The sequence below is a fragment of the Variovorax sp. 01N429 genome, from assembly GCF_056399425.1.
In genome coordinates this window covers 337,902-393,623 of the sequence record NZ_JBFTRG010000002.1, presented here as the reverse complement: position 1 = coordinate 393,623, position 55,722 = coordinate 337,902, and the positions used below count along the sequence as shown (strand labels likewise).

Genomic DNA, 55,722 nt, shown 5'->3' with positions numbered 1-55,722 from the left:
GCATGTCTGGCATTCGTGCACTCCTACTTGCGCACCGCGCCGAAGGTGATGCCGCGCAACAGGTGCTTGCGCAGAAGGATCGTGAAGACCAGGATCGGCACCAGGAACAGCGTGGTGCCGGCGGCAACGGCCGGCCAGTCCTGCCCACCTTCGCCAATGATGATTGGGATGAAAGGCGGCGCCGTCTGTGCGGTGCCCGAAGTCAGCAGCACCGCGAAGGCGTATTCGTTCCACGCGAAGATCAAGCAGAAGATCGACGTCGCAACAATGCCGGTGGTGGCTTGCGGCAACACCACCTTCCGAAAGGCCTGCAGGCGCGTGTAGCCGTCGACCATTGCCGCTTCTTCGTATTCGCGCGGGATCTCGTCGATGAAGCCTTTCAGCAGCCAGACCGCGAGCGACACGTTCACGGCGCTGTAGAGCAGGATCATCCCCAGCCGCGTGTCCGACAGCCCGAGTTCGCGGTACATCAGGAAGATGGGGATCGCCACCGCGATGGGCGGCATCATCCGCGTCGACAGGATGAAGAACAGGAGATCGTCCTTCAGCGGCACGTTGAAGCGCGAGAACGCATAGGCCGCCATCACGCCGATGCCGACCGACAGCACTGTCGAGCCGAAGGCGATGATCAGCGAGTTGACGAATCTCGGGATGTAGTTGGACCTGCCGGCGACCACCATGTTGTCGCCCCGCGCGACTTTGTCGCACACATCGCTCGGCGGTGGCAGCGCGGCGATGTATTCGGGCGTCTGGCGCGAGCGCGTCGTGAAGAGGTTGCAATAGCCCTGCGGCGAAGGCGTGAACAGGATCTTCGGCGGATAGCTGATCGAATCCGTCGGCGTCTTGAAGCCGGTCAGGATGATCCACACCAGCGGGATCATCGTGACGAGCGCGTACAGGACGACGACGGCGCCCGCGACCCGCCGTGTGCGCGAACTCGGCTCAACGACCGAGTGCGCTGTGCTGATGCCCATGCTGGTGCTGGTGCTCATGTGCGTCCTTCAGCGGTTCTTCACGTGGTTGAGGGCCTTGACGTAGATGTTGGCAAGGCCGAACACCGCAACGAAAAGGATGATGGCGAAGGCCGACGAATACCCGGTGCGCCATTTCTCGAAAGCCTCGCGCTTGAGCGTGATCGAGGCAAGCTCGGTCGCCGAGCCGGGCCCGCCCGAGGTCAGCAGGTTGACCATGTCGAACATCTTGAAGTTCTCGATGCCGCGGAAGAGCACCGCCAACATGATGAAGGGCAGCACCATCGGCAGCGTGATCGACCAGAACTGACGCCACTTGGAGGCGCGGTCGACCTCTGCGGCCTCGTAGATGTAGTCCGGAATGGAGCGCAGACCCGCAAGGCAGATCAGCATCACGTAGGGCGTCCACATCCAGGTGTCGACGATGACGATGGCCCAGGGCGCAAGCTTGACGGAGCCGATCATCTCGAAAGACGACGCCGGCACGCCCGACAGGTACGAGACGGCGTAGTTGAACAAGCCGGTCTGCGGTTGGTAAAGGAAGGCCCAGAAGTTGCCAACCACTGCGGGCGACAGCATCATCGGGATCAGGATCATCGTGGTCCAGAAGCCATGGCCGCGAAACTTGCGATCGATCAGGTAAGCCAGTGAGAAGCCAATGAGCACCTGCAGGAAGATGGTCCAGAAGAGAAAGTGCGCCGTTGCCTGCATCGCCAGCCAGATGTCGGGATCGGTCAGCACCGACACATAGTTGTCGATGCCGACGTCGACCACGGCTGCGTTGGGCCGGTTGGCCCGGTAGTTGGTGAACGACAGCTTGATCGTCCAGATCAGCGGAAAGATGTTGATCGCCAGCAGCAGCAGCATCGTCGGGCCGACGAACAGCCATGCGATGGCGCGGTCGGAGAGCCCGCGCATCCGCACCGCCACGCTGGGCGGTGTGGCTTGCGCGGCGCGCACGACGATGAAGGGCGGGTTTTGCATGCCGGTTCCGCGTGTGCTTCCCGTACTACTTGGCCTTGCCGTCGTCCTTGAAGACCTTCTTCCAATCGACCACCAGTGCATCGAGCGCCTCCTTGGCAGTACCCTTGTCGGCGACCACATAGTCGTGCACGCGCTTTTGCATCGACAGCAGCAGTTGCGCATACGAAGGCTCGGCCCAGAAGTCGACGACCATGTTCATCGAGTCGAGGAACGGCTGCGCGAACGGCGAGCTCTTCGGGTATGCCGGGTCGTTCAGCACGGCCTTGGCAGCCGAAGAGCCGCCGATGGCCTGCCACTTCTTCTGCACGTCAGGGTTCGCGAACCACTTGATGTATTGCAGTGCCTCATTGCGATTGGGCGAGTATGAAACCACCGAGATCCCCTGGCCGCCGAGCTGCACGCCCTTGGTCTTGTCGGACGGATTGACGAAGAAGCCGATCTTTTCGCCGCCGACGTTCGGGTCCTTGTAGAGGCCCGGGAAGAAGGCGAACCAGTTCATCATCATCGCAACCTGGCCCGATTTGAAGGCGTCGAGCCCTTCGGTCATGTAGGCATTGGTCAGCCCGGGCGGCGTGCTTCCCTTGTAGAGCGCCTTGTAGAACTCCAGGCCGCGCACCGCGTCGGGCGAGTTGACGAAGCCGTCCATGGCATACGGCTTCTTCGGGTCTTCGTACTTGAAGCCCATCGGGTAGAGAACGTTGGTCACGCCCATCGTGATGCCCTCCGAACCGCGCTCGGTGAACAGGTAGGCGCCATAGACCTTCTTGCCGTCGATCATCCGGCCCTGGAAGAACTCCGCCACTTCCTTGAACTCGCCCCAGGTTTTCGGCGGCGCGAGGTCGCGGTTGTACTTCTTCTTGAACTCGGCCTGCAACTCGGGCTTGGCGAACCAGTCCTTGCGATAGGTCCAGCCCACCGCATCTGCCATGGCGGGCAGGGCCCAGTAGTTGGGCGTGTTCTTCGGCCACTCCGCATAGCCCACCACGGTGGCGGGCGCGAAGTCGGTCATCTTGATGCCTTCCTTGTCGAAGAACTCGTTGAGCTTGACGTACTGGCCCTGCTCGGCCGCGCCGCCAATCCACTGGCTGTCGCCGATGATGAGATCGCACAGCTTGCCCTTGGAGTTGAGCTCGTTGAGCATGCGGTCGGCAAAGCTCGTCCACGGCACGAACTCGAACTTCATCTTGATGCCGGTCTTGGTAGTGAAGTCCTTCGAGAGTTCGACCAGCGCATTGGCCGGGTCCCACGCGGCCCAGCAAAGGGTGATGGTCTTGTCCTGGGCACGGACGTCCACGGGGGTCAGGCTGAGCACGGTGGCAGCGGCGAGGGCGATCACCCCCGGGAGCATCTTCGACATCGATTTCATGAGCTGTCTCCAAAGATTTGGGTTCAGGGGCACATACCGGGCGTCCGCTCAATGAAGGTTCTCGGCCGTCAGGATCTCGATGCGCGGCTGCACCACGTTGAGTGCACCGCGAACGTTCTCGCACAGCGCGCGCAGAACGCGCGCCGCCGTCAACACGCAGTAATGGATGTCCTGGTGCAGGACGTAGGAAAGGGCGTCCGCGCTCAGCAAAGAGGCGTGCGCGTCCGTGAAGTCATGGGCGACCACGCCAACCTGCGGCGCGAGGCCGCTTTGCGCCATGGCCCGCGCAACCCCGGCGGTGCCGGAGCCGACGTTGTAGATGCCCGCCACCCGTGCCGGATCGATGTCGTCCTTCAGTGCTTGCAGCAGTGCGTCGCAAGCGCCATCGTCGTCGGCCGGCAGATCGGGCGTGCGCATCAGGCGCAGCCTGGGAAAGCGCTCTTCGAGGACATGCGCGAATCCGATGCGCCGTTCGATTTCCGCCGAAAGGCGCGTTGCCTGCGAGGACAGCAGCAGCGTGTCGCGGCGGCTGTCGTTCGACATCCGTCCGAGCAGCAAGCCCGCGGTGCGGCCGGCGGCGCGGTTGTCGGCTCCGATGCAGGTTTCGCGCATCGAGCCGGCGACGTCCGAGAAGAGGGTCACGACATGGACGCCGGCGCGCACCAGTTCGTTGATCGCGCGTTTGATCGGCGGCAAGTCCGGCGCCAGCACGGCAACCCCCTCGCAATTGCCGACTTGCGCCAACTCGTCGGCAAAGCGCGCGGGATCGGTAGCGTCGATGCGATGCGTGACCTCAGTGATATGGGCATGCCGGAAATCGCCTGCCGCCTGGGCAATCTGCCTCTCGACCAAGTCCAGGAACGGTGAGGCATCGGCCGGCAGCACATAGGCGAAGCGCGAATTCGCGGCCCGTCGCGGCCGTCCCGGTTGCTGCGGCGCGCCGAGTTCTTCGACCACCTGCATCACGCGCTGAACGGTTTCGGCATTGACGCCCGGGCGCCGGTTGAGCACGCGATCGACAGTGGCCGTCCCCACACCAGCGGTGCGTGCGATGTCTGCGATGGTGGGCGCGGAGGACATGGGCGATGTCTTTATGACGGAGTTGATCGTATTTAAATCTTTAATTAAATCAATCAGGGTTTTGGAGCATCCAAGACAGCCCCGAGCCGACGCCTCGGATGCCGCCCAGCGCCTCTGGCAGAGCGTCCGCGCTGTCCTGCAACAAAATGACATGGTTTCCGGCAGCCATTCAACTGGCACCTTCTCGATAAAGAACACAGTTGAAGAGAAGAAGAAGGAGATCCCGATGCACTTGCCGGTCAACAGAATGCCGACCGTGATCGGTGCGTCCGCCGCGATGGCTGCGATTGCGCTCGCTTCGGTCACCGCGGCGCAGTGGCTGCGGGTGCGGCACTCACTTCGCACGGCCCGCACCACGTGGGCGGTCGATCACCCCTACCAGTGCAAGCCCGAGCAGCCGTCGGCGCGAGTCCTGGTGCTGGGCGACAGCACCGGTGTGGGGCTCGGCGCCAATCTGCCGGACGAATCGATCCCGGGAATGCTCAGCGCGGACCATCCGCAGGTCGAGATCACGAACCTGGCCGTCAGCGGCGCGCGATTGGAGGACGTTCGCAATCAACTCGACGCGCTGCCGGCCGGCGCTGCGGAGCCTGCCTACGACCTGATCCTCTTGATGGTGGGCGGCAACGACGTGCTGCGCCTGACGCCCACGGCGCGCCTTGCCCTGGATGCCGATATCCTGCTGCCCGAACTGACCCGGCGCGGCACGAAGGTGCTCTGGCTGTGCAGCGCCAACCTGGGACTTGCACCGGTCTTCATGGCGCCGTGGTCATGGTGGGCGAGTTCGCGGACCTATCGGGTGTGCATGCTCTTCGAGCGAATGGCCGCGCGGCACGGCGTGCGCTTCATCAGCGTCTTCGGTGAGCGGCGAAAGGAACCGTTCTCGAGCGAGCCTTCGATCTATTTCTCGCCCGATGGCGTCCATCCCAGCAGTGCCGGATATCGCGCCTGCTATGAGCACCTGCGGGAGGCGGCCTGCCTGAATGAACTGATTCAGGATGCGCAAAGGCGCAACGCCGCCACATCCATGCTCGATGTGACTGCGCCTGTCGCCGCCACGCATGCAGCGTCTTTGCGCGTGGCGTGCGACGGGGGCGCCGTGTGAGTCAGCTTGCCGAAAGGCAACGGCTCATACTTGCAGCACGGCCTGCAGAGCCGACAGGAGACAAGCCCATGAGCCGCTATGCGGAGTTCTATCGCCGTTCCATCGATGCGCCCGAAGCGTTCTGGGCCGAGCAGGCCGAGTTGATCGACTGGAAGACGCCGCCGAAACAGATCCTCGATGCGAGTTACCCGCCTTTCGCGCGATGGTTCGCAGGCGGCACGACGAACCTTTGCCACAACGCGGTCGACCGGCATCTTCCTGAGCGCGGCGATCAACGGGCGTTGATCTTCGTGTCGACCGAAACCGGCGTCGAAAAAAGCTACACCTTCCGCGAACTGCACTCTGAAGTGCAGAGGATGGCCGCAAGCCTGATCGAACTCGGTGTCGGCAAAGGCGATCGCGTGCTGATCTACATGCCGATGATTCCGGAGGCCGCCTTCGCGATGCTGGCGTGCGCACGCATCGGGGCCATCCATTGCGTCGTCTTCGGCGGCTTTGCGAGCGGGTCGCTGGCATCGCGCATCGATGACGCCGCGCCAAAGGTCATCGTCAGCGCCGACGGAGGATCGCGCGGCAACAAAGTGCTGGCCTACAAGCCGCTGCTGGATGAGGCGATCCGCCTGTCGGCGCACAAGCCGTCCGCCGTGTTGCTGGTCGACCGCGGCCTCGCGCCGATGGCACTCACCGAAGGGCGCGACCATCTTGCGGCGCCGCTCCTCGAAAAACTCCGTGACACGGCTGTGCCATGCACCTGGCTGGACGCCACCGACATCAGCTACACCATCTATACCAGCGGCACCACCGGCAAGCCCAAGGGCGTGCAGCGCGACACCGGGGGCTATGCGGTGGCGCTTGCCGCGAGCATGAAGCACATCTTCGACGGCCGCGCCGGCGAGACGTATTTCTCGACCAGCGATATCGGCTGGGTCGTCGGCCACAGCTACATCGTCTATGGCCCGCTGATCGCCGGCATGGCAACCATCATGTACGAAGGCCTGCCAACGCAAGGCATCGACCGGCAACCTGATGGCGGAATCTGGTGGCGGCTGGTCGAGAAATACAAAGTCACGGTGATGTTCAGCGCGCCGACCGCGGTTCGCGTGCTCAAGAAGCAAGACCCCGCATTGCTCAAAAAATACGATTTGTCGAGCCTCCGGGCGCTTTTCCTGGCCGGCGAGCCACTGGACGAACCCACCGGCCGCTGGATCGGCGAGGGCCTCGGCGTGCCGATCATCGACAACTATTGGCAAACCGAGTCCGGTTGGCCGATCCTCACCGTGGCGAATGGCGTCGAGCCCACACCCAGCAAGCCGGGCAGCCCCGGCATCCCCATGTACGGGTTCAAGGTCAAGATCGTCCACGAAACCACCGGGGAAGAGCTTGTCGGCGCAGGCGAAAAGGGCGTCGTCGTCATCGAGGGCCCCACGCCCCCAGGTTTCATGCAGACCATCTGGAAAGACGATGCCCGCTTCATCGATACCTACTGGAAAAGCATTCCCGGAAAGATGGTCTATTCGACCTTCGACTGGGGCATCAAAGACGAGGACGGCTATTTCTACATCCTCGGCCGCACCGACGATGTCATCAACGTCGCCGGCCATCGCCTGGGCACCCGCGAAATCGAAGAAAGCATCTCCGGCCACCCCAACGTCGCCGAAGTCGCCGTGGTCGGCGTCGCCGACCCCCTCAAAGGCCAAGTCGCCATGGCCTTCGTCGTCCCAAGGAACGCGGCCGCCGATGCCGATTCCGCATTGCGTCTCGAAGGAGAAATCATGAAACGCGTCTCCGACGACCTCGGCGCACTCGCCCGTCCCGCCAGAGTCCGTTTCGTCACCGCCTTGCCCAAGACCCGCAGCGGCAAGCTCCTCCGCAGAGCCATTCAGGCCGTCTGCGAACACCGCGACCCCGGCGACCTCACCACCATCGACGACCCCTCAGCCCTCCACCAAATCACCAACTCCCTTTAACCGCCCGCCGCCCCAATTCGCGAAGTACCGCGGAACCGGCTTAGCCGGGCCGCTGGTATTGCCCCCGGTGGGGGGGGCTGAGCGACACGAAGTGCGCGAGCCTGGGGGCGAGCAACAGTGAACAGTGGCACAATGCGGCGGTACTCAGGCCCTTCCCCAGCCACAGTCGCATCCGCCAACCGGTTCAGCCGTGTCGCGGAAGGTTTCTTAAACCAGCTAGTGCTTCCTTCAGGGAAGCGAAGGTCAGCGGAATATGAGCGATTCCTCGTCGACGTCTTCGTCCGTCTACAGCGCCTATCAAGGCAACACCTACCTCTTCGGCGGCAACGCGCCCTATGTCGAAGAGATGTACGAAAACTACCTCACCAATCCCGGCAGCGTGCCCGACAACTGGCGCTCGTACTTCGACGCGCTGCAAAACGTCCCGGCCACCGACGGAACCAATGCCAAGGACGTACCGCATCTGCCGGTCGTCAATGCTTTCGCGGAACGCGCCAAGCAGGGCACGTCGAAGGTCGTCGTCGCCACTGGCGCTGATTCCGAACTCGGCCGCCAGCGCACCGCCGTCCAGCAACTGATTGCCGCCTACCGCAACGTCGGCGCCCGCTGGGCAGACCTCGATCCCCTCAAGCGCACCGAGCGCCCAGCCATCCCTGAACTCGAACCATCGTTCTACGGTTTCTCCGACGGTGACCTCGAGACGGTGTTCAACACGAGCAACACCTTCTTCGGCAAGGACACAATGTCCCTGCGCGACCTGCTCAACGCCCTGCGCGAAACCTACTGCGGCACCATCGGCGCCGAGTACATGTACATGACCGACCAGGCGCAAAAGCGCTGGTGGCAGCAGAAGCTCGAAAGCGCCCGCACCAATCCGAAGCTCACCCCGGACGAGAAGAAGCGCGTGCTGGAGCGCCTCACCGCGGCCGAAGGCCTCGAACGCTTCCTGCACACCAAGTACGTCGGCCAGAAGCGCTTTTCGCTCGAAGGCGGCGAAAGCTTCATCGTCTCGATGGACGAACTCATCGACCAGGCCGGACGGCGTGGCGTGCAGGAAATCGTCATCGGCATGGCGCACCGCGGCCGCTTGAACGTGCTGGTCAATTCGCTGGGCAAGCTGCCCGCGGACCTCTTCGCCGAGTTCGACCACACGGCCCCCGAGGACCTGCCAAGCGGCGACGTCAAGTACCACCAGGGCTTCAGTTCCGACGTGTCGACGTCGGGTGGCCCGGTTCATTTGAGCCTGGCCTTCAATCCTTCGCACCTCGAAATCGTCAATCCCGTCGTCGAAGGCTCGGTGCGCGCGCGCATGGACCGCCGCGCCGATCCGCTCGGCAAACAGGTTTTGCCCGTCATCGTGCACGGCGATGCGGCCTTTGCAGGGCAGGGYGTCGTCATGGAAACGCTGGCGCTGGCGGAGACGCGTGGCTACTCCACGGGCGGCACGGTTCACATCGTGATCAACAACCAGATCGGCTTCACGACCAGCGATCCGCGCGACAGCCGCTCGACGCTGTATTGCACCGACATCGTCAAGATGATCGAAGCCCCCGTGCTGCACGTGAACGGTGACGATCCCGAAGCGGTGGTGCTCGCCACGCAACTCGCGCTCGACTTCCGCATGGAATTCCAGAAGGACGTGGTCGTCGACATCATCTGCTTCCGCAAGCTCGGCCACAACGAGCAGGACACGCCGGCGCTCACGCAGCCGCTGATGTACAAGAAGATCGCGCAGCACCCCGGCACGCGCAAGCTGTATGCCGACAAGCTCGCCGCCCAAGGCATGGGCGAGACGCTCGGCGACGACATGGTCAAGGCGCAGCGCGCCGCATTCGACGCCGGCAAGAACACGTCGGACCCGGTGCTCACCAACTTCAAGAGCAAGTACGCGGTCGACTGGAGCCCCTTCCTCAACAAGAAGTGGACCGACGCCGGCGATACGGCGATCCCCACCGCGGAGTGGAAGCGCCTCGCGGAACGCATCACCAAGGCGCCGGACAACTTCACCGTGCACCCGCTCGTCAAGAAGGTGCTCGACGACCGCGCCGCGATGGGTCGCGGCGACGTCAACGTCGACTGGGGCATGGGCGAACACATGGCTTTCGCCTCGCTGGTCGCCAGCGGCTATCCGGTCCGCCTGTCCGGCGAAGACAGCGGGCGCGGCACCTTCACGCACCGTCACGCGGTGCTGCATGACCAGAACCGCGAGAAGTTCGACGAGGGCACCTATGTGCCGCTCCAGAACGTGGCCGAGAACCAGGCGCCGTTCGTCGTCATCGACTCCATCCTGTCGGAAGAGGCGGTGCTTGCGTTCGAATACGGCTACGCCTCGAATGACCCGAACACGCTCGTGATCTGGGAAGCGCAGTTCGGCGACTTCGTCAACGGTGCGCAAGTCGTGCTCGACCAGTTCATCGCATCGGGCGAAGTCAAGTGGGGCCGCGTCAACGGCATCACGCTGATGCTGCCGCATGGGTACGAAGGCCAGGGCCCGGAACACAGCTCGGCCCGCCTCGAGCGCTTCATGCAGCTGTCCGCCGACACCAACATGCAGGTCGTGCAACCCACCACGGCCAGCCAGATCTTCCACGTGCTGCGCCGCCAGATGGTGCGCAGCCTGCGCAAGCCGCTGATCATCATGACGCCGAAGTCGCTGCTTCGTAACAAGGATGCGACTTCGCCGCTGTCCGAGTTCACCAAGGGCGGTTTCCAGACGGTCATTCCGGACACCAAGGACCTGAAGGCCGACAAGGTCAAGCGCGTGATCGCGTGCTCGGGCAAGGTCTACTACGACCTGGCGAAGAAGCGCGAGGAGAAGGGCACCGACGACGTGGCGATCATTCGCGTCGAGCAGCTCTACCCGTTCCCGCACAAGGCTTTCGCCGCCGAACTGAAGAAGTACCCGAACCTCGTGGACGTCGTGTGGTGCCAGGACGAGCCGCAGAACCAGGGCGCCTGGTTCTTCGTGCAGCACTACATCCACGAGAACATGCTGGAAGGCCAGAAGCTGGGCTATGCCGGCCGTGCCGCCTCGGCGTCGCCTGCGGTGGGCTATTCGCACCTGCACCAGGAACAGCAGAAGGCACTCGTCGACGCCGCCTTCGCAAAACTCAAGGGCTTCGTGCTGACCAAGTAAGAAGAACTCGATTCATTCACAAGAAACACGAAGCTGGAACTACATAAAAATGTCCATCGTTGAAGTCAAAGTCCCCCAACTGTCCGAGTCCGTGGCCGAGGCCACCATGTTGCAGTGGAAGAAGAAGGCCGGTGAGGCCGTCGCCGTCGATGAAATCCTGATCGAGATCGAAACCGACAAGGTCGTGCTGGAAGTGCCCGCACCTTCGGCGGGCGTGCTGGCCGAAATCGTCGTGGGAGACGGCGCCACCGTCGTGGCCGATCAGTTGATCGCCAAGATCGACACCGAAGGCAAGGCTGGTGCTGCTGCGCCTGCGCCGGCTGCCGCTCCGGCGGCGGCTCCCGCGGCGGCTGCAGCCCCGGCCGCTGCTGCGGCAGCGACCGGCACCTCGAAGTCCGACGTCGCCATGCCCGCTGCAGCCAAGCTCCTGGCGGACAACAAGCTGAGCACCGGCGACGTGACCGGCACCGGCAAGGACGGGCGCGTGACCAAGGGCGACGTGCTCGGCGCAGTCGCTGGCGGCGCGACCGCCAAGGTGGCGGCGCCCGTGCCTGTCTCCACTGGCGCACCGAAGACGGCGTTGCCGCAAGTCGCAATGCCGGCCGGCCTGTCGAATCTTGGCGACCGCCCTGAACAGCGCGTGCCGATGAGCCGCCTGCGTGCACGCATTGCCGAACGCCTGCTGCAGTCGCAATCGACCAACGCCATCCTGACCACCTTCAACGAAGTGAACATGGCGCCCGTGATGGAAATGCGCAAGCGCTTCCAGGAAAAGTTCGAAAAGGAGCACGGCGTCAAGATCGGCTTCATGAGCTTCTTCGTGAAGGCCGCGGTGCACGCGCTCAAGAAGTACCCGGTGATCAACGCATCAGTGGACGGCACCGACATCGTCTACCACGGCTACTTCGACATCGGTATTGCCGTGGGCTCGCCCCGCGGACTGGTGGTGCCGATCTTGCGCAATGCCGATCAGATGAGTTTTGCCGACATCGAGAAGAAGATCGCCGAATACGGCGCCAAGGCGCGCGACGGCAAGCTGGGCATCGAAGAGATGACCGGCGGGACCTTCTCCATCTCCAACGGCGGCGTGTTCGGTTCGATGCTGTCGACCCCCATCATCAACCCGCCGCAATCTGCGATTCTGGGCGTGCACGCCACCAAGGACCGCGCGGTCGTGGAAAACGGTCAGATCGTTGTTCGCCCGATGAACTACCTCGCGATGAGCTACGACCACCGCATCATCGACGGCCGCGAAGCGGTGCTTGGCCTGGTAGCCATGAAGGAAGCGCTGGAAGACCCGGCGCGCCTCCTGTTCGATATCTAGCTCGCCCCCAGGCTGCGCGCACTTCGTGTCGCTTCGCCTTCCCCCTGCCGGGGGCAACACCGGCGGCCCGGCAAAGCCGGTTCCGCGGTGTTCGCGGATGAGATGCGAAGGCCGCGCGCTTCAAAAATGAAACGGAATAATCAATGAGCAAACAATTTGACGTCATCGTCATCGGTGGCGGCCCCGGCGGCTACATTGCCGCCATCCGAGCGGCGCAGCTTGGCTTCAACGTGGCCTGCATCGACGAATGGAAAAACGCCAAGGGCGGTCCGGCATTGGGCGGCACCTGCACCAATATCGGCTGCATTCCCTCGAAGGCGCTGCTGCAATCGTCCGAGCACTACGAGCATGCCGGGCACAGCTTTGCCGACCACGGCATCAAGGTCGAAGGCCTCGGTCTCGACCTGGCGAAGATGCTGTCGCGCAAGGACACGGTCGTGAAGCAGAACAACGACGGCATCGTGTATCTGTTCAAGAAGAACAAGGTCGCGTTCTTCCACGGCCGCGGCTCGTTCTCCAAGGCTGCGGACGGCGGCTACGAGATCAAGGTCGCGGGCGCTGCCGAAGAGAGCATCGTCGGCAAGCACATCATCGTGGCGACCGGCTCGAATGCCCGTCCGTTGCCGGGCGCGCCTTTCGACGAGGAACTGGTCCTTTCGAACGACGGCGCATTGCGTATCGGCGGCGTGCCCAAGAAGCTCGCGCTGATCGGCTCCGGCGTGATCGGCCTTGAAATGGGGTCGGTGTGGCGCCGCCTCGGTGCCGAAGTCACTGTGCTTGAAGCATTGCCGACCTTCCTCGGCGCCGTCGACGAGCAGATAGCCAAGGAAGCCAAGAAGGCTTTCGACAAGCAGGGCTTGAAGATCCAGCTCGGCGTCAATGTCGGCGAAGTCAAGCCAGGCAAGAACGGCGTCAGCATTGCCTACACCGACGCCAAGGGCGAAGCGCAGACGCTCGAAGTGGACAAGCTGATCGTCTCGATCGGGCGCGTGCCGAACACCAACGGCCTGAACGCCGAAGCCGTGGGCCTGAATCTCGACGAGCGCGGCGCGATCGTGGTGGACGACGACTGCAAGACCAGTCTTCCCAATGTCTGGGCCATCGGCGACGTGGTGCGCGGCCCGATGCTCGCGCACAAGGCCGAGGAAGAGGGCGTTGCCGTGGCCGAGCGCATCGCCGGCCAGCATGGGCACGTCAACTTCAACACGATCCCGTGGGTGATCTACACCTCGCCCGAAATCGCCTGGGTCGGCGAGACCGAACAACAGCTCAAGGCGAGCGGCCGTGCCTACAAGGCCGGCACCTTCCCCTTCCTGGCGAACGGGCGCGCCCGTGCGCTGGGCGATACGACCGGAATGGTCAAATTCCTGGCGGACGCGGCGACGGACGAGATCCTCGGCGTCCACATGGTGGGCCCGATGGTGAGCGAATTGATCTCCGAAGCCGTGGTTGCCATGGAATTCAAGGCCAGCGCCGAAGACATCGCCCGCATCTGCCATGCGCACCCGTCGCTGTCGGAGGCGACCAAGGAAGCGGCTCTGGCCGTCGACAAGCGCACGCTGAACTTCTGACCAGTGGGAGTCGTCAGGCAGGCCTATGACGCGGAGTTGGCCTCCCGGGGTTTCGCGAGCGACCCCGCGCAGCTCCGCGCCATCGATGCGCTCGATCGCTGCGCGAGCGAATGGGCGGACTTCAAGGCCCAGCGCTCGAACGCGTTCAAGAAGCTGATCAATCGGCCAGAAATCCCGCGCGGGGTCTACATGTATGGCGGCGTCGGACGCGGCAAGAGCTTCCTGATGGATTGCTTCTTCAACGCCGTGCCGCTGCGCCGAAAGACACGCCTGCACTTTCACGAGTTCATGCGCGAGGTGCATCGCGAGTTGGCCGAACTGCAGGGCACCGTCAATCCGCTGGATGAACTCGGACTGCGCATCTCCAAGCGATATCGGTTGATCTGCTTCGACGAGTTTCACGTCGCGGACATCACCGACGCCATGATCCTGCACCGGCTCCTGGTGGCGCTGTTCGAAAACGGCGTGGGCTTCGTCACGACGTCGAACTTCAAGCCCGACGACCTGTATCCCGGCGGTCTGCACCGAGATCGCATCCTGCCGGCCATTGCCTTGCTGAACGAGCGGCTCGAAGTCATCAGCGTCGACAACGGCACGGACTACCGGCGCCGCACGCTGGAGCAGGTCCGCCTGTATCTCACGCCCAACGGCGCCGCCGCCGACAAGGAGATGCGCAAGGCTTTCGAGCGCTTGGCCGAAAGTGCCGACGAGAATCCGGTGCTGCACATCGAGTCGCGAGAAATCCATGCGCTTCGCAAAGCCGGCGGAGTCGTCTGGTTCGATTTCAAGACGCTGTGCGGCGGACCGAGATCGCAGAACGACTACCTCGAGATTGCCAGCCAGTTCCACACGGTGCTGCTGTCCGACGTGCCCTACATGCCGGTGCGCATGGCCTCGGAAGCACGCCGTTTCACCTGGTTGGTCGACGTGTTTTACGATCGACGCGTGAAGCTGATCATGTCCGCCGAAGTCCCCCCCGAGGCGTTGTATACCGAAGGCCCGCTGGCCCATGAATTTCCGCGCACGGTTTCCCGGCTCAACGAGATGCAATCGGCGGAATTCCTGGCGCTCGATCGCCGCGTCGTGGACACACGCCTGACATGAAGAACACTGTCGCCGCCATGTTGCTCGGATTGGCTGTCTTGCCGCTCTGGGCGCAGACATCCGCCACAACCGCCAACGCCGACCTCGACGCCGAACGCGCACGCCTCAGTGACGAGCGAAAGGCCGTGGAGACCCGATTCGCGGCGGAACAGGCCGCTTGCTACAAGAAGTTCGCGGTCGAAGGTTGCCTTCAGGACAGTCGCCGCCGTCGCCGTGCCGATACTGAAGACATCAAGCGGCAGGAAATGGCGATCAACGACTTCGAGCGCAAGCGCCGCGGCGCGGCCGAACTCGACAAGCTCGAGCAGCAAAAGTCGCCTCAGCAAGCGAAGGACGCGGACGCGAAGCGCGAGCAATCGCTGGAGTCGCAAAAGGGACGCGAGCAACGTGCCGCAGAGCATTCCGAGAGCCGCGCCCAGACGGCCGCTGGCGAAGCGGAGCAGAAGCGGCAGTTCGAGAACAAGCAGCGCGCCCATGCCGAGGAGCAGGCCAAGGCGGCAAATCGGAGGGCTCAGGCTCCGGCCGAGCGAGCCGACTACGAGGCCAAGTTGAAGAAGGCCGAAGAGCATCGCGCCGACCTGGAGCGGCAGAACGCAGCAAAGACCAAGCCGAGATCGGCGCCGTTGCCGGCACCCGGCGCGGCGGCACCAGCGCCTGCTGCCCCTGGCACTCCGACTAGGCCTTGAGGCGAGGCGCCGCGGAGCCTTGGCGCTTCAATGCTCAGGCTTCGACCGGAAGCGGCTCGAGTTTCAGCACGACGATGGAGATGTTGTCCCCCGTTCCTCGTGCACGGCGGCGCGCTTCGGCCACCAGCAATTCGACAGCGGCCCGCGGAGGCTGATCGGACAGCAGTGCACCCATCTCTTCGGGGGTGAAGTAGTGCCAAAGGCCGTCGCTGCACGCCATCAGCACGTCGCCGGTCACCATGCGCGGGATGAAGTGGATATCGACCGGCGGCGGCGTCGACTTCATGCCGAGGCACCCTAGGAGGATGTTGCTCTGCGGGTGCAGATTCGCTTCTTCATCGTTGATCTCGCCGCGGTCGACCAGCACCTGCACATACGAATGGTCCTTGGTGCGCTTGACCAGCCGACCTTTGTGAAAGTGATAGATGCGCGAATCGCCGGCATGGACCCACGCGCAGTCGCCTTCGGGATTCATGAGGAAAGCCGCCAGCGTGCTGTGCGGTTCCTGTTCGCTCGACACTGCGGTGAGCTTGATCACCGTGTGGGCGTCGTCGAGTATTTGCCGCAACACGGCGACAGGTTCGTCCCGGCCCGGCTTGTAGCGTCCAAAGAGCTGGCGCGCCGTCATCAGGACCTGGTCGGAGGCCTTGCGCCCACCGCTGCGGCCGCCCATGCCGTCCGCGACGACGCCCAGCACGCAGCCGGACACCCGCGGATGGGTCATGATGAGGACTTGGTCTTGCTGGTAGGGGCGATCGCCTTGGTGGAGGCCGGTAGCGGCGGCGAGTCGAAAGCTTCGGGTCATGTGGGCGCTGAGGCGCCGACGGCGCGATCTCTCATGTTTTCGTGCGAGCTGGACGAAGACGTATTATCGAGTGAACGCAAGCGGCGGAAGAGCCGCGAAAATGCGCCGTTTGTGAATTGCGCACGTTGGACTCCAATCTTCACTCTATTTCGCGACAGTTGATCGAGCTTCGGATCGAACACGCCGACCTCGACGCCTCTATCGACAGGCTTGGGGATGCAGTTCCGCGCGACGAACTGCTGTTGCGACGCCTCAAAAAGCGGCGACTGGGGCTGCGTGACGAGATCGCGCGCCTGGAACGCGCTCTAGATCCCCAAGAGCCAGCCTGATGTCCCTCGAGCAAGAAGTGCGCGAGGCCTTCGCGCAGGATGGCGTGCTCTCGCAGGCGGCCGAACAATTCCGCGAGCGCGAAGGGCAGACGCAAATGGCGCTCGCGGTTTCGCGGACCATCGAAGAAGGCGGCGTGCTCGTGGTCGAGGCGGGGACCGGCGTGGGCAAGACATTTTCATATCTCGTGCCTGCGCTGCTGAGCGGAGAGAGGGTGCTCTTGTCGACCGCCACCAAGACGCTCCAGGACCAATTGTTCGGCCGTGATCTGCCCCGGCTTGTTGCGTCGCTCGCGTTGCCGGTGCGCACCGCCTTGCTCAAGGGACGCGCAAGCTATTTATGTCTGCACCGGCTCGACCTCGCGCGCCATGACGCATCCATGCCTGAACGCGCCACCTTGCGCACCCTTGCGAAGATCGAACAGTGGTCCAAGTCGACTCGCACGGGTGACCTGGCTGAACTTCCGGGCCTGGATGAGCGCTCGCCATTGATTCCCCTGGTGACTTCCACGCGTGAAAACTGCTTGGGCGCGCAATGTCCCCAGTTCAAGCCGTGTCACGTGAATCTCGCGCGACGCGAGGCCATGGCGGCTGACGTCGTGGTCATCAATCACCACTTGTTTTTTGCCGATCTGGCCGTGCGCGAGTCGGGCATGGCGGAGTTGTTGCCAACCGTTCGGGTCGTGGTTTTCGATGAAGCCCATCAGTTGAACGAGACGGGCGTCCAGTTCCTGGGTGTGCAACTCGGTAGCGGACAGGCGCTCGATTTCGCCCGCGATTTACTGGCCGCAGGACTCCAGCATGCGCGCGGGCTGGTCGACTGGCAGCAAGTGGTGGCCGCGGTCGAGCATGGCTCGCGCGAGTTGAGGTTGTCCGTCGGCAAGCAATACCCGGGCACCAAGCTGCGCTGGTCCGCCGAATCGCCTGAAGGCGTCGGTGTGGACGCCTGGCAGGGCGCGCTCGATGCTTTGCAGCAAGCTTTCGAGGCGGCTGCGCGTGCGCTTGATACCGTGAGCGAGCTTTCCCCCGACTTCGTGCGTCTGCATGACCGCGCGCAGCAACTTTCCGAGCGCGCAAAACGCTTTGCCAAGGTTTGTCCCACAGGCTCCGTGCGATGGGTTGACGTCGGCTCGCAGTTGCGGCTGGTCGAATCCCCGCTGGACATTGCCGAGGCGGTGCGCACGCGCGTGCTCAAGACCGACGCGGCCAGCCCGGAGGACGATGGGCGTGCGTGGATATTCACATCCGCCACGCTCGGCGACGATCCCAGGCTGAAATGGTTCACCGAGCCTTGTGGCCTTGACGATGCCGAAGTCCTGCGTGTTCAAAGCCCGTTCGACTACGCACGCCAGGCGGCTCTTTACGTGCCGCGCGCTTTTCCCAAGCCCAACGACCCCGCTCATGGCCAACGCGTCGCTGGTCTTGCCGCTCGGGGTGCCATTCAACTGGGTGGCCGCACCTTGGTCCTGACGACGACCCTGCGCGCATTGCGCACCATCGGCGACGTGATCCGCCAGGAATTCGAGACCGTGGAGCCGGCGCTGCGACCTGAAGTGCTGGTGCAAGGCGAGCTGCCAAAGCGCACGTTGATGGATCGATTCCGAGAGGGCGCCACCGAGGGCCGAAGTGGTTGCGTGCTGGTCGCATCGGCGTCGTTCTGGGAAGGATTCGATGCCCCTGGCGATGCCCTGCAGCTCGTCGTCATCGACAAATTGCCCTTCCCGCCGCCCAACGATCCATTGGTAGAGGCCCGTTCCCAACGCCTTGAATCTCAGGGACGAAGCGCCTTCAGCGACTATTCGCTACCCGAAGCAGCCGTCGCCCTCAAGCAGGGCGCCGGCCGCCTGATTCGTCGGGAGACAGACATGGGCGTCCTCGCCATCTGCGACACACGACTCATCGCCATGGGCTACGGCCGTCGTCTGCTGGCTGCGCTCCCGCCCATGCGAAGAATCGAAACCGAAGAAGATTTCGACACCGCCGTAGCCAACCTGGCAAGCAGCCGACAAGTTTGATCCACCACCGCCGTCCCGCCGCGAGGCGCCGTACCTTCCCCTCGGGGGGTGGAGTTACATGAAGCGAAGCGAAGTGAAAAGCCGGGGGGCCAATCCACCGGCCGCCGCCGGGCCGCCCCAAGGCGGCCGGGCCTCCCCCTTGGGGGGTGGAGTTACACGAAGCGATAGCGGAGTGAAAAGCCGGGGGGCTTACGAGCTACCAAAGCTTCCACCAAGGATCATCCTTGGAGCGGAAGCCGCGCGCCATGTATGTGCTCTGAGGGTAATTCTTGGTCAGCACGCGCTTCGCGTCGTCACGAAGATCGGTGAGCCCGAGCTTGTCGTAGGACATGACCATGATGTAGAGGGCTTCTTCGAGTGCGGGAGCGTCCCGGTAATCCGCCACCGCCGCTTGAGCGCGGTTGATGGCCGCGAGATAGGCGCCTCGTTCGTAGTAGTACCTCGCGACGTGCACTTCATACTGCGCGAGCGAATTCACGATGTAATTCATGCGCGCACGCGAATCCGGCGCATAGCGCGACTCAGGGAAGCGGGTCACCAGATCCTTGAAGGACGCGAACGATTCCTTGGCTGCCTTCTGGTCGCGTTCGGACAAGTCCTGGCGCGTCATGAAAGAGAAGAGGCCAAGGTCGTCGTTGAAGTTGATCACACCCTTGAGATACAGCGCGTAGTCGAACGCCGGACTCGCGGGGTGGAGCTTCATGAAGCGGTCGAGCGTTGCAACCGCCTGCACCTTGTCGCCAGCCTTGTACTGGGCATAGGCCTTGTCGACCTGGGCTTGCTGCGCCAGCGGCGTCCCGGCGGCGCGGCCTTCGAGCTTTTCGTAGAGCGGCACGGCCTTGTCGTACGCGCCGGAGTCGGCCTCATCCTTGGCTTCGGAGTAAATCTTGTTGGGACTCCAGTTCGCCGTCTTATCTTCCTTGGTGGATGAGCAGCCGGCCACCAGCCATACCGCTGCACACAAGGCCAGCCAACCAGGGACAACCGATAATTTGGCGCGAAACATCAAAGAAGGCTTTCGTGAAACAGTTGCCGTCAATTATATCGGCCGGCCCCTCGGGCAACCCCTCGGAGGCGGCCGAGCACGAGGAGGCCGGTGACCTGTCCGAAGCCAGCGAGATTCGCAATTTCCTGATCGGCGAAGCCCAGCACGGGCAGCGACTCGACCGTGCGCTCGCGGCGCTGGTGCCCGAGTTTTCACGCAGCTACCTGCAGCAATTGATCGAGGCCGGTGTCGTCGAACTCCAGGGACGGGTGATCACCAAGCCGTCCGCTTCCGTTCATGCCGGCGAATCGGGGCGCGTCGAACTGCGGCCAACGCCGCAAAGCCAGGCGTTTCGGCCTGAGGCCATTGATATCGAAGTCCTTTTCGAGGACGAGCACCTCCGGATCATCGACAAGCCGGCAGGATTGGTCGTTCATCCGGCTCCGGGAAATTGGAGCGGCACTTTGCTCAACGGGCTTCTGGCGCTCGATCCGAAAGCTGCATTGCTTCCGCGTGCCGGCATCGTCCACCGGCTCGACCGGGACACGAGCGGCTTGATGGTGGTCGCGCGCAGTAGGGCAGCCATGGACGCCCTGGTGGCGTTGATTGCCGCGCGCGAAGTGAAGCGCCAGTACCTTGCGCTCGCGCACCGGAGCTGGCAGGGCACCCGGGCACGGCACGTGGACAGCGCAATCGGCCGCGATCCGCGCAACCGCCTTCGAATGGCGGTCGTCGACCTGGAGCGGCATTCGGGCAAACCGGCGCGCACGCTGATCGAGTTGCTCGACACGAACGATATCGGCTGTGCAGTGCGGTGTACCCTGGAGACGGGGCGCACGCACCAGATTCGCGTGCACATGGCGTCCATAGGGCATCCCCTCGTCGGCGACGGGCTTTACGGCGGGGCCGATGCGGCCGGGTTGACGCGGCAGGCGCTTCATGCGTTCAGGCTCGGATTCGTGCACCCGATGACCGGCGAAGCGATGGAGTTTCTGTCGCCGCCGCCGCCGGATCTCGTGCACGGTCTGTCGGACTGGGGGCTGGATTACAATCGCGCCTGACGGTCCCGAGGGCCGCGCCGGCGACCTGATGCCGGCCTCGCGCTGCGAATGCCGCGTGCCTGCAGCGCCTTCTTCCATCCATCTGAACAAGCGTCCTCGAGGCGCCTTTTCCCGGATAACGCGAACCATGAATACGGCGGATGCCAAGCGCATTCTCGAAACCGCCTTGATCTGTTCGACCCAGCCGTTGCCGGTGCGCGAACTGCGCGTGCTGTTCGACGACGAACTGGGCGCCGACACGATCAAGTCGCTGTTGATCGAATTGCAGGAAGACTGGTCGCAGCGCGGCCTTGAACTCGTGAGTGTCGGCAGCGGCTGGCGCTTCCAGAGTCGCCCCGAAATGCGCGACCACCTTGACCGCATGCATCCCGAGAAGCCGCCGCGCTATACGCGAGCCGCCCTCGAGACGCTGGCGATCATTGCCTATCGCCAGCCCGTGACGCGCGGAGACATGGAAGACATCCGAGGCGTCACCATCAACTCCCAGATCCTGAAGCAACTCGAAGATCGCAACTGGATCGAAGTCATCGGCCACCGCGAGACTGTCGGGCGGCCGGGGCTCTACGCGACCACCCGGCAGTTTCTCGACGATCTCGGCCTCGCCTCTCTCGATCAGTTGCCGGTGATCGAATCTCCAGCACAGCAAGGCACGCTCATCGATGCCCTGCAGCAGGCGGCTCGCGGCGACGGCGACCAGCCGGCCTTGCCGATCGAAGAGCCCTTGGCCGATCCCGAGCCGGCCCCAACGGCGGAAGCCGAAGTTGCCGTTGTTGCCGATCCTGCAGAGCAGCCGCAGCCCGAGACCGTAGCCCGCGAAATCCGCGAGCTCGACGACACGTTCGTCAGCTTCGGCGAGGCCGCGCAGACAAGTGCCGAGCCCGAAACGTCCCCATCCTCCTCTCCCGTCGACGCAGAAGCAGCGCCCGATGAGGCCGACACCACCGCCGTCCCTTCCGGAACCCGACCATGAGCCCCAAGAATCCCGAAGACGCAGCCACTCTGCCGACCGAACCCGCTATCGAGGAGCGAGGGGATGTCGCGCCAAGCCAACCTGCGGAAGGAGCGGCCATCCCCACGACCGACGAAGCCGCCGAGGCCCCGCGCAAGCGGCGACCACGCCGGCGGAAACCGGTTGGCGAAACGCCCGTTGAAGCCGTATCCGACGAGGCTGTGACGTCCGGCGAGTTGCCGGTGCAGGTTGCCGAGGAGCGTCCGGCAGAGCAGGCCGAGGAAGCGAAGCCAGCGAGGCCAGCAAAGCAAGCAGAGAGGGAACTCCCTGCAGCAGCGGATGAATCCTCGTCTCATGACGAAGTGGAAGAGGATGAAGATTACGAGCCGGACGAGGAAGAGGACGATCTCGACCGCGCCCGCCGTGCTGCCGAGCGTGAGCAGCGGAATGCGCCACCCCCCGAACCCATCCGCTTTGCGGACGTGATTTCGGGCCAGTTCGACGCTGATGAGGAAAGCCCCGAGGTTCCGCCGCTCAAGCGAGTGCTCTTGCCGGAAGCCGATTCGCCGAAGCTGCACAAGGTGTTGGCGCAGGCCGGACTGGGTTCGCGTCTGGAAATGGAGCAACTCATTCTCCAGGGTCGCATTTCGGTCAATAACGAGCCGGCCCACATCGGTCAGCGTATTCAATATGGCGATCAGGTCAAGCTCAACGGCAAGCCGATTCGCTACCGCATCGCGCCACCCCCGGCGCGCGTGATCGCCTATCACAAGCCCGTGGGCGAAGTCGTCACCCACGACGATCCGCAAAACCGTCCGACAGTATTTCGCAAGCTGCCGCGCCTGCAGCAGGGCAAGTGGCAGTCCGTCGGCCGGTTGGATCTCAACACGGAAGGTTTGCTGCTTTTCACGAGCTCAGGCGAGTTGGCCAACCAGCTCATGCATCCCCGCTTCGGCCTCGAACGCGAATATGCCGTTCGGGTGCTCGGCGCGCTGAGCAGCGAAGAGAAGCAGCGCCTGCTCGACGGAGTTCGGCTCGACGACGGCATGGCGCAGTTCGGCACCATCGAAGAAGGTGGCGGCGAAGGCTCCAACTGCTGGTATCGGGTGACGATTTCCGAGGGGCGCAATCGTGAAGTGCGACGGCTTTTCGAGTCCGTCGGACATGCGGTCAGCCGCCTGATTCGTATCCGCTACGGCGCCATGGTGTTGCCGCGCGGTCTCAAGCGGGGCGCCTGGATGGAGCTCGACGAACGCGACATCCGAGCCTTGTTCCAGGCCGCCGGCGGCGCTGCGGAGCGGCCCGGACGCGCCAACGGAAACGGGAGCGGCAAGGGCCCCAGCCAGGACGGCGGCGGGCGCAACGGCCGCAATCGCAAGCGGCGCGGCAACCGCAACGGCGGCAGTCCACAGGGAAATGACCGCGACACGCCGATCCCGAATCCGCTGGCACATGGTCCTGGCGCGAGATCCGAGCGGGCTGACCGGGGAATGGGCGGAGGCAAGGGGCCACCGCAAGGACGTCGCAATCGCGGCGACCAGCAAGGGCAGGGGCAAGGCCAGCAGGGCCGGAATCGCCCAGGTGAGGATCGCCATCCCAGCGGTGCCAATCAGCCCGACCCGATGAAGACATCACTCGGCTATATCGGCGCCGACAGCTTTTCGCGCCAGCGCAAGGAGCAACGCCAGGGGCCGCGCCGTGGCGGTCCATCGGGCGGCGGCTTCGGCGGGCAGGGCGGCGGTGGCGGCGGTCGCCGTCGCGGTCGCTGATATTCGATTCGGCGGCAGTCTTTCGCTCGCTACTCGCGGGTTGATGCTGTCTCGCCGGCTAAAATCATGGGCTTTGTCAAGCGCCGCAATGTCAGCATTTCGGCACTGATGAATTCCATTCAAATTCAAGCACTCAGGAAAGCACTTCAATGGCCATCGAACGCACCCTCTCCATCATCAAGCCCGACGCCGTTGCAAAGAACGTCATCGGCAAGATCGTTTCCCGCTTCGAGGCCGCCGGCCTCAAGATCGTGGCCGCCAAGCTCGTGCACCTGTCGCGCAGCGAAGCTGAGCAGTTCTACGCTGTCCACAAGGAGCGCCCCTTCTTCAAGGACCTCGTCGAATTCATGATCTCGGGCCCGGTATTCGTTCAAGTGCTCGAAGGCGAAGACGCCATCGCCAAGAACCGCGACCTGATGGGTGCCACGGACCCCAAGAAGGCAGCCGCCGGCACCATTCGCGCCGACTTCGCCGACAGCATCGACGCCAACGCCGTGCATGGCTCGGACGCTCCTGAAACAGCCAAGAACGAAGTCGCCTTCTTCTTCGCCGGCCTCAACGTCTACGCGCGCTGAAGGTCGCCCCACGCCCCGACGCAATGACTACGGCCAATCTGCTCGACTTCGATCTGGAGGGGTTGGCCGCGTTTTGCGAACGGCTGGGTGAAAAGCGCTTCCGCGCGACGCAGCTGTTCCGTTGGATCCACCAACGGGGCGCCAGCGACTTCGCGCAAATGACCGACCTCGCCAAGACGCTGCGCGAGAAACTCGCGACCACCGCACGCGTCGAGGCGCTCCCGGTGATCACGCAGCATGAATCAACCGACGGGACCATCAAGTGGCTCTTCGATGTCGGCGACGGCAATGCGGTCGAGGCCGTGTTCATTCCCGAGGACGATCGGGGAACGCTGTGCGTTTCGTCGCAGGCTGGCTGCGCCGTAGGCTGTCGCTTTTGTTCGACGGGCCATCAGGGCTTCAGCCGCAACCTCACGACCGGCGAGATCGTTGCCCAATTGTGGTTTGCTGAGCATTTCCTGCGAAAGCATCTCGTGCGCGGCGAGCGAGTCATCTCGAATGTCGTGATGATGGGTATGGGCGAACCCCTGCAGAACTACTCTGCGCTGGTGCCGTCCTTGCGCACCATGCTCGACGACAACGGCTATGGCCTCTCGCGCCGGCGTGTCACGGTTTCGACTTCGGGCGTGGTGCCGATGATCGACCGCCTGGGGGCGGATTGTCCCGTTGCCCTCGCCGTATCGCTGCACGCGCCGAATGATCCGTTGCGCAATGACTTGGTGCCGCTCAACCGAAAGTACCCCATCGCCGAACTGCTGGACGCCTGCAAGCGCTATCTGGCGCATGCGCCGCGAGATTTCATTACCTTCGAATACTGCATGCTCGATGGCGTGAACGACCAGCCTGAGCATGCCCGTCAACTGATTGAGGTTGTGCGGTCGCAGGGCGTTTCATGCAAGTTCAACCTGATTCCTTTCAATCCTTTTCCCGCGTCCGGGTTGCTGCGTTCGCCGCAGCCCCGTGTGCTGACTTTCGCGAAGATCCTCAGCGAAGCCGGCATCGTGACCACGGTGCGGAAGACCCGTGGTGATGACATCGACGCCGCCTGCGGCCAACTGGCCGGCGACGTGAAGGACCGCACCCATGCCGCGGAGCGCATGGCGCAGCGGCGCACGGTCATCTTGCATCCGGCCCGGGCCGGAGCATCCAAATCCAAAGCCGAGGAGCAATGACCCGATGAGCAAGGCCTTTCCGACACTGCACGGACGAGCAATGCGAGCGCTCCTGGGCCTCGCCGCCGTCTTCGTGCTGGCATCCTGCGTAAGCACCAAGAACGCGAGCTTGCCATCGAATTCCACGGCCAATGCTGCAGCCATCGTGACGGAGTCCGACGAAACCAACGCCCGCAAGCGCGCCAAATTGCGCGTCGAACTCGCGATCGGGTATTACCAGCAAGGGCAGACGACGGTCGCTCTGGACGAAATCAAACAGGCGGTCGCGGCGGACCCCACCTTTGCCGACGCCTACAACCTCCGCGGCCTGATTTACATGCGGCTCGATGATCCGGCCGGCGCGGAGGACAGCTTCCGCCGTGCCATTGCCTTGGATCCGCGAGATCCGAACGTGCTTCACAACTACGGGTGGCTGCTTTGCCAGCAGAACCGCTATGCCGACGCCCAGCAGCAGTTCACGGCGGCCTTGTCCGTCCCGTCCTATACCGAACGCCCCAAGACGCTCATGACCCAGGGCCTGTGCCAGCTCAGGGCCGGCCAGAAGGCCGAAGCAGAGCGCAGCCTGACGCAGGCTTACGAACTCGAAGCCGGCAACCCTGTGGTTGCCTACAACCTGGCAGCACTTCTGGCGGGGCGCGGCGAATGGTCGAGGGCGCAGTTCTACATCCGACGCGTCAACAACAGTCCAGCGGCCAGCGCCGAGACGCTGTGGCTGGGCATCAAGATCGAACGCCAACTGAACAACCGCGAGGCGAGCACTCAGTTGGGCGGGCAATTGCAGCGTCGTTTCCCTGACTCCAAGGAAGCGTCGGCATACGACCGCGGGAATTTCAATGATTGAGCGTGCGAGCGAGTTCGGGGCATCCGCGGCGGTGCCCCTGGTGGGTGGCGACAGTACGCACATGACTGCCGGGGACATGCTGCGCGAAGCAAGGGAAGCGCACGGCCTGCATATCGACATGGTCGCCGCTGCCCTGAAGGTGTCGCCGCAAAAGCTGGTCGCGCTCGAAGCCGACGACATCGAGTCGTTGCCCGATCCGGTGTTCGCCCGTGCTCTTGCGGCCAGCGTCTGCCGGGCGTTGCGCATCGATCCCGCCCCGGTGCTGGCAAAGCTTCCAGGCGCACAACGCCCCGGGCTGGCCGACGCGGACCGCGTCATCAGCAAAAGCCTGCGTTCTTCGTCACCGCGTTCGGGTGGCGGTGCCGGGGGACTGCCGTCTCGCGCCTTGTTGACGGTGGTTGTATTGCTGTTGATTGGTGCCGCGGTTCTGTTCTGGCTTCCGCAGTCGCTTTTCGACGAACTCGGCGCATCGATTTCCCGCTGGACGACACGCGACACGGCGACCGAACAGGCCGCCGTGGCGCCCAAGGCGGAGCCCGCCGCGCCAGGCGCGGTGAACGAAGCCGCCCCCCCGCCGACGGCGATGGTCGTCCAACCTCCCGCCGAACCCGCGGTGGTGGAGGAGCCCGCTCCCGCGGCTGCCGTCCCGAGCAATGACCTGATCGTCTTCGTCGCGCGCGACGACACCTGGGTCAGCGTGACCGAAGCTGGCGGCAAGCAATTGCTACATCGCACGGTCAAGGCCGGCGAAACGGTCGGATTGAACGGCAAGTTGCCACTGACCGTGGTGGTGGGGCGCGCAGCCGGCCTGCAGGTTCAAGTGCGCGGCAAACCTTTCGACCTTGCGCCGCTCACGCGTTCCGGAGGTGTGGCACGCTTCGACGTCAAACCTTGAGCGACACATCATGACTGAAGCCCTCAGCACCATCGGCTGCCTGCCGATCGAACCCGCCGCGCCCAAGGCAAGGCGCTCCCGTCAAGCCAGCGTGACCTGGGGGGCTCGCACGGTCACCGTTGGCGGTGATGCGCCGGTGCGTGTCCAGTCGATGACGAACACCGACACGGTCGACGCGATCGGCACCGCCATCCAGGTCAAGGAACTGGCGCTCGCCGGCTCCGAGATGGTCCGGATCACCGTCAATACGCCCGAGGCCGCCGCGCAGGTGCCGTACATCCGTGAGCAGCTCGATCGCATGGGCGTCGATGTTCCGCTCATCGGCGACTTCCATTACAACGGCCACCGCTTGTTGACTGATTACCCGGCCTGCGCCGAAGCGCTCAGCAAGTACCGCATCAATCCCGGCAACGTCGGCAAGGGCGACAAGCACGACCGTCAGTTCGGCCAGATGATCGATGCGGCGATGCGGTGGAACAAGCCGGTTCGCATCGGCGTCAACTGGGGCAGTCTCGACCAGGAACTGCTCGCCAGCCTCATGGACATCAACAGCCAGCGCGCCGAGCCATGGGACGCGAAGCTGGTCATGTACGAAGCGCTCGTGACGTCTGCCATCGAATCCGCGCGGCTCGCCGAATCGATGGGGATGGACGGGCGCCAGATCATCCTCAGCTGCAAGGTCAGCGGCGTGCAGGACCTGATCTCGGTCTACCGCGAACTCGCGAAGCGATGCGACTATGCCTTGCACCTGGGCTTGACCGAAGCCGGCATGGGAACGAAAGGCACCGTCGCTTCGGCCACCGCGCTTTCAATCCTGCTGCAGGAAGGCATCGGCGACACCATCCGCGTTTCTCTCACGCCCCAGCCCGGTGAATCGCGTACCCAGGAAGTGGTCATCGCCAACGAGATCCTGCAGGCACTGGGGCTGCGGGTTTTCGTCCCGAGCGTCACAGCGTGCCCAGGCTGCGGCCGAACCACCAGCACCACGTTCCAGGAACTCGCCAAGCAAATCGACGACTATCTGCGCATGCAGATGCCGGTGTGGCGCACGAAGTATCCCGGCGTCGAGACCATGAAGGTCGCGGTGATGGGATGCATCGTCAATGGCCCAGGCGAAAGCAAGCATGCCGACATCGGCATCAGTCTGCCCGGCACCGGCGAAGCCCCTGCTGCCCCCGTCTTCATCGACGGCGAAAAGGCGCTCACGCTGCGCGGCGACAACATCGCCAACGAGTTCCATCAACTGGTCGAAAAATACATTGAAAAGCGTTTTGGCAGCGCCGATGCTGCGCAACTCGCCTGATCTCATCCATGGCTGAAAAACTCAATGCCGTCAAAGGCATGAACGACATATTGCCGCCCGAATCGGCGCGCTGGGAGTGGCTCGAATCCACGGTCCGCGAACTGATGGGGCGCTATGCCTATCGCAACATCCGCACGCCGGTCCTCGAACACACGGCGCTGTTCGTGCGGGGCATTGGTGAGGTGACCGATATTGTCGAGAAGGAGATGTACTCCTTTCACGACCGCTCGGACAAGTATGGCGACAACGATCACCTGACGCTCCGGCCCGAGAACACGGCCGGCGTGGTGCGCGCCGTGATCGAGCACAACATGCTGTATGACGGCGGCAAGCGCCTCTGGTACATCGGCCCGATGTTTCGTCGCGAGAAGCCGCAGCGCGGCCGTTTTCGGCAGTTTCACCAGATCGGCGCAGAGGCGCTCGGATTTGCCGGCCCCGATGTTGATGCCGAACTCATCCTCCTCGCGAATGCGCTATGGAAAGTCATCGGCCTGACGGACGTCCGCCTTGAACTCAACAGCTTGGGGCAGCCCTCCGAGCGCGCGCTGCACAGGGCCGAGTTGATCGCGCACTTCGAAAAGCACGCCGACCAATTGGACGAAGACGCCAAGCGCCGTCTGCACAGCAATCCGCTGCGCATCCTCGATACCAAGAACCCCACCATGAAAGCCGTCGTCGAATCGGCTCCGAAGCTGATTGACTTTCTTGGCGCCGAATCGCTCGCGCACTTCGATGGACTCAGGGCCATCCTCGATGCCAACGGCGTCGCCTACACCATCAATCCCCGCCTGGTGCGCGGGCTCGACTACTACAACCTGAGCGTGTTCGAGTTCGTGACCGATCGGCTGGGCTCTCAGGGCACCGTGTGTGCCGGCGGCCGCTATGACGACCTGATCGTGCAGATCGGCGGCAAGCCTGCGCCCGCTGTCGGTTGGGCCATTGGCGTGGAGCGAGTGCTCGACCTCATGAAGGAGCAGGGCACGCCTATCCCGGCTTCCGTGCCCGACGTCTATGCCGTGGTTTCTGATGCCGCGGCAATGCCGATCGCCCTGCGCACGCTGCAACAGTTGCGTGACGCAGGCGTGCGTGCCCAGATGCATGCGGCCACCGCAGATGGGCTGGGGAGCTTCAAGTCCCAGTTCAAGAAGGCCGATGCCAGCGGTGCCACGTTCGCCCTGATCTTCGGAGCCGACGAACTCGCCCGTGGCGAGGTCACCGTGAAGGCGCTGCGCGACGGGACCGGTGCCCAGTCGACCCGCTCTTTGACCGATCCGGCCGCTTGGGCCGCCACCCTACAATCCTCCGCTCCCAACAACTGACAGCGCATGGCCACCCATCTCGATCTCGAAGAACAGGAACAGCTCGACCAGCTCAAGCATTTCTGGAACACCTATGGCACCTTGATCACCTGGGTCGTGCTTCTCGCGGCCGGTGCCTTCGTGGCATGGAACGGCTGGCAATACTTCCAGCGCAACAAGGCCGCCCAGGCGTCCGCGCTCTATGACGAGGTCGAACGCAGCGCGCAGGCGGGCGACACTGCCCGCATCGAACGGACCTTGGCCGACATGAAGGACAAGTTTTCCGGCACCGCGTACGCCCAACAGGCTGGCTTGCTGGCTGCGAGGGCGCTCTACGAAAAGGGCAACGCCGATGCATCGCGCTCCGCGCTGGGCTGGGTGGCCGAACATGCAGTCGACCCCGGTTACCAGGCGGTCGCCAGACTGCGGCTTGCTGCCGAGTTGCTTGACGCAAAGTCCTATGACGAAGCCCTCAAGCAGCTCTCCGGCGATTTCCCGAAGCAGTTCGAAGCGCTGGTCGCGGACCGCAAGGGCGATATCTATCTCGCTCAAGGCAAACGCGATGAAGCCAAGGCCGAGTACCAGAAAGCCTGGACGGCTTTTGATCCGCGCACCGAGTACCGCCGCCTCGTCGAGATCAAGCTCAACGCTGTCGGCGTCGACCCGAAGAGCCTGGCTTCCACCGCCAGCGCTGCATCCCCTGCGAAGACCACACCATGAATTTCAAGCGTTTCCTGCCTTCAGCGCCCATCCTGCGCACCGGGGCTGCCGTGGTTCTGATTGCCGCATTGGCGGCGTGCTCCGGCACATCGAGGCCGAAGCCCGCCGAACTGGGCGCCAATCCTGGGCTGATGAGTGTTCGCCAGGCGTGGAACGTCAAGATCCCGGCCGTCGAGTTCCCGTTGTCGGTGGCTGTGAGCGGCGATCTTGTCGCTGTCGCTGCGAGTGACGGCACGGTCGCCATGATCGATGCACGAGCTGGGCGCGAGGTCTGGCGCGCGAGCGTCGGCGAGCCTCTGCTGGCTGGCGTCGGCACTGATGGTTCCGTGGCCGCCGTGGTGACGGCCAACAGCGAACTCGTTGCGCTCCAGAGCGGCAAGGTCCTGTGGAAGCAGCGCCTGACGGCGCAGTCCTTCACGGCGCCGCTGGTCGCTGGCCGCCGGGTGTTCGTGCAGACAGCCGACCGCACCACCAGTGCCTGGGACGGCCAAAGCGGCCGTCGCCTCTGGTCCCAGCAGCGCACTGCCGAAAACCTCGTGCTGAAGCGCTCCGGCGTCATGCTGGCCGTGGGTGACACGCTGGTCGTCGGCGTCGGCGGGCGGCTCGTCGGCATGAATCCCGCCAATGGAACGTCGCGCTGGGAGGCGCCGATCGCAGCCCCGCGCGGCACCAATGATGTGGAACGCCTCGTCGATTTGACCGGCAGCGTGAGCAGGGTGGGCGACAGTGTCTGCGCCCGTGCGTATTCGGCCACCGTTGGCTGTGTCGATACGACCCGCGGTTCGCTGGTCTGGAGCAAGCCCGCGGCTGGCAATGATGGCGTAGGCGGAGACGATCGCTTCGTCTATGGCACCGAAGAAAACGGCGCCGTGATCGCTTGGCGCCGCTCCGATGGCGAGCGCGCCTGGCAGCAAGCCGACCTGTTCAAGTACCGCACCCTGACGGCACCGCTCGCCGTGGGCCGGTCGCTGATCATCGGCGACACCGCAGGACTGCTGCACTTCCTGTCGCGCGACGACGGCTCCGCACTGAACCGCGTCACGCCCGATGGATCCGCCATCGTCGCAACGCCGGTCCTGGCCGGCAACACGGTCGTGGTCGTCACCCGCAATGGCGGCGTGTTCGGCTACCGGCCGGAATAACGTGATGGAAGGACGCCTTCGATGAAGCCGGTCATTGCGCTGGTCGGGCGTCCCAACGTGGGCAAGTCGACCTTGTTCAATCGGTTGACGCAGACGCGCGACGCCATCGTCGCCGACTTCGCCGGGCTCACGCGCGATCGCCACTACGGCAACGGCCGCCAAGGCAAGCATGAGTTCATCGTGATTGACACCGGTGGTTTCGAACCCGACGCGGGCAGCGGCATCTTCAAGGAAATGGCCAAGCAGACCCGGCAGGCCGTTGCCGAGGCCGACGTGGTCATTTTCGTCGTCGACGCGCGCGAAGGTTTGTCGGCCCAGGATCACGACATCGCCAACGAATTGCGGCGCCTCGGGAAGCCTTGTGTGCTGGTCGCCAACAAGGCCGAAGGCATGCACGACGGCACGAAGCTGGTCGACTTCTACGAACTCGGGTTCGGCGAGGTATACGGCATCTCCGCGGCCCACGGACAGGGAATTCGTGGCCTCGTCGAGTTGGCACTCGAACCGCTCCAACTGCCGGAGCCGGAGGACGACGGGGAAGACGACGTCAACAAGCCGATCAAGCTCGCAGTCGCAGGCCGTCCCAACGTCGGCAAATCGACACTGATCAACACCTGGCTCGGCGAGGAGCGGCTGGTCGCCTTCGACCTGCCCGGAACTACGCGTGATGCCATCGTGGTTCCCTTCGAGCGCAACGGCCAGCGCTTCGAGCTCATCGATACGGCCGGGCTGCGCCGCAAGGGCAAGGTGTTCGAAGCCATCGAGAAATTCTCGGTCGTCAAGACGCTGCAGGCCATCGAATCGGCCAACGTGGTGCTGCTGTTGCTGGACGCGACGCAGGGCATCACCGACCAGGACGCCCACATCGCAGGCTACATTCTCGAGAGCGGCCGTGCGGTGGTGATCGGGGTCAACAAGTGGGACGCGGTGGACAGCTACCAGCGGGAGCAATTGCAGCGGCAGATCGAAACGCGCCTGCCCTTCCTGAAGTTCGCTTCATTGCATTTCATCTCAGCCGCCAAGCGCCAGGGGCTTGGGCCGCTGTGGCAATCGATCGTGCAGGCTCACAAGTCGGCAACACGGAAGATGTCGACGCCTGTCCTTACGCGCCTGCTGCTCGAAGCCGTGCAATTCCAGGCGCCCAAGCGATCCGGGATGTATCGACCCAAGATGCGCTACGCCCACCAGGGTGGGATGAATCCGCCGGTGATCGTGATCCACGGCAATTCGCTTGAGCACGTCACCGATGCGTACAAGCGCTTTCTCGAAGGACGATTTCGCAAGGAGTTCGATTTGGTCGGCACGCCCTTGCGTATCGAGCTCAAGACCTCGCACAATCCATACGTGGACAAGGACAATTGATCACGCCGTTCCGGTCTTTGAGAATCGTTATTTTTCCAAGGCCATTGGCGTTTTTTGCTGCAGCGCAGAATCGCTGTGTTAAGGTGACCGGCTCAACAACAACTCTTGAACACGGAGAATATCGTGAGCAATAAAGGGCAACTTTTACAAGACCCATTTCTGAACACCTTGCGTCGTGAGCACGTGCCGGTTTCGATCTATCTGGTCAACGGCATCAAGCTGCAAGGTCAGATCGAGTCGTTCGACCAGTACGTCGTGTTGCTTCGCAATACGGTGACCCAGATGGTCTACAAGCATGCCATCTCCACCATCGTGCCTGGGCGGGCCGTCAACTTCTCGGCTGCCGAGAACGAAGACGCAGCCGCCTGAACGGCACGGAGCGCGGTGGTTCGTCCACCGCGCTTTTCCCAATGTGATACCGATTGTCTGAACCCATTCCCCGCAAGGAAGGCGCCGTCGTTCTTGTCGGCGTGGATTTTGGCCTGCCCCATTTCGACGGCGAACTCGAGGAACTCGGCCTCCTTGCACAAACCGCCGGACTCGAACCCGTCGCGCGTCTCGTGTGCAAACGCAAGGCGCCTGATGCCGCCCTTTTTGTGGGAAGCGGCAAGGCCGACGAAATCCGAGAACTCGCCGAACTGCATCGCGCCAGCGAAGTCATCTTCGACCAGGCGTTGAGCCCGGCGCAGCAGCGCAACCTCGAGCGTCAACTCGGTGTAGCGGTCTATGACCGCACCTTTCTCATACTGGAAATCTTCGCCCAGCGCGCCCGATCGCATGAAGGCAAGCTGCAGGTCGAGCTTGCCAGGCTGCAGTACCTGAGCACTCGGCTGGTGCGCCGCTGGTCGCACCTTGAGCGTCAGCGCGGCGGCATCGGAACGCGCGGCGGCCCAGGCGAAACGCAGATCGAGTTGGACCGCCGAATGATCGGCGAGGCGATCAAGCGCACGCGCGAGCGGCTCGGCAAGGTGCAGCGCCAGCGCGGCACCCAGCGGCGCCAGCGCGAGCGCCGCGACACATTCAACATTTCTCTGGTCGGCTACACGAATGCCGGCAAGTCCTCATTGTTCAATGCACTGGTCAAGGCGCGAGCCTATGCGGCCGACCAGTTGTTCGCGACGCTCGACACGACCACTCGCCAGCTTTACCTGGGCGATGCGAGGCGCAAGGTCTCGCTGTCCGACACCGTCGGCTTCATCCGCGAACTCCCGCACGGCCTGGTCGATGCCTTCAAGGCCACGCTGCAGGAGGCCGTCGACGCCGATCTGCTGCTCCACGTCGTCGACGTCTCCAATCCCAACCACCCTGAGCAGATGGCCGAAGTGCAGACCGTGCTCGAGGAGATCGGCGCCGACACGGTGCCTCAGCTTTTGGTCTTCAACAAGCTGGATGCTCTTGAAACCGGCCAACGACCCCTGCAGATGTGCGATGAGATGAACGTCGACGGGGTCCAAGTGCCCCGCATTTTCGTGAGCGCCCACACGGGGGAGGGCATCCCTGCATTGCGAGCCGAGCTGGCACGCAGATCCGGTCCGCCCGATGAGGGCATGACCCCAGACACCGCCGCCGAATTGCACAATGCCGCGAATTGAATTGGGCACAATCACCTTCACTGACTAAAGAACAGAACCGAATGAATGCAAAGCCAGTGTGGAGACGGTTTTCCGGCATGTTCAACCTGAACGACGGCCGATGGGGCCGGGGCGACGATTCCTCGTCAAACGGTGATCGACCCTCCGGTAACCGGCCGGACGGCGAGCCTCCCTCGCCACCCCCGGGAAACAACAACAACCGTCCGCGCGGCCAAGGTCCCAACCAAGGACCACCGGACCTCGACGAACTCTGGCGTGACTTCAATCGCAAGCTGGGCGGTCTGTTCGGCGGCGGGCGCGGTGGCGACAACCGCCCTGGCGGCGGCAACGGCGGTGGCCTCAAGCCCGACATGAAGAACGCGGGCTTCGGCATCGGCCTCGTAGCCGCGGTCGCTGTCCTGATCTGGCTGGGCACTGGCTTCTTCATCGTCAATGAAGGCCAGCAGGCAGTGATCACGCAATTCGGTCGATACAAGACGACCGTCGGGGCGGGCTTCAACTGGCGCCTGCCTTATCCGATCCAGCGCCACGAGCTGGTGGTGGTCACGCAGATCCGCTCCGTGGATGTGGGCCGAGACACCATCGTTCGTTCCACGGGCCTTCGCGAGTCGGCCATGCTGACCGAAGACGAAAACATCGTCGAGATCAAGTTTGCCGTGCAGTACCGCCTGAGCGATGCGCGGGCGTTCCTGTATGAAAGCAAGTCGCCCAGCGACACTGTGGTGCAGGTCGCCGAAACCGCGGTCCGCGAAGTGGTCGGCAAGATGCGCATGGATGCGGCACTCGCCGACGAACGCGACCAGATCGCACCGCGCGTGCGTACCCTGATGCAAACCATTCTCGACCGCTACAAGGTCGGGGTCGAGATCGTGGGCATCAATCTTCAGCAGGGCGGCGTTCGACCCCCTGAGCAAGTGCAGGCCGCTTTCGACGACGTCCTCAAGGCTGGACAGGAACGCGAGCGCACCAAGAACGAAGCGCAGGCTTACGCGAACGACGTGGTGCCGCGCGCCACCGGTACGGGCTCGCGCTTGAAGGAAGAATCCGAAGCCTACAAGGCCCGGATCATTGCGCAGGCGCAGGGCGATGCGCAGCGCTTCAGCTCGGTGCTGACCGAATACCAGAAGGCGCCGCAAGTTACGCGCGACCGCATGTATACCGATGCGATGCAGCAGATCTACAGCAGCACGACCAAGGTGCTGATCGACTCCAAGCAAAACTCCAATCTGCTCTATCTTCCGCTGGACAAGCTGGTACAGCAAAGCGCCCAGAACAACGCAGCCACTCCGTCTGATGCCGCGAGCCCCAACGTCGCAGGCACGGCACCGCCGCAGTCGTCGGTCATTCCCGTTGCGCCCAACATAGGCGATGCCCGTGCACGCGATGGCCGCTCACGTGACCGCGACGTGCGCTGAGGACAGAACCCATGAACAGAATCGGATTCATCGTCTCTACGATCCTCGTGGTGCTTGCACTGGCGAGCTCGACACTCTTTGTCGTTGACCAGCGCCAATTCGGTGTGGTCTACGCCCTCGGGCAGATCAAGGAAGTCATTACCGAGCCGGGCTTGAATTTCAAGCTGCCGCCGCCTTTCCAGAACGTGTCGTACATCGACAAGCGCCTGCTGACCTTGTCGAGCATCGATCCCGAGCCCATGCTGACGGCCGAGAAGCAGCGCGTCGTCATCGATTGGTACGTACGCTGGCGCATCACCAACCCTTCGGAATACATCCGCAACGTCGGCCTCGACGAGAACGCCGGCGCGGTGCAGCTCAACCGGGTCGTGCGCAATGCGTTCCAGGAAAACATCAACAAGCGCACGGTGCGCGACCTGATTTCCGTGCGTCGCGAAGCCCTGATGGCTGACGTCCAGCGCGAGGTCCTGGCGGTGGTGAAGGGTGCCAAGCCATGGGGCGTCGACGTCGTCGACGTCCGGATCACGCGCGTGGACTATGTCGAGGCGATCACCGAGTCGGTCTATCGCCGCATGGAAGCCGAGCGCAAGCGTGTCGCCAACGAGCTGCGCTCCACGGGCGTTGCCGAGGGCGAGAAGATCCGCGCAGATGCCGATCGTCAGCGCGAAGTGATCGTGGCAAACGCCTATCGCGACGCACAGAAAATCAAGGGCGAGGGCGATGCCCGTGCCGCAAGCCTGTATGCCGAGGCCTTCGGGCGCGATCCGCAATTTGCGTTGTTCTACCGAAGCCTCGATGCCTACAAGCAAAGCTTCAACAAGAAGAGCGACGTGATGGTGCTGGATCCGTCCTCCGATTTCTTCCGATCGATGCAGAGTTCGGGATCGACCTCGAGCGCACCGCGTCGGTAGCTGAGACGCGCGCCCCGCTTGACCGAAATCTGGGTTCCACGTGGACACTGACACGTTCTGGAGTGCGCTGGCGCTCGTCCTGGTGATCGAAGGGTTGCTGCCCTTTCTTTCGCCAGGCGGCTGGCGGCGTGGCTTCAGCCAGTTGATGCAGTTGCGAGACGGGCAACTGCGCTTCTTCGGGCTCTGCAGCATTCTCCTTGGCCTGTTTCTGCTCTGGGTTTTGGGCTGACGCGCTGCCGGTAGAATCCCGGTTTAACCACGCCCCCGATCCCCATGTCCGCCTGGGTCCTTCCGGATCACATTGCCGATGTGCTGCCTTCCGAGGCCCGCCACATCGAAGAACTTCGACGCGAACTGCTCGATACCGCCCGTGGCTACGGGTACGAGTTGGTCATGCCGCCGTTGCTCGAACACCTCGAATCGCTGCTTTCCGGTACCGGGGAGGCGCTCGATCTTCAAACCTTCAAGCTGGTCGACCAGCTCTCGGGCCGCAGCATGGGTTTGCGCGCGGACACCACGCCCCAGGTGGCGCGCATCGATGCACACCTTCTCAATCGGGCCGGGGTGACACGCCTTTGCTATTGCGGCCCCGTCCTCCACACGCGCCCTGATCGCCCGCACGCCACTCGGGAGCCGCTTCAGTTCGGCGCCGAAATCTACGGCCACGCAAGGCTCGAGGCCGATACGGAAATCCTTCACCTGGCGCTGGACTGCCTGTGCGCCGCCGGGTTGGCGGGCCATGCGCAGGCGCCTGTCATCGTCGACATGGCGGACGCGCGCATCGTTCGTTCATTGTTTGCTGGTGTGTCGGTCGACGCTGCCGCCATCGCCCGCGTGCATGCGGCGCTGGCCGCCAAGGATTCGAGCACCCTGCGCAGTCTCACGGCCGCATTTCCAGCGTCCGCGCGCGAAGGCCTCCTGGCGCTCGTCCAGTTGTATGGCGATGCCGCAGTTCTCGACGAAGCCGCCAAGGTTTTGCCCGACAGCGCAGGCGTGCGCGCGGCCTTGTCCGACCTGAAGCAACTCGCCGCTCACATTGAAGGGCCTGAAGGGGCGCGCGTGACCTTCGACCTCGCGGATCTGCGCGGCTACGCTTACTACAGCGGCATGCGCTTTGGCATCTACACCGAAGGTGCCAGCGACGCCCTGGTGCGCGGTGGCCGTTACGACGAAGTCGGCGCCGTTTTCGGGCGCAACCGTCCGGCTGTTGGCTTCAGCCTCGATGTGCGTGAACTGGTCGGGGTGCTGCCGGCGAGGCCCTTGCGTGCCGCAATTCGCGCGCCTTGGAGCGATGCCGAGGTGCTCAACAAAACCATTGCCGAATTGCGCAGCAAAGGCGAAACCGTGGTGTGCGTATTGCCTGGCCATGACAGCGAGATCGACGAATTCCATTGCGACCGCGAGCTCGTCGAGCACGGCGGGCAATGGCGCGTGCAACCCATCTGAATCCTCTGAAGCGAAACATCATGAGCGTAACCACCGGAAGAAACGTGGTCGTCGTCGGCACCCAGTGGGGCGACGAAGGCAAAGGCAAGTTGGTCGACTGGCTGACCGAGAGCGCGCAGGGAGTCGTCCGATTCCAGGGCGGGCACAACGCGGGCCACACACTGGTGATCAATGGCGTGAAGACAGCCTTGCACCTGATCCCGAGCGGCATCATGCGGCCAGGCGTCAAGTGCTACATCGGCAACGGCGTGGTGCTTTCGGCTGCCAAGCTCTTCGAAGAGATCGAAGGACTTGAAAAGGCAGGCGTCGAGGTGCGTTCGCGCCTTCGTATCAGCGAAGCGTGTCCGCTCATCCTGCCCTTCCACGCGGCCCTCGACATCGCTCGCGAGGCCTATCGCGAGAAGGGCGGCATCGAGAAGATCGGCACGACCGGCCGGGGCATCGGCCCCGCCTATGAAGACAAGATCGCCCGTCGCGCCTTGCGTGTGCAGGACCTGAAGCATCCTGATCGTTTCGCCACCAAGCTGCGCGTTCTGCTTGACCTGCACAACCATGTGCTGACCCAGGTGCTCGGTGCTTCCGCCATCGACTTCGACGTGGTCTATGACGAAGCCATGCGCCATGCCGAACTCCTCAAGCCGATGATGGCGGACGTGTCGCGCGAACTCAACGACGCGAACAAGGCGGGGGCCAATCTGCTGTTCGAAGGCGCGCAAGGCACGCTGCTCGACGTCGACCACGGCACCTATCCCTACGTCACCTCGAGCAACTGCGTGGCGGGCAACGCGGCCGCAGGTTCGGGCGTCGGGCCGGGCATGCTGCACTACGTGCTCGGCATCACCAAGGCCTATTGCACGCGCGTTGGCGGTGGGCCGTTCCCCACCGAACTCGACTGGGAAAAGCCCGGCACGGTGGGCTACCACCTGAGCACGGTCGGGGCCGAAAGAGGTGTGACCACCGGACGCAGCCGTCGCTGCGGCTGGTTCGACGCGGCGCTGCTGAAGCGCTCGGCGCAGGTCAACGGCCTGAGCGGACTCTGCATCACCAAGCTCGATGTGCTGGACGGGCTGGAAGAATTGCAGCTGTGCACCGGCTATGAGCTGGACGGCGAATACACGGACATCCTGCCGATGGGCGCCGACGAGATCGAACGCTGCACACCGGTCTATGAAAAGCTCGAAGGCTGGAGCGAAAGCACGGTGGGCGTGACGCAATACGACAAGCTGCCGATCAACGCGCGGCTGTACTTGCAGCGCATCGAGCAGGTCACGGGCGTGCCAATCCACATGGTGTCGACGAGTCCCGATCGCGATCACACGATCATGATGCGCCATCCCTATCTGGCTGATTGACCCACCCGCAGGAGACGATTTTCATGTTGACCGAAGACGGCAAACACCTTTACGTGAGCTATGACGAGTATCACAACCTGATCGAGAAGCTCGCGATCAAGGTGTACCAGTCGGGCTGGCAGTTCGACACCATCCTGTGCCTTGCTCGCGGCGGCATGCGCCCCGGCGATGTGCTGTCGCGCATCTTCGACAAGCCGCTGGCGATCATGTCGACCAGTTCCTATCGCGCGGACGCCGGCACCATCCAGGGCCATCTCGACATTGCTCGCTACATCACGACGCCCAAGGGCGAGATCGCCGGCAAGGTGCTGCTGGTCGACGACCTTGCGGATTCGGGCCACACGCTGCATGCCGTGGTTGAAATGCTCAAGAGCAGCTACAAGCCCATCACCGAACTGCGAAGCGCCGTGCTCTGGACCAAGGCGCTGTCGACCTTCACGCCCGACTATTCGGTCGAATTCCTGCACACGAATCCCTGGATTCACCAGCCCTTCGAAGGCTACGACTCCATGGGCGCCGAGAAGCTGATGGAGAAGTGGTCGGTCTGACCGGCCAAGGTCTCCTGGCGGCTAGCCGCTCAGTCGCACGTAGGTCGACAGCAGGGCGCTCTTCGTCACCACGCCGAGCAGCACGGGTCGTTCCTCGCTCTCGATCACCGGCAGCCGCTCGCCGCGGTGCTGCAGAAAGCGTTCGAGAGAAGCGCTCAGGCCCATGTCCGCAGTGATCGCCTGGATCGACTCCGACAGCAAGTCTGCCGCGCGTGGCTGTCGGTTCGCCTGGCTCTCGGGCAACGCTCCCAGCGCCGACAAGGGTACGACACCGAGATAGCGCTGCTCCGCGTCGACGACGTAGAGATACTTGACCGGGTATTGCAGAAACAGACGACTCATCGTTTCCCGGTCCGCATCCGGGCTGACGACGGTATCAGCAGGCTCGACCAGATCGCGTGCGCACAGGGCGCGCAGCCGAAGCTGTTCGTCGTGCTGCTCGCGGCGATGCACGGTGATCTCGTACATGGAGCCGGCATCGGCCGAGCGGGCCACGAAGTACGCAATGACGCTGGCGGCCATCAACGGCAACATCACCTGGTAGCTCAGCGTCATCTCGAAGATCATCAGGATCGCCATCAGGGGAGCCTGGCTGGCCGCCGCCAGGAACGCGCCCATGCCGACGATCGCGTAGGCAAAAGGTGCCGAAGTGGCAAGCGGCCAAAGCGCGTGGGCGGCTTGGCCGAAAAGCGCGCCGATCATGCAGCCGACAAACAGTGACGGTGTGAACACGCCGCCGACCGCGCCGGAGCCTGCCGTCGCCAAGGTTGCGATCGTCTTGCCCGCCAGCACCAGCGCGATCGTGACCCAGGGCCAAGGCGAGTGCAGCACCGCGTTGACCACGCTGTAGCCATTGCCCCAAGCCTCCGGCAATGGCACCGAAATCAGCCCCACGACAAGGCCGCCCAGCGCCATCCGCCAGGGCAGCGCCATGGGCAGGCGCGCAAAGAGCGCACGCGATGCGCCGAGCGAACGCAGGAAGCCGACGGAGGCAAAGCCGAGAAGCACGCCCAGCAGCGCGAAGAGCAACACCTCCGCGCCATGGACGACGGGGAAGGGCGGCATTTCGTACGGAGCTTGATAGCCCGGCAGCGCCCGCATCGTGATGTTGGCAACCACCGATGCAATGATGATCGGGCCAACGCTTTCCATGGCAATCGAGCCCAGGACGATCTCGGCCACGAAGAAAGCGCCGGCGATCGGCGCGCTGTAGGCGGCCGTGAGCCCCGCCGCGGCGCCGCAGGCGACCAGCAGCCGCAACCGCTCCACCGGGAGCCGCAAGGCGCTGCCCAGGAGAGACGCGCTCAGGGCGGCAAGCTGGACCATCGATCCTTCACGGCCAATCGATCCGCCGCTGGCGATGCTGACCAGCGATGACGCGCTGCGCGTCAAGGTTTGTCTTGCCGGGATGCGCCCATCTCCCAGGACGATGGCCTCCATGTAATCGGAGGTCGACTTCTGCACCGCCGCTCGACGCGCCCAGACCAGCAGCAGCCCAGCGACGAGGCCGCCGGCAGTGGGCGTGAGGATGCGCGCCCACCAGGGCAGGCTGTGCGCGATCTTCACCAGGCCGCCGCTCTGCCCGAGCAGCAGAAGATCCAGACCGTAGAAGGCCGCGCGGAAGAGTTCGGTGGCGAGCGCGCCCAGTAGTCCGGCCACGATGGACCACAGGAGCATGGACTGCCAGGCGGTGACGCCGAAGGCGCGTTGCAGGGCCGCGCGGGCGCTCAAGAGGACAGTCGCGACACGGGTCATGCGGATGCTGGCTTCAGTGGACAAAGGGACGATGTTAGCCACGCGCAGTTGGGTCGTGCGCAGCCTGACCCAGTCGACTAGCATGGCGGGATGCGAAAGCCCATCACCGACCTGATCCACCATCCGTACATCCCGCCCGCAAATTTCGCGGCGCCGCAAGCGGGTGTCTACAAGGCGTCGACCGTGTTCTTTGCCGATGTCGCCGCCATGCGCGCGCGCGACTGGAAGACCAAGGCCGGCTACACCTACGGTCTGCACGGCACGCCGACCACCTTCACTCTCGAAGAGCGTCTTGCCGCTCTCGAAGGCGGCACCGAATGCCTGCTGCTCCCGAGCGGGCTCGCGGCGATCTCGGTGGTGTGCTTTGCGCTTCTGAAGACCGGCGACGAGGTGCTCATCCCGGACAACGCCTACGGCCCGAACAAGGCGCTCGCGAATGGCGAACTCGCCAATTTCGGCATCACCCACAAGCTCTACGACGCGATGAATCCGTCGGACCTCGCGGCCAAGTTGTCCAACCGCACCAAGCTCGTATGGGTGGAGGCGGCCGGCTCGGTCACGATGGAATTCCCCGATTTGCCGGCCCTGGTCGGCGTCTGCCGTGCGCGCGGGATCGATGTCGCGCTCGACAACACCTGGGGCGCCGGACTCGCCTTCGCGCCCTTCGACTTCAACGGCAGCGGACAGGGCGTCGACATTTCCGTGCATGCGCTCACCAAGTATCCGAGCGGTGGCGGCGACGTGCTGATGGGCAGCGTGATCACCCGCGACGAGCGCCTGCACAGGGCGCTCAAGCTGACCCACATGCGGATGGGCATCGGCATCGGCGTCGGCGACGTCGAGACGCTGCTGCGATCGCTCCCGAGCATTGCATTGCGCTATGCAGCTCACGACCGCAGCGCGAGAGAGTTGGCCCGCTGGTTCCAAGACCGTGCCGAGATCGCGCAGGTGCTGCATCCTGCCCTCGAAGGCTCGCCAGGGCACGAGCATTGGCTGCGCCTCTGCGGTGCATCCGACCTCGCGGCCGGCCTGTTTTCGGTGGTTTTCGATGCACGCTACGGCACGGAACAGATCGATCGCTTTTGCGACAGCCTGGCACTTTTCCGGCTCGGCTACTCGTGGGGAGGCCCCATCAGCCTGGTGGTGCCGTACGACATCGGCCTGATGCGCGACCCCGCGGTTGCGCCATGGCCGCACAAGGGAACACTGGTGCGCTTCTCCATCGGCCTGGAGGACGTCGAAGACCTGCGCGCCGACCTGGAACAGGCTCTCGGGGCACTCTGAACCGGCGCGGATATCGCGTACAGTCCGATCAAGCGCAGTCAACCTGACTGCCTCGCCCGAAGGAGAAGCAGTGGCAACACCCAACTATGGCTATGAAAAGCGCCAGAAGGAACTGGCAAAGAAAAAGAAGAAGGAAGAAAAGGCAAGGGAAAAAGCCAGCCGCAAGCTTTCGCCCAGCAGCGATGGGTTGGCCCCGGGCGATCCGGAAACCGACGTGGCCTCGCTTGAACGCGACCCACCGACCATTCCCGAACTACCCACCAAGAACGGCTGAGTCGATTGCCACCACCCAACAGAAAGCCGCCGCAGGCAAGCGCCCGCGGCGGCTTTCTTGCTTTTTCGTTTACTTCGGCAGCATCTTCCGCAAGGGCGTCCACACGTTGTCGAGCATGCGGGGCTGCGCAACCGCTGTCGGATGAATGCGGTCCGCCTGGAACAGCATGGCCGCGTCGGGACTGTCCGCCACCCCTTTCAGCAGGAAGGGCACGATGGGTGCCTTCGTTGCGCTGGCGATCTTCGTGAAGATCGCCTCGAAGCGCCGCGTGTAGTCGCTGCCATAGTTGGGCGGCACCTGGATGCCCACGATCAGCACCTGCGCGCCGGTGGCCTGCGCGGCCTTGGTCATCTGCAGCAGGTTGTCTTCAGTGCTTGCGAGCGGCAGCCCCCGCAGCGCATCGTTGGCGCCCAGTTCCAGCACCACGAGCGTGGGTTGGTGCTGAGCGAGCAGCCCCGGCAACCTGGCGCGGCCGCCCGAGGTCGTGTCGCCGCTGATGCTGGCGTTGATCACCGTGGCGGGAATCTTCTGCTCGGCCAGGCGCTTCTCCATCAGCGGCACCCAGCCATCGCCACGCTTGAGTCCGTATTCCGCAGAAAGCGAGTCGCCGACCACCAGGATCACGGGTTGTTTGCCCGTCGCGGCCAGCGCTTCGAGCGACAGGGATGCCCCCGCAGTGCCGGCCAGCGTGCCGCTCAAGATAAAGTGACGTCGATTCACTTCGCGAAATCCTTTCAATGTCCTCAATCCGAACCGATGGTCCACCCGAAGCAATTGTTGCGGTCGAACATGTCTACAAGTCAGTCACCGATTCAACCGGAACGCTGGACATTCTGCAGGACATCGATTTCACGCTGGGCGCGAAGGAGACTGCCGCCATCGTCGGCGCGTCGGGTTCGGGCAAGAGCACGCTGCTGTCGATCGTCGCGGGCCTGGACACGCCCACCCGTGGCACCGTGAAGCTGGCCGGGGAGGATCTTTTCGCCATCGACGAAGACGATCGTGCGGCCCTGCGCGCCCAGAAAGTCGGGTTCGTGTTCCAGAGTTTCCAGCTGCTCGGCAACCTGAGCGCGCTCGAGAACGTGATGCTGCCACTCGAACTCGCCGACCGCAAGGACGCCCGCAGGGCCGCGACCGAAATGCTCGGCAGGGTCGGTCTCGGCCAGCGGCTGGGCCACTACCCCAAGGTGCTGTCCGGCGGCGAACAGCAGCGCGTGGCGCTCGCCCGTGCGTTTGTCGTGCAGCCGGCATTGCTGCTGGCCGACGAGCCCACGGGGAGCCTCGACTTTGCGACGGGCGAGCAAGTCATGAAGCTGATGTTCGATCTCAATCGCGAACTCGGCACGACGCTGGTGCTCGTCACGCATGACCGCAGCATCGCCGATCGTTGCGAACGGCGGATCACCATCGAGGCAGGCCGCGTGGCGCTCGACGGACACGCGCCCGAGCGCACGTCGTTGGCGGCTCGATAATCGCCCGATGTCTTCTCCCAAAGTGATCTTCGGCTTTCATGCCGTGGGCGTGCGCATCAAGACCGCACCCAAGTCGGTGATCGAGGTGCTCTTCGATGCAAGCCGGCGCGACGCGCGAATGCGGCAGTTCATCGCGCGCGCGCAGGAAGCCGGCGTGCGGCTGATCGAGGCTGACGGTCTGCGCCTTTCAAAGCTGGCCGGCAGCCACGGCCACCAGGGCGTGGCCGCGCGCGTGGAGCCGGTCGCCCAGACGCATTCGCTGGACGAACTGCTCGAAGGCCTCGAAGCCGCCGGCACCATGCCGCTGCTGCTGGTGCTCGACGGCGTGACCGACCCCCATAACCTGGGTGCCTGCCTGCGCGTTGCAGACGGCGCGGGCGCCCACGCGGTGATTGCTCCGAAGGACCATGCAGCCGGCATCAACGCCACCGTCGCCAAGGTTGCGAGCGGTGCGGCCGAGACGGTGCCGTACTTCATGGTGACCAATCTTGCGCGAACCCTGGGCGAACTCAAGGAACGCAACATCTGGTGCGTAGGCACGAGCGACGATGCCCCCGGCACGCTCTACCAGTGCGACTTGAAGCGTCCGCTCGCGATGGTGCTGGGCGCCGAAGGCGAGGGCATGCGACAGCTCACGCGCAAGACCTGCGACGAACTGGTCAGCATTCCGATGGCGGGCGCGGTCGAGAGTCTCAATGTGTCGGTCGCCAGCGGCGTGTGTCTCTACGAGGCCATGCGCCAGCGGCTCGTCTGACGTTTTTCCCCCAGCAATCCGTGCAGCCGACGCTCACGTACAACCCCGAGCCTTCCACGCCGAAGCTGCATCTGCCGCCTGGCGCTTGTGACGCGCATGTGCACGTGTTCGGCCCGGCAGCACGCTTCCCGTTTGCAGCGCGCCGCAGCTTCACGCCGGCCGATGCGCCCAAGGAGACGCTGTTCGCATTGCATCGCCGCCTCGGCGTCGATCGCTGCGTCATCGTGCAGTCGCTGTGCCACGGCCATGACAACCGCGTGGTCGAAGACGCGATCGCGGCGGGCGGCGGACGCTACCTGGGCGTGGCCCTGCTGCCGCTCGATGTGGACGATGAAGAGCTTTCGCGGCTTGCCGATGCGGGCTTCAGGGGCGTGCGCTTCAATTTCACCAAGGATTCGCAGGACGATTTCGATGCCCGGCGTGTCGTTGATTTCACTCATCGGCTGGCGCCTCTGGGTATGCACCTGCAGGTGCATTTCGATCGCGGGCTAATTCATGCGTTGGAGGCGCCGCTTGCGGAAAGTGCAGTTCCCGTCGTGGTCGACCACATGGCGCGCGTCGATGCCTCTGCGGGAACGGCGCACGCCGACTTCGTTGCGCTCCACACGCTGATGAAGAACCCGCTGTTCCGCGTCAAGGTCAGCGGCATCGACCGCATTTCGCGCATTTCGCGCGAACTCGGCTACACCGACGGCATCGCCATCGCCCGCGCGCTCGTGCATGACTTTCCGGATCGCTGCTTCTGGGGCACCGACTGGCCGCATCCGCTGCACGATCATGTGCCGGACGACGGCGTGCTGGTCGACGCGCTGTCGCAGATCGCGCCTGAAAAGGCATTGCGAGAGCGCCTGTTGGTCCACAACCCGCAAGCCTTCTACCGCTTCGATGCCTGATCCGGCAACGCCAGCTATTTGGCGGGCCGGCTGACGGTCGCACCCGGATTGTTCTGCGAACCTTCAGGACTGGCGTGCTCCTGGCCCGTCGGATCGGCAATTTGCATGACCTTGCCCTGCTGCCAGGCGTCGGCGCCTTCGGCAATCTCGGGCGCACCGATCGATTCACGGTCTTTCTTCTTCTCCGCGCTGTCGATGCCGAAACGCTTGTCACGCCCCGCGACCATGTCAGCGTTCGTCTGCCCGTCGGCAGTGAATCCCATCATGAGCTGCGGCACACCAAGCGGCAGTTCCTTGTGGCGGTCCGTGTGCCAGGTATGCCAGGTCTTGCCGTAGGTGCTGATGATCTTCTTCATCAGTTCGTGCTCCGCAGCCTGCGGAATCCCGGGAGCGATGAGCTGGCCTGACTTCACTTCATGGACGTGGCTGTGCCAAAGGGACTTTTCCTCAGCCGGGAGGGTCTTGAAAAGCCGCTCGCTGATGATGTATTCGACCCCCATGATCTTTGCGTCCTTGACGTTGCCGTCATAGATTACGCACTGGATCAACTCATCATTGAGGATCGTGCAGTAGTGATGGGCCTCCATCTGGCCCTGCGGATTTCCGTTGTAGAAGTGAAATCCGTCTAGGTAGGTGTTGATCGCTTCGATCGGCGGCCTGTCCTGCATGGCGGCGGCGCCTGCCTCCAGCGCCTTGGTCTTGCCGGCCTCTTTGGCGCCTGGCGAATCAACGTTTGACGCGGTGTTGCTTCCACCGCATCCCGCGGCAATGGTCGTCGCGGCAAGGACAGCGAGAAAAGCGGTGCGCATGGGACTCTCTCATGGCCCGACGCGCTGGTAGGTGCCCTTCGGCAGGCATTTGCTGGCTCCGGTCACTTCGAGCTTCGTGAACTGGAAGTCGGATTCGATGGTGTAGTCCTTGCCCTTGTCCTTGCCCTTTTTCGAGTGACTGGCGTGAGTACGGGGCCTGAATTTCTTGTCCGGACAGAGGCTCGACACGAATTCGTTCCCCAGGCGCCCGCCCGCACGCCATTCGATACTGACGGGTCCGCTCGCGTAGGTGCCTTCGAAGTCATCGAACGCCAAGGCGCCGAAAGATGTGGCACAGAGCAGGATCGCAAGAACTGGTCTCTTCATGTGGCTCCTTGAGCAAGAAGGAAACTCGGCCAAAATATTTTGCCCTTTTTTCGGGATGGCAAGCCTGCCACTTTTCTTTGAGAATCGCGGGCTCTACCACTGCGGTCAGCGAGCACGATGATGGTCCCATTGCAAGGTTGCTTTCGGCGAGCATTGCTGCCGTCCCTTGAGATGGGCATGGCAATGGTCATGCTGCTGGCCCTCGGCGCCTGTACGACCTATGGTGTGGTCCAGAACGTGCCGCTCAATCCGGCCGACCCGAGCCCCGTCTATGCCTTGAGTGGATTCGCCAAGAATCCGCGCCTTCACTCCTCCGAATTGATGCTGGCCGTTGCCTTCTCGGGCGGCGGCACGCGCGCCGCGGCGTTGTCCTATGGCGTCTTGCAGGAACTGCGCGACACGCGAGTGCGGATGAACGGCAAGGACCAGAGCCTGCTGGACGCCATCACCGTCATCAGTTCGGTTTCGGGCGGCAGCTTTACGTCGGCCTACTACGGCCTCTATGGCAATCGCATCTTCGCGGACTATGAAGATCGGTTTCTGCGCAGCGACGTCGAGGGCGCACTGGTGCGCGGGTTCATGGATCCCGCCCGCTGGTTCAGCAATCAAGGCCGCACCGAAATGGCGGTGACCTACTACCAACAGACGCTTTTCGGCAACGCAACCTTCGGCGACCTGATCAAGGGTGACGGCCCGATGATCCTCATCAACAGTTCCGACCTGAGTTCGGGTGGCCGCTTTTCCTTTGTCCAGGAATATTTCGACCTGATGTGTTCGGACCTGACGAAGTTTCCGCTGGCGCGCGCGGTTGCTGCGTCCAGTGCCGTGCCTGTGCTGTTCGGGCCCGTGGTGCTGGAGAACTACAGCGGCTGTGCCCCGGGAATCCCCCCGTGGTTGGCGGCCGCGCAGGCACGGGATCGGGATAGCGACTACCTGACCATGGTCGTACACGACGACCTCTCCTACCGGAACAAGGTGGCCCACAAATACGCGCAACTGGTGGACGGCGGCATCACCGACAACCTGGGTCTGCGCGCGTTGCTGGCGGCGGTGGACCTGGCAGGCGGTGCGGAGAAGTACATCCAGTCGCAAGGCATGGCAACGCCGCGACGCCTCGCCATCATTTCCGTCAATGCTGCGGCCGATGCCGTCGGTGGCATCGGAGAGACCAGCCGGGCGCCGACCTTCGAGCAGACGATGAACGCCGTGACCAACGTGCAATTGCATCGCTACAACGTGGCGACCCTCGAGCAGACGCGGCAAAGCCTGATTGAATGGACGCGCGATCTCTCGACGCCCCAGCGACCGGTGAGTTCGTATTTCATCCCGCTGAGCTTCGAAGACGTGCCGAACGTGCAACTGCGCCGTTTCCTGAATGAGATCCCGACCAGCTTCGTGCTGGACAAGGAACAGGTGGCGCGCTTGATCCAGACCGGACGTGAATTGCTGCGCAGCAATGCCGACTATCAGCGCCTGCTCGCCGGACTGCGTGAGTAGAAGAAAAAAAGCGCGCAGGACTCTCGACCCGCGCGCTTTTCCAACGTCTACAGGCGTTCAGGCGGCTCAGGCGACTTTCACGTCGATGCGTCGCGGTTGTGCATGCTCCGCCTTCGGAATGCGCAGCGTCAGCACGCCTTGCGCCAGTTCCGCGGTGACCTTCTGCGTGTCCAGCTCCTTGCTCAGCGTGAAGCGGCGGTGAAAGCGGCCGAGGCCGACTTCCGTGTGGTGCGACTGCAAGCCCTCGGGCACGGTCAGCGCCGATTCGGCATCGATGGTGAGCGTGTCGGCCTCCACTTGCAGGTGCAGCTTGTCTCTCGAAACGCCCGGCAAGTCGGCGTAGAGCGTGATGCCGCTCGCATCCTCGATCACGTCCACGGGCGGCGTGAGCGCCGCGTCGGCATAGTTCGCTTCGTCCTTGCGGGCCATGGCCTTGCCGGAATCGGACTTCACGGTGTCGATGTCGTTCATGGTCGTAGCTCCTTCTGTCACTGGATGGCGATGCGTCGCGGCTGCGCGGAGGCGCGGCGCTTGATGGAGATGTGCAGCATGCCGTCGGTGTACTTCGCGTCCACGGCGTCGGGATCGGCATCGTCCGTCAGGGTCAGCACGCGGCGGAAGCTGCCTGCGAAGCGCTCGTTGATGTGCACGCTCGATTGCTCGTTGTCGGGCAGTCGGCTCTCGCGCTTGCCGGCGATGGTCAACAGGCCGCGGTCGAGATTGACTTCAAGCGTGGACGGATCGATGCCGGGTGCAAAGGCATAGATTTCGACCGATTGGGGCGTGCCGCCCACATTGAGGGCCGGAAAGCCGCTGCGGCCGATGCCGCGGATGGTGGGAGACAGATCGAAAGCCTGCTGCATTTCGCGTTGCAGGCGATCCATCTCGGCGAAGATGTCGCGCGGGAACAAGGATCGATACATGGCGAATACCTCCATTCGGTTGAATAGAGCGCCGGAGACGCCTCCGGCGCTTCCGAGACGAAATTAGGAGCGCCGAAAGCGAATTCAAGAGTGGCGACGAGCACCCGAACGGGTGTCGGCCCACGCCCTACACGAGCGTGAAGAAGCGCATCACCACCTGGGCCGGGTGCCGCACGCCGACGCCGACGAACATGCGTTCGCCGATCCATTTCAGCGCGGGCGAGGCGGTCTCCATCCGCGGGCTGCAGCGGAAGTAGATCTGCGCCGGATTGACCGGCTCGCCGCGCAGGAGCTTGGCCATGACCTTGGCCGGCGCGGCGCGCACGGCGTGGTTCTGCACGTAGATCAAGTCACCGGCGTCTGTCTCGAGGCCGTAACGCGCATCGAGTTCGGACAACGTGTCGCTCACGATCAGCTGGAAATCCGTGCCGCCCGGCAACACCCGCGCCGTCCAGCCATTGCCCTTAGCCGTGCCCCCCGTGATCGGCACCAGCCGCCGCATGCCGCGCGGCCCGGTGCTCAGCACTTGCGGCACGCCGACTTCGACTTGCAGGTCAGCGAAGTATTCGAGAGAGGGCGGGGCGAGCGGATCGGTCGAACTCATCCTCAAGCTTCCGCGCTGGCTGCGTCGAGCGCGGCGATGATTTCCGGCGGCAGCTGGAGGTTGGCAGCGGCGGTCAGTTCGTCCAGCTGCTTGACCGAAGTGGCACTCGCGATGGGTGCGGTGATCGAGGGTCGGGCAATTTGCCATGCGATTGCCACCTGCCCCTGGGTTGCGTCGGTGGCCTTGGCTGCCTTGTCGAGCGCATCCAGAATGCGCAGGCCGCGCGGATTCAGGTACTTTTTGGTCGTGTTGCCACCGCGTGCGCTCTTCGCCGCATCGGCCTCACTGCGGTATTTGCCCGTGAGAAAGCCGGCCGCAAGCGCGTAGAAGTTGATCACGCCGATGCCGCGCTCGACGCACAGCGGCTCCAGGTCTTTCTCGAAGACGGCGCGGTCATACAGGTTATAGAGCGGCTGAAGGCTCTCATAGCGCGGCAGCCCCTGCTTTTCGGCCACGTCCAGCGCCTCGGCCAGCCGGGGGGCGGTGAAGTTCGATGCGCCAATCGCTCGCACCTTTCCTGCCTTGATGAGTGCGGCAAAAGCCTCGGCCGTGTCGGACAGCGGTGTTTCAGGATCATCGTCGTGCGACTGGTACAGGTCGATGTGGTCGGTCTTCAGGCGCTTGAGCGAAGCGTCGACGGCTTCCTTGATGTAAGCGGGAGCCAACCCCTTCTTGCCTTCGCCCATCGGCTTGCCGACCTTGGTCGCCAGCACCACCCGGTTGCGCTTGCCGGTCTGCCGCAGCCACTTGCCGATGATGGTTTCGGATTCGCCGCCGCTGTGGCCGGGCACCCAGCTTGAATAGACGTCGGCGGTGTCGATGAAGTTGAAGCCGGCGTCCAGCCACGCATCGAGCAGGCGGAACGACAGGGTTTCATCGACGGTCCAGCCGAAGACGTTGCCGCCGAAGGCCAGGGGCGAGACTTGCAGGCCGGAACGGCCGAGGGGTCGAAGTTGCATGGATGTTTTCCGTAAGGTCGGAGGGTCAGACGAAGCCGACGGCGCCGAGGATGGCACCGGCACCGAGCAGCCACAGCAAATGGAAGCGCGTGCGCCATACGATAAAGGCCGCTGCGGCCGTGAGCAGCCACAGATGCCATGCAGGCGCGCTGCCGGTGTGGTTACCTGTTGCCAGCACCCAGCCGGTGGCGATCAGCAGGCCCACCACCACCGGCGCCATGCCTTGCTTGAAGGCACGCACTTCGCGCTTCGTGCGATTGCGGTGGCCCCAGCGCGTGGCGAAATAGGTGAGCGTGGTGCTGGGCAGCATGATGCCGATCATCGTGACCGCCAATCCGAGCAAGCCGAGCAGCCAGGCCTGTGGTCCCGCGCCGATGCCGCCGCCCGCATTGAGGCCCACGTTCCAGCCCATGAGCGCCACGAACAGCACGTTGGGTCCCGGCGCCGCCTGGGCGATGGCGATCGACGAAGTGAACTGTGCATCGGTCAGGAGGCCGTGCTGGCCGACGAGATAACGGTGCATGTCGGGCACGGTGGTGATGGCACCGCTGATCGACAGCAGCGAAAGCAGGAGGTATTGACCGAAGAGCGACAGCCAGTCGTGCCAGTTCATCACGACCGTCATGGCGCGATCCTTCGCCACGTGCAGACGCAGGCGGTGCCGCCCACGACCAGCAGCACCCATCCGAGCGGAACCCGGCCCAGTGCGATGGCGGAGAACACCAGCGCGACGATGACGAGGCATGCGGTGAAGCCCAGTGGGTGCCTGCGAAGCGGCGGGATCAGCTTGATGCCCGTTGCCGCGATCAGCCCGCCGGCCACTGCCCCCATGCCGCGCAGCGCGCCGGCCACCAGTGGGTTGGCGGCGTATTGGGCATAGAGCACCGCGAGCACGAGGATCACGCAAAGCGGCACGGCCAGCATGCCGGCCAGCGCCGCCATCGCGCCACGCAGTCCGAAGGCGCGGTCGCCGATCATGAGCGCGAGATTGATGACGTTCGGGCCCGGCAGGACCTGCGCGACCGCCCAGTCTTCGAGGAACTCGTCAGGCGTCAGCCATTGCTTCTTTTCGACGACCTCTCGCTGGACCACGGCCAGCACACCGCCGAATCCCTGGAGCGCCAGCCAGGTGAATGAAAGGAACAGATCTCGGGGGGACTTGGGACGCGGTCGGTCGGTGTCCGACGCCGCGCTGTGAAGGGGCGGATGCATTGCGGCCGATTATCGTAGGCCGCTGCATGGCGCGCACAGCACGCCGTCCGACTTGCGAAGCCGCGGCATGCTGCGAAACTCCGCGCATGAATGCCGTCCGCGCGCTTTTGGATCTCTGCAAGCAAACCTTCGCCTCGTGGCGCGCCGACTACGCTCCGAGCATGGGTGCGGCGTTGGCCTACTACACGGTGTTCTCCGTGGCGCCGCTGATCCTGATCGTGATCTCTGTCGTGGGCCTGGTGTTCGGGCGCGACGAGGCACGCGGCGAAATCTTCGAGCAGATCTCCGGCCTCATGGGCGCAGACGGCGCGCGCGCCGTGCAGGGAATGCTTGAAGCCCTCAACAAGCCAAGACAGGGCATCGTCGCGACCGTGGTCGGCCTGGCGCTGCTGGTCGTGGGCGCGACGACGGTGTTCGGCGAGCTTCAGGATGCCTTCGACCGCATCTGGCGAGCGCCCGCGCGACTGACCAACAACGGCATCATCGATTTGTTGCGCGCGAGGCTGCTCTCATTCAGCATGATCATGGGCATCGGCTTCCTGCTGATGGTGTCCTTGATCGTCAATGCGGCGCTGGCGGCGCTCGGCGAATGGTGGGCCCCCTTCTTTGGAGGCTGGGCCGTGATCGCTCAGGAGGTCAATTCGGTACTGGGCTTCGTGATCGTGACCGTCGGGTTCGCGATGATCTTCAAGATCATGCCGCGCGTGAGGGTGCAATGGCGCGACGTGTGGATCGGCGCCGCGGTGACGGCGGTGCTGTTCACGGTCGGCAAATACTTGATCGGCCTTTACATCGGCAAGACCGGCATCGCCTCGGGCTACGGCGCGGCCGGGTCGCTGGTGGTGGTGCTGGTGTGGGTCTACTACTCGGCGCAAATCTTCTTGCTGGGTGTCGAGTTCACCTGGGTGTATGCCCATGAATACGGATCGTTGAAGCACTCGCCTCGCCCGGGTGCACAGGCTTCACCAACGCGTCCCGATCAGCCGGCCGCGTTCAAGCCTAACCCTTGAAGCCCCCCGCATCGAGGAACTCGCGTTCCTCAGGCGTGGTGTCTCGCTTCAAGACCGCATTGCGATGCGGAAAGCGCCCGAAGCGCGCGATGATCTCGCGATGATGCGCCGCAAAACGCCGTGTATCGGCGTCGAGTTCGGCGTTGAGGGCGACCGATCGCTCCTGCTGGGCCAGTGATTCGGCGTGCATGAACGGCAGATAGAAGAAGCGCCGGAGCGCCGGGTCAACCTGGCGGTCCAGTCCGGCGTCGACGGCGGCCGATGCGACCGCCAGCGCCTTGGCGTCGGTCGCATACGTGCGTGCGCTGTCGCGCCAGGCGTTTCGCGGGAACTGGTCGAGCAGCACCAGCAACGCCAGTGCGCCCTCGGCGTGGGCGGCCCACGCGTCTAGCGCGCCGGTCGCCGCGGCATCGTGCGCCGCTTCGAAGCGCGATTTGAATTGGGCATCGAAGGCCTCGTCCTTGGCGAACCAGCGTTCAGGGCCCGCTTGCGTCCAGAAATCGACGACTTCTCGTGAGGAGGGCAGGGTGTTCATGTGTGGAAATGATGCCACTGCCATCCGCAAAACGGGTTGGTGGCCGACAGCGTGCGGCCTCGAGGCTGCCTATGCTGGGGAATTCACGAACTGCTGGAGATTCCATGAACCGATATGGCACCAACTTGCGCATGGCCCTCGTGGCCGGCGTGGCGACCGCGGCCCTTGCAGGCTGCGGAATGATGTCCAAGTCCAACACCGCCAGCTTCAGCGGCGCGATGAATGCGGCCAGCGAAGTGCCGCCGAACATGACGCGCGGCAGCGGCTTGGCTGAAGCGTCGCTGAACAAAGAGACGAACGTCCTCAAGTACAAGATCACGTACGACGGCTTGAGCGGTCCGGCCACCGCGGCGCACTTCCATGGACCGGCTGCGTCGGGCACCAATGCGCCCGTGGTGCTGCCTTTCTCGTCGACGGCCAGCCCCATCGAGGGACAAGCGACCCTGACACCGGCGCAGGCCGCCGATCTCATGGCGGGGAGGTGGTATGCCAACGTGCACACCGCGGCAAACCCGGGCGGGGAGATCCGCGGACAGATGCTGCCGAAGATGTAGCCGGCGGCCGTCACTCGCATGGTGTCCAATGGCGCGATGCGAGACCCCCGGAAAACGACGCTTTCAACCGCCCACACCACCGTTCCCCGAGTCGACATCGCCAGCGTCAAGAAGGCGCTGGTGCTGCAGGGAGGCGGTGCGCTGGGCGCCTATCAAGCCGGCGTGTATGCCGGCGTCTTCGAACGACATCGGGCGCTCGACTGGGTTGCCGGCGTATCGATCGGGGCCGTCAATGCCGCGCTGATCGCCGGCAACGCCCCGGAGATGCGGGTGCAGCGCCTGCGCGAGTTCTGGAACCTGGTCTCTTCGGGCCCTGCGCAGCGCGTGCCTGCATGGTGTTTCGACCGGTCCGCGTTCAACCAGTGGAGCGCGGCCACCACGGCACTGTGCGGAGTGCCCGGCTTCTTCGAGCCGCGCCGCACGCCCGCGCTGCTTCTGGGGCTGGCCGCACCGGTGCCGAGCTACTACGACACCGCACCGCTGAAGGCCACCCTGGAACGGCTGGTGGATTTCGACCGCATCAATCATCCCTCCGTGCGCTTCAGTGTCGGCGCGGTGAATGTGCGCACCGGCAATTCGATCTACTTCGACAACACAGTGCAGCGCATCGGGCCGGAGCACATCATGGCCAGCGGCGCGCTGCCTCCGGGCTTTGCGCCGGTGCACATCGACGGCGAAGACTACTGGGACGGCGGCATCGTCTCCAACACGCCCCTGCAATACGTGCTGGACACCCATCCGCGCAGCGAGCCGCTGCTGGTGCTGCAAGTGGACTTGTTCTGCTCACGCGGCGCCATGCCGGGCACCATCGCCGAAACGCTGGAGCGACAGAAGGACATCACCTATTCGAGCCGCACCCGCATGAACACCGACGCGCTGGCGTCGAACTTGAACCTGCAGCAGGCCATCGCGGACCTGATCAAGAAGCTGCCGCCGGCGCTGCGCAACGACCCGAGCGTGGCCTCGGTCAGCGCCCAGCTCTCGCACAAGCCCATCGAGATCGTGCACCTGATCTACCGCGACAAGCCCTATGAACTCGAATCGAAGGACTACGAGTTTTCGCGCGCGTCAGTCGACGAGCACT

The 55,722-nt window shown here is 63.9% G+C and carries 56 protein-coding genes (2 of these 56 running past the window's edge); 38 read left to right on the top strand and 18 right to left on the bottom strand.

The annotated features are described in order from the left end of the window. The 5 genes in view from AC1DSF_RS05105 to AC1DSF_RS05085 are tightly spaced (at most 57 nt apart) and all read right to left on the bottom strand, a layout consistent with a single transcriptional unit that may run on beyond the window. Positions 1-13: the 5' portion of a hypothetical protein gene (locus AC1DSF_RS05105; protein ID WP_478123776.1), read on the bottom strand. The gene continues 215 nt to the left of window position 1, outside the view; the window shows 13 of its 228 coding nt (coding positions 1-13); its start codon is at positions 11-13; its stop codon lies beyond the left edge, outside the window. A 10-nt stretch (positions 14-23) separates the two neighbouring features. Next, entirely contained in the window at positions 24-992 is a 969-nt protein-coding gene (locus tag AC1DSF_RS05100) for a carbohydrate ABC transporter permease (RefSeq protein ID WP_478123775.1), read from the bottom strand. Between the two features lie 9 nt (positions 993-1,001). Continuing rightward, a complete protein-coding gene (locus tag AC1DSF_RS05095) occupies positions 1,002-1,955 on the bottom strand; it encodes a carbohydrate ABC transporter permease (RefSeq protein WP_478123774.1) in 954 nt (317 codons plus the stop codon). A gap of 25 nt (positions 1,956-1,980) precedes the next feature. Beyond that, on the bottom strand, positions 1,981-3,312 hold the full coding sequence (locus tag AC1DSF_RS05090) for an ABC transporter substrate-binding protein (protein WP_478123990.1): 1,332 nt from the start codon (positions 3,310-3,312) through the stop codon (positions 1,981-1,983). A 57-nt stretch (positions 3,313-3,369) separates the two neighbouring features. Continuing rightward, positions 3,370-4,401, bottom strand: a complete 1,032-nt coding sequence (locus AC1DSF_RS05085; protein WP_478123773.1) for a LacI family DNA-binding transcriptional regulator — start codon at positions 4,399-4,401, stop codon at positions 3,370-3,372. Between the two features lie 226 nt (positions 4,402-4,627). On the opposite strand from AC1DSF_RS05085, the gene AC1DSF_RS05080 reads away from it, so the two are divergent. The 7 genes from AC1DSF_RS05080 to AC1DSF_RS05050 all read left to right on the top strand — a co-directional run bounded on the left by AC1DSF_RS05080 (position 4,628) and on the right by AC1DSF_RS05050 (position 15,294). Next, positions 4,628-5,506 (top strand): GDSL-type esterase/lipase family protein, encoded by an 879-nt coding sequence (locus AC1DSF_RS05080; RefSeq protein ID WP_478123772.1) that lies wholly within the window; start codon positions 4,628-4,630, stop codon positions 5,504-5,506. Between the two features lie 68 nt (positions 5,507-5,574). Then, positions 5,575-7,473 (top strand): propionate--CoA ligase, encoded by a 1,899-nt coding sequence (locus AC1DSF_RS05075; protein WP_478123771.1) that lies wholly within the window; start codon positions 5,575-5,577, stop codon positions 7,471-7,473. 253 nt (positions 7,474-7,726) lie between these two features. Beyond that, positions 7,727-10,609, top strand: a complete 2,883-nt coding sequence (locus AC1DSF_RS05070; RefSeq protein ID WP_478123770.1) for a 2-oxoglutarate dehydrogenase E1 component — start codon at positions 7,727-7,729, stop codon at positions 10,607-10,609. Between the two features lie 49 nt (positions 10,610-10,658). Then, complete coding sequence (odhB, locus tag AC1DSF_RS05065; protein WP_478123769.1) at positions 10,659-11,933, top strand: 2-oxoglutarate dehydrogenase complex dihydrolipoyllysine-residue succinyltransferase; 1,275 nt, start codon at positions 10,659-10,661, stop codon at positions 11,931-11,933. A gap of 143 nt (positions 11,934-12,076) precedes the next feature. Further along, positions 12,077-13,504 carry a dihydrolipoyl dehydrogenase gene (lpdA, locus tag AC1DSF_RS05060; protein ID WP_478123768.1) on the top strand — a complete coding sequence of 476 codons (1,428 nt, stop codon included), beginning with the start codon at positions 12,077-12,079 and terminating at the stop codon, positions 13,502-13,504. Positions 13,505-13,507: 3 nt separating this feature from the next. Beyond that, positions 13,508-14,608, top strand: a complete 1,101-nt coding sequence (zapE, locus tag AC1DSF_RS05055; protein ID WP_478123767.1) for a cell division protein ZapE — start codon at positions 13,508-13,510, stop codon at positions 14,606-14,608. Further along, positions 14,605-15,294, top strand: coding sequence for a hypothetical protein (locus tag AC1DSF_RS05050; protein WP_478123766.1), 690 nt, complete (start codon positions 14,605-14,607; stop codon positions 15,292-15,294). Before zapE ends, AC1DSF_RS05050 begins: the two co-directional genes overlap by 4 nt. Positions 15,295-15,328: 34 nt before the next feature. Here the strand turns inward: AC1DSF_RS05050 and AC1DSF_RS05045 are convergent, their stop codons facing one another. Continuing rightward, positions 15,329-16,099, bottom strand: coding sequence for a PP2C family protein-serine/threonine phosphatase (locus AC1DSF_RS05045; RefSeq protein WP_478123765.1), 771 nt, complete (start codon positions 16,097-16,099; stop codon positions 15,329-15,331). Between the two features lie 125 nt (positions 16,100-16,224). Between AC1DSF_RS05045 and AC1DSF_RS05040 the strand changes: the two genes are divergently transcribed. Together AC1DSF_RS05040 and AC1DSF_RS05035 are read left to right on the top strand one after the other, a co-directional pair. Continuing rightward, complete coding sequence (locus AC1DSF_RS05040; protein WP_478123764.1) at positions 16,225-16,428, top strand: DUF465 domain-containing protein; 204 nt, start codon at positions 16,225-16,227, stop codon at positions 16,426-16,428. Continuing rightward, on the top strand, positions 16,428-18,440 hold the full coding sequence (locus AC1DSF_RS05035) for an ATP-dependent DNA helicase (RefSeq protein ID WP_478182424.1): 2,013 nt from the start codon (positions 16,428-16,430) through the stop codon (positions 18,438-18,440). Before AC1DSF_RS05040 ends, AC1DSF_RS05035 begins: the two co-directional genes overlap by 1 nt. Positions 18,441-18,636: 196 nt before the next feature. Here AC1DSF_RS05035 and AC1DSF_RS05030 read toward each other — a convergent pair whose 3' ends face one another. After that, the gene (locus AC1DSF_RS05030) at positions 18,637-19,446 is read right to left on the bottom strand and encodes an outer membrane protein assembly factor BamD (RefSeq protein WP_478123762.1); all 810 of its coding nucleotides are present in this window, start codon (positions 19,444-19,446) and stop codon (positions 18,637-18,639) included. Positions 19,447-19,460: 14 nt separating this feature from the next. On the opposite strand from AC1DSF_RS05030, the gene AC1DSF_RS05025 reads away from it, so the two are divergent. The 20 genes from AC1DSF_RS05025 (at position 19,461) to AC1DSF_RS04930 (ending at position 39,776) form a co-directional block, all read left to right on the top strand. Next, positions 19,461-20,486: an RluA family pseudouridine synthase gene (locus AC1DSF_RS05025; protein ID WP_478123761.1), complete on the top strand. Its 1,026-nt coding sequence runs from the start codon at positions 19,461-19,463 to the stop codon at positions 20,484-20,486. A 127-nt stretch (positions 20,487-20,613) separates the two neighbouring features. Next, the gene (gene scpB, locus AC1DSF_RS05020; protein ID WP_478123760.1) at positions 20,614-21,456 is read left to right on the top strand and encodes an SMC-Scp complex subunit ScpB; all 843 of its coding nucleotides are present in this window, start codon (positions 20,614-20,616) and stop codon (positions 21,454-21,456) included. Next, positions 21,453-23,204, top strand: a complete 1,752-nt coding sequence (locus AC1DSF_RS05015) for a pseudouridine synthase (protein WP_478123759.1) — start codon at positions 21,453-21,455, stop codon at positions 23,202-23,204. The genes scpB and AC1DSF_RS05015 overlap by 4 nt, the downstream gene beginning before the upstream one ends. A 149-nt stretch (positions 23,205-23,353) precedes the next feature. Continuing rightward, positions 23,354-23,779, top strand: a complete 426-nt coding sequence (gene ndk / locus AC1DSF_RS05010) for a nucleoside-diphosphate kinase (RefSeq protein ID WP_286568383.1) — start codon at positions 23,354-23,356, stop codon at positions 23,777-23,779. A 23-nt stretch (positions 23,780-23,802) separates the two neighbouring features. Next, positions 23,803-24,951, top strand: coding sequence for a dual-specificity RNA methyltransferase RlmN (gene rlmN, locus AC1DSF_RS05005; RefSeq protein WP_478123758.1), 1,149 nt, complete (start codon positions 23,803-23,805; stop codon positions 24,949-24,951). Positions 24,952-24,955: 4 nt separating this feature from the next. Continuing rightward, the gene (gene pilW, locus AC1DSF_RS05000) at positions 24,956-25,792 is read left to right on the top strand and encodes a type IV pilus biogenesis/stability protein PilW (RefSeq protein ID WP_478123757.1); all 837 of its coding nucleotides are present in this window, start codon (positions 24,956-24,958) and stop codon (positions 25,790-25,792) included. Beyond that, a complete protein-coding gene (locus tag AC1DSF_RS04995; RefSeq protein WP_478123756.1) occupies positions 25,785-26,687 on the top strand; it encodes a helix-turn-helix domain-containing protein in 903 nt (300 codons plus the stop codon). The genes pilW and AC1DSF_RS04995 overlap by 8 nt, the downstream gene beginning before the upstream one ends. A 10-nt stretch (positions 26,688-26,697) precedes the next feature. Beyond that, positions 26,698-27,990, top strand: coding sequence for a flavodoxin-dependent (E)-4-hydroxy-3-methylbut-2-enyl-diphosphate synthase (gene ispG / locus AC1DSF_RS04990; RefSeq protein ID WP_478144436.1), 1,293 nt, complete (start codon positions 26,698-26,700; stop codon positions 27,988-27,990). An 8-nt stretch (positions 27,991-27,998) separates the two neighbouring features. Further along, complete coding sequence (hisS, locus tag AC1DSF_RS04985) at positions 27,999-29,309, top strand: histidine--tRNA ligase (protein ID WP_478123754.1); 1,311 nt, start codon at positions 27,999-28,001, stop codon at positions 29,307-29,309. A gap of 6 nt (positions 29,310-29,315) precedes the next feature. Beyond that, positions 29,316-30,008, top strand: a complete 693-nt coding sequence (locus AC1DSF_RS04980; RefSeq protein ID WP_478123753.1) for a YfgM family protein — start codon at positions 29,316-29,318, stop codon at positions 30,006-30,008. Beyond that, positions 30,005-31,150 (top strand): outer membrane protein assembly factor BamB, encoded by a 1,146-nt coding sequence (bamB, locus tag AC1DSF_RS04975; protein WP_478123752.1) that lies wholly within the window; start codon positions 30,005-30,007, stop codon positions 31,148-31,150. The genes AC1DSF_RS04980 and bamB overlap by 4 nt, the downstream gene beginning before the upstream one ends. 21 nt (positions 31,151-31,171) lie before the next feature. After that, positions 31,172-32,512, top strand: coding sequence for a ribosome biogenesis GTPase Der (gene der / locus AC1DSF_RS04970; protein WP_478123751.1), 1,341 nt, complete (start codon positions 31,172-31,174; stop codon positions 32,510-32,512). Between the two features lie 123 nt (positions 32,513-32,635). Continuing rightward, a complete protein-coding gene (gene hfq, locus AC1DSF_RS04965) occupies positions 32,636-32,881 on the top strand; it encodes an RNA chaperone Hfq (RefSeq protein WP_055796495.1) in 246 nt (81 codons plus the stop codon). A gap of 53 nt (positions 32,882-32,934) precedes the next feature. Continuing rightward, positions 32,935-34,104 (top strand): GTPase HflX, encoded by a 1,170-nt coding sequence (gene hflX / locus AC1DSF_RS04960; RefSeq protein ID WP_478123750.1) that lies wholly within the window; start codon positions 32,935-32,937, stop codon positions 34,102-34,104. A gap of 77 nt (positions 34,105-34,181) precedes the next feature. Next, positions 34,182-35,519, top strand: coding sequence for an FtsH protease activity modulator HflK (gene hflK, locus AC1DSF_RS04955; RefSeq protein WP_478123749.1), 1,338 nt, complete (start codon positions 34,182-34,184; stop codon positions 35,517-35,519). Between the two features lie 11 nt (positions 35,520-35,530). Continuing rightward, entirely contained in the window at positions 35,531-36,430 is a 900-nt protein-coding gene (gene hflC / locus AC1DSF_RS04950) for a protease modulator HflC (protein ID WP_478123748.1), read from the top strand. 40 nt (positions 36,431-36,470) lie between these two features. Further along, positions 36,471-36,659, top strand: a complete 189-nt coding sequence (locus AC1DSF_RS04945; protein WP_478123747.1) for a DUF2065 domain-containing protein — start codon at positions 36,471-36,473, stop codon at positions 36,657-36,659. A 44-nt stretch (positions 36,660-36,703) separates the two neighbouring features. Beyond that, on the top strand, positions 36,704-37,876 hold the full coding sequence (locus AC1DSF_RS04940) for an ATP phosphoribosyltransferase regulatory subunit (RefSeq protein ID WP_478123746.1): 1,173 nt from the start codon (positions 36,704-36,706) through the stop codon (positions 37,874-37,876). Positions 37,877-37,896: 20 nt separating this feature from the next. Next, a complete protein-coding gene (locus AC1DSF_RS04935) occupies positions 37,897-39,228 on the top strand; it encodes an adenylosuccinate synthase (RefSeq protein WP_478123745.1) in 1,332 nt (443 codons plus the stop codon). Between the two features lie 23 nt (positions 39,229-39,251). After that, entirely contained in the window at positions 39,252-39,776 is a 525-nt protein-coding gene (locus tag AC1DSF_RS04930; protein ID WP_478123744.1) for a phosphoribosyltransferase, read from the top strand. A 21-nt stretch (positions 39,777-39,797) separates the two neighbouring features. On the opposite strand, the gene AC1DSF_RS04925 is transcribed toward AC1DSF_RS04930, so the two are convergent. Further along, positions 39,798-41,531, bottom strand: a complete 1,734-nt coding sequence (locus AC1DSF_RS04925) for a ClcB-like voltage-gated chloride channel protein (RefSeq protein WP_478182460.1) — start codon at positions 41,529-41,531, stop codon at positions 39,798-39,800. Between the two features lie 90 nt (positions 41,532-41,621). Here AC1DSF_RS04925 and AC1DSF_RS04920 point away from each other — a divergent pair, with 90 nt between their 5' ends. Further along, positions 41,622-42,815, top strand: coding sequence for a PLP-dependent transferase (locus AC1DSF_RS04920; RefSeq protein WP_478182423.1), 1,194 nt, complete (start codon positions 41,622-41,624; stop codon positions 42,813-42,815). Between the two features lie 70 nt (positions 42,816-42,885). Then, positions 42,886-43,089, top strand: coding sequence for a hypothetical protein (locus AC1DSF_RS04915; RefSeq protein ID WP_478123742.1), 204 nt, complete (start codon positions 42,886-42,888; stop codon positions 43,087-43,089). Between the two features lie 69 nt (positions 43,090-43,158). Here the strand turns inward: AC1DSF_RS04915 and AC1DSF_RS04910 are convergent, their stop codons facing one another. Beyond that, complete coding sequence (locus AC1DSF_RS04910; RefSeq protein WP_478123741.1) at positions 43,159-43,809, bottom strand: arylesterase; 651 nt, start codon at positions 43,807-43,809, stop codon at positions 43,159-43,161. A gap of 17 nt (positions 43,810-43,826) precedes the next feature. Between AC1DSF_RS04910 and AC1DSF_RS04905 the strand changes: the two genes are divergently transcribed. From AC1DSF_RS04905 to AC1DSF_RS04895, 3 genes are read left to right on the top strand one after another with little or no spacing between them, the layout of a single operon-like run. Further along, entirely contained in the window at positions 43,827-44,561 is a 735-nt protein-coding gene (locus tag AC1DSF_RS04905; protein WP_478144441.1) for an ABC transporter ATP-binding protein, read from the top strand. A 7-nt stretch (positions 44,562-44,568) separates the two neighbouring features. After that, a complete protein-coding gene (rlmB, locus tag AC1DSF_RS04900) occupies positions 44,569-45,315 on the top strand; it encodes a 23S rRNA (guanosine(2251)-2'-O)-methyltransferase RlmB (protein ID WP_478144442.1) in 747 nt (248 codons plus the stop codon). A gap of 20 nt (positions 45,316-45,335) precedes the next feature. Further along, positions 45,336-46,208: an amidohydrolase family protein gene (locus tag AC1DSF_RS04895; RefSeq protein WP_478182422.1), complete on the top strand. Its 873-nt coding sequence runs from the start codon at positions 45,336-45,338 to the stop codon at positions 46,206-46,208. Positions 46,209-46,222: 14 nt separating this feature from the next. Here the strand turns inward: AC1DSF_RS04895 and AC1DSF_RS04890 are convergent, their stop codons facing one another. Continuing rightward, on the bottom strand, positions 46,223-47,017 hold the full coding sequence (locus AC1DSF_RS04890; protein WP_478182421.1) for an OBAP family protein: 795 nt from the start codon (positions 47,015-47,017) through the stop codon (positions 46,223-46,225). Positions 47,018-47,026: 9 nt separating this feature from the next. Beyond that, positions 47,027-47,344, bottom strand: a complete 318-nt coding sequence (locus AC1DSF_RS04885) for a hypothetical protein (RefSeq protein WP_478123736.1) — start codon at positions 47,342-47,344, stop codon at positions 47,027-47,029. A gap of 177 nt (positions 47,345-47,521) precedes the next feature. Here AC1DSF_RS04885 and AC1DSF_RS04880 point away from each other — a divergent pair, with 177 nt between their 5' ends. Then, positions 47,522-48,841: a patatin-like phospholipase family protein gene (locus AC1DSF_RS04880; RefSeq protein WP_478123735.1), complete on the top strand. Its 1,320-nt coding sequence runs from the start codon at positions 47,522-47,524 to the stop codon at positions 48,839-48,841. Positions 48,842-48,907: 66 nt separating this feature from the next. Here the strand turns inward: AC1DSF_RS04880 and AC1DSF_RS04875 are convergent, their stop codons facing one another. The 6 genes from AC1DSF_RS04875 to AC1DSF_RS04850 all read right to left on the bottom strand — a co-directional run bounded on the left by AC1DSF_RS04875 (position 48,908) and on the right by AC1DSF_RS04850 (position 52,539). Further along, a complete protein-coding gene (locus AC1DSF_RS04875) occupies positions 48,908-49,270 on the bottom strand; it encodes an Hsp20/alpha crystallin family protein (protein WP_478123988.1) in 363 nt (120 codons plus the stop codon). A 59-nt stretch (positions 49,271-49,329) separates the two neighbouring features. After that, positions 49,330-49,764, bottom strand: coding sequence for an Hsp20/alpha crystallin family protein (locus AC1DSF_RS04870; RefSeq protein WP_478123734.1), 435 nt, complete (start codon positions 49,762-49,764; stop codon positions 49,330-49,332). 127 nt (positions 49,765-49,891) lie between these two features. Continuing rightward, positions 49,892-50,368, bottom strand: coding sequence for a DUF3237 domain-containing protein (locus AC1DSF_RS04865; RefSeq protein ID WP_478182420.1), 477 nt, complete (start codon positions 50,366-50,368; stop codon positions 49,892-49,894). A 2-nt stretch (positions 50,369-50,370) separates the two neighbouring features. Continuing rightward, entirely contained in the window at positions 50,371-51,327 is a 957-nt protein-coding gene (locus AC1DSF_RS04860; protein ID WP_478123732.1) for an aldo/keto reductase, read from the bottom strand. Between the two features lie 25 nt (positions 51,328-51,352). Beyond that, positions 51,353-51,952, bottom strand: coding sequence for a chromate transporter (locus AC1DSF_RS04855; RefSeq protein ID WP_478182419.1), 600 nt, complete (start codon positions 51,950-51,952; stop codon positions 51,353-51,355). Beyond that, the gene (locus AC1DSF_RS04850) at positions 51,949-52,539 is read right to left on the bottom strand and encodes a chromate transporter (RefSeq protein WP_478182418.1); all 591 of its coding nucleotides are present in this window, start codon (positions 52,537-52,539) and stop codon (positions 51,949-51,951) included. Before AC1DSF_RS04850 ends, AC1DSF_RS04855 begins: the two co-directional genes overlap by 4 nt. Positions 52,540-52,625: 86 nt before the next feature. On the opposite strand from AC1DSF_RS04850, the gene AC1DSF_RS04845 reads away from it, so the two are divergent. Then, positions 52,626-53,549 carry a YihY/virulence factor BrkB family protein gene (locus AC1DSF_RS04845; protein ID WP_478123729.1) on the top strand — a complete coding sequence of 308 codons (924 nt, stop codon included), beginning with the start codon at positions 52,626-52,628 and terminating at the stop codon, positions 53,547-53,549. Here the strand turns inward: AC1DSF_RS04845 and AC1DSF_RS04840 are convergent. Continuing rightward, complete coding sequence (locus AC1DSF_RS04840) at positions 53,539-54,084, bottom strand: DUF924 family protein (RefSeq protein WP_478123728.1); 546 nt, start codon at positions 54,082-54,084, stop codon at positions 53,539-53,541. The genes AC1DSF_RS04845 and AC1DSF_RS04840 overlap by 11 nt on opposite strands. A gap of 104 nt (positions 54,085-54,188) precedes the next feature. On the opposite strand from AC1DSF_RS04840, the gene AC1DSF_RS04835 reads away from it, so the two are divergent. Both AC1DSF_RS04835 and AC1DSF_RS04830 read left to right on the top strand, forming a co-directional pair. Next, positions 54,189-54,638 carry a CHRD domain-containing protein gene (locus tag AC1DSF_RS04835; RefSeq protein ID WP_478123727.1) on the top strand — a complete coding sequence of 150 codons (450 nt, stop codon included), beginning with the start codon at positions 54,189-54,191 and terminating at the stop codon, positions 54,636-54,638. 36 nt (positions 54,639-54,674) lie between these two features. Next, on the top strand, positions 54,675-55,722 hold the 5' portion of the coding sequence (locus tag AC1DSF_RS04830) for a patatin-like phospholipase family protein (RefSeq protein ID WP_478123726.1). The gene runs 161 nt beyond the window's last position; only the first 1,048 of its 1,209 coding nucleotides appear in the window; the start codon lies at positions 54,675-54,677; its stop codon lies off the right edge, out of view.

Bases quoted from the DNA above. Each gene is read 5' to 3' on its own strand.
- ispG (WP_478144436.1), top strand. From the start codon at position 26,698: ATGACTGAAGCCCTCAGCACCATCGGCTGCCTGCCGATCGAACCCGCC.
- AC1DSF_RS04875 (WP_478123988.1), bottom strand. From the start codon at position 49,270: ATGGCCCGCAAGGACGAAGCGAACTATGCCGACGCGGCGCTCACGCCG.
- AC1DSF_RS04865 (WP_478182420.1), bottom strand. From the start codon at position 50,368: ATGAGTTCGACCGATCCGCTCGCCCCGCCCTCTCTCGAATACTTCGCT.
- pilW (WP_478123757.1), top strand. From the start codon at position 24,956: ATGAGCAAGGCCTTTCCGACACTGCACGGACGAGCAATGCGAGCGCTC.
- AC1DSF_RS05015 (WP_478123759.1), top strand. From the start codon at position 21,453: ATGAGCCCCAAGAATCCCGAAGACGCAGCCACTCTGCCGACCGAACCC.
- odhB (WP_478123769.1), top strand. From the start codon at position 10,659: ATGTCCATCGTTGAAGTCAAAGTCCCCCAACTGTCCGAGTCCGTGGCC.
- AC1DSF_RS04930 (WP_478123744.1), top strand. From the start codon at position 39,252: ATGTTGACCGAAGACGGCAAACACCTTTACGTGAGCTATGACGAGTAT.
- AC1DSF_RS04940 (WP_478123746.1), top strand. From the start codon at position 36,704: ATGTCCGCCTGGGTCCTTCCGGATCACATTGCCGATGTGCTGCCTTCC.
- AC1DSF_RS05075 (WP_478123771.1), top strand. From the start codon at position 5,575: ATGAGCCGCTATGCGGAGTTCTATCGCCGTTCCATCGATGCGCCCGAA.
- AC1DSF_RS04880 (WP_478123735.1), top strand. From the start codon at position 47,522: ATGGCAATGGTCATGCTGCTGGCCCTCGGCGCCTGTACGACCTATGGT.
- hflK (WP_478123749.1), top strand. From the start codon at position 34,182: ATGTTCAACCTGAACGACGGCCGATGGGGCCGGGGCGACGATTCCTCG.
- AC1DSF_RS04840 (WP_478123728.1), bottom strand. From the start codon at position 54,084: ATGAACACCCTGCCCTCCTCACGAGAAGTCGTCGATTTCTGGACGCAA.
- AC1DSF_RS04980 (WP_478123753.1), top strand. From the start codon at position 29,316: ATGGCCACCCATCTCGATCTCGAAGAACAGGAACAGCTCGACCAGCTC.
- AC1DSF_RS04845 (WP_478123729.1), top strand. From the start codon at position 52,626: ATGAATGCCGTCCGCGCGCTTTTGGATCTCTGCAAGCAAACCTTCGCC.
- AC1DSF_RS04850 (WP_478182418.1), bottom strand. From the start codon at position 52,539: ATGCATCCGCCCCTTCACAGCGCGGCGTCGGACACCGACCGACCGCGT.
- AC1DSF_RS04860 (WP_478123732.1), bottom strand. From the start codon at position 51,327: ATGCAACTTCGACCCCTCGGCCGTTCCGGCCTGCAAGTCTCGCCCCTG.
- AC1DSF_RS04870 (WP_478123734.1), bottom strand. From the start codon at position 49,764: ATGTATCGATCCTTGTTCCCGCGCGACATCTTCGCCGAGATGGATCGC.
- AC1DSF_RS04885 (WP_478123736.1), bottom strand. From the start codon at position 47,344: ATGAAGAGACCAGTTCTTGCGATCCTGCTCTGTGCCACATCTTTCGGC.
- rlmN (WP_478123758.1), top strand. From the start codon at position 23,803: ATGACTACGGCCAATCTGCTCGACTTCGATCTGGAGGGGTTGGCCGCG.
- AC1DSF_RS05090 (WP_478123990.1), bottom strand. From the start codon at position 3,312: ATGTCGAAGATGCTCCCGGGGGTGATCGCCCTCGCCGCTGCCACCGTG.
- AC1DSF_RS05045 (WP_478123765.1), bottom strand. From the start codon at position 16,099: ATGACCCGAAGCTTTCGACTCGCCGCCGCTACCGGCCTCCACCAAGGC.
- ndk (WP_286568383.1), top strand. From the start codon at position 23,354: ATGGCCATCGAACGCACCCTCTCCATCATCAAGCCCGACGCCGTTGCA.
- AC1DSF_RS05095 (WP_478123774.1), bottom strand. From the start codon at position 1,955: ATGCAAAACCCGCCCTTCATCGTCGTGCGCGCCGCGCAAGCCACACCG.
- der (WP_478123751.1), top strand. From the start codon at position 31,172: ATGAAGCCGGTCATTGCGCTGGTCGGGCGTCCCAACGTGGGCAAGTCG.
- AC1DSF_RS04890 (WP_478182421.1), bottom strand. From the start codon at position 47,017: ATGCGCACCGCTTTTCTCGCTGTCCTTGCCGCGACGACCATTGCCGCG.
- hisS (WP_478123754.1), top strand. From the start codon at position 27,999: ATGGCTGAAAAACTCAATGCCGTCAAAGGCATGAACGACATATTGCCG.
- AC1DSF_RS05050 (WP_478123766.1), top strand. From the start codon at position 14,605: ATGAAGAACACTGTCGCCGCCATGTTGCTCGGATTGGCTGTCTTGCCG.
- AC1DSF_RS04995 (WP_478123756.1), top strand. From the start codon at position 25,785: ATGATTGAGCGTGCGAGCGAGTTCGGGGCATCCGCGGCGGTGCCCCTG.
- AC1DSF_RS05035 (WP_478182424.1), top strand. From the start codon at position 16,428: ATGTCCCTCGAGCAAGAAGTGCGCGAGGCCTTCGCGCAGGATGGCGTG.
- scpB (WP_478123760.1), top strand. From the start codon at position 20,614: ATGAATACGGCGGATGCCAAGCGCATTCTCGAAACCGCCTTGATCTGT.
- AC1DSF_RS04835 (WP_478123727.1), top strand. From the start codon at position 54,189: ATGAACCGATATGGCACCAACTTGCGCATGGCCCTCGTGGCCGGCGTG.
- AC1DSF_RS05100 (WP_478123775.1), bottom strand. From the start codon at position 992: ATGAGCACCAGCACCAGCATGGGCATCAGCACAGCGCACTCGGTCGTT.
- lpdA (WP_478123768.1), top strand. From the start codon at position 12,077: ATGAGCAAACAATTTGACGTCATCGTCATCGGTGGCGGCCCCGGCGGC.
- AC1DSF_RS04935 (WP_478123745.1), top strand. From the start codon at position 37,897: ATGAGCGTAACCACCGGAAGAAACGTGGTCGTCGTCGGCACCCAGTGG.
- AC1DSF_RS05030 (WP_478123762.1), bottom strand. From the start codon at position 19,446: ATGTTTCGCGCCAAATTATCGGTTGTCCCTGGTTGGCTGGCCTTGTGT.
- hflC (WP_478123748.1), top strand. From the start codon at position 35,531: ATGAACAGAATCGGATTCATCGTCTCTACGATCCTCGTGGTGCTTGCA.
- AC1DSF_RS04855 (WP_478182419.1), bottom strand. From the start codon at position 51,952: ATGACGGTCGTGATGAACTGGCACGACTGGCTGTCGCTCTTCGGTCAA.
- bamB (WP_478123752.1), top strand. From the start codon at position 30,005: ATGAATTTCAAGCGTTTCCTGCCTTCAGCGCCCATCCTGCGCACCGGG.
- AC1DSF_RS05085 (WP_478123773.1), bottom strand. From the start codon at position 4,401: ATGTCCTCCGCGCCCACCATCGCAGACATCGCACGCACCGCTGGTGTG.
- rlmB (WP_478144442.1), top strand. From the start codon at position 44,569: ATGTCTTCTCCCAAAGTGATCTTCGGCTTTCATGCCGTGGGCGTGCGC.
- AC1DSF_RS04905 (WP_478144441.1), top strand. From the start codon at position 43,827: ATGTCCTCAATCCGAACCGATGGTCCACCCGAAGCAATTGTTGCGGTC.
- AC1DSF_RS05080 (WP_478123772.1), top strand. From the start codon at position 4,628: ATGCACTTGCCGGTCAACAGAATGCCGACCGTGATCGGTGCGTCCGCC.
- AC1DSF_RS04920 (WP_478182423.1), top strand. From the start codon at position 41,622: ATGCGAAAGCCCATCACCGACCTGATCCACCATCCGTACATCCCGCCC.
- AC1DSF_RS04925 (WP_478182460.1), bottom strand. From the start codon at position 41,531: ATGACCCGTGTCGCGACTGTCCTCTTGAGCGCCCGCGCGGCCCTGCAA.